Genomic DNA, 54,314 nt, shown 5'->3' on the forward strand with positions numbered 1-54,314 from the left:
TCTTAGACAGCTCCACTTCACAACCGGAGGCCTTCCCTGTCACACAGGCTCACCGATAACGGGAGGGACAACCTCCCTGGGCATCACAGCTAGCCGGCCAGGACGGCGGCGAACTGGTCGATGGCCCAATCGATCTCTTGCTCGGTGATCACCAGCGGGGGAGCGAATCTCAGGGTCGAACCGTGGGTGTCCTTGACGAGGACCCCGCGCCGCGCCAGGCGCAGGCTGACCTGTTTGGCGGTGCCCAACGCCGGATCGATGTCGACGCCGGCCCACAGCCCCTTGCCGCGGACCGCCACGACGCCGTGACCGGTCAACTGCCGCAATCTGTGGTGCATGTGCGCACCGAGTTGGGCTGAGCGGCATTGGAATTCGCCACGCTGTAAGATCGCCACCACGGTCGAGCCGATGGCCGCGGCCAGTGGATTCCCGCCGAAGGTGGAGCCGTGCTCACCAGGATGCAGCACGCCCAGGATCTCGGAGTCGGCCACCACCGCCGACAACGGCATCACCCCTCCGCCGAGCGCCTTTCCGAGCAGGTAGACATCGGGAACAACGCCCCAGTGCTCGCAGGCGAACGTCTTCCCGGTTCGGGCGAGCCCGGACTGAATTTCGTCGGCGATCAACAGCACGTTGCGCTGCGTGCACAACGCGCGAAGCCGCGGCAGGAAGTCGTCGGGCGGAACGATGATTCCCGCCTCACCCTGGATCGGTTCGACCAGCACCGCGACGGTGTTGTCGTCGATCGCGTCGGCGAAGGCGTCGGCGTCACCGAACGGCGCAGCACGAAATCCGGGGGTGTACGGACCGAAGCCGCGGCGGGCCGTCTCGTCGTCGGAGAAGCTGATGATCGTGGTCGTGCGGCCGTGGAAGTTGTTGTCCGCCACCACGATATTCGACGCACCGGCGGGAACACCCTTGACGTCGGTGCCCCATTTGCGGGCCACCTTGATCCCGGTCTCGACCGCTTCGGCGCCGCTGTTCATCGGCAGCACCATGTCCTTGCCGCAGAGTTCGGCCAGCGCCGCGCAGAAGGGTGCGAGCCGCTCGGAGTGGAAAGCGCGGCTGACCAACGTCACGGTGTCCAGCTGCGCGTGTGCGACGGCGGTGATCTCCGGGTTGCGGTGGCCGAAGTTGACCGCCGAGTATGCGGCCAGGCAGTCCAGGTAGCGGCGGCCCTCCACATCGGTGATCCACGCGCCCTCGGCGCTCGCTGCGACCACGGGAAGCGGTGCATAGTTGTGCGCCACACAGCGATCGTCGATCGCGATCGCGGCTCCCGTCGCTTCCAGCGTGGTCACGAATGTACCTCCAACGTGCAGCATTTGATGGAGCCGCCGCCCTTGAACAGCTCGGACAGGTCGACGCCGATGGGGTTGAATCCCGCGTCGCGCAGTTGGGCGGCGAAGCCGGTCGCCGCGGCAGGCAGCACGACATTGCACCCGTCGGACACCACGTTGAGGCCGAAGACGTAGGCGTCGGTGCTCGCCACCTCGATCGCGTCGGGGAACAGTGTCCGCAGGCTCACCCGCGAGGCGTTGCTGAACGCCGGCGGGTAATACGCGACCGTCGTGTCGTCGAGTACCGCAAGGGCGGTATCGAGATGGTAGAACCGCGGATCGACCAGTTCGAAGCTGTACGTCGGTCGGCCGACCAGTTGCGCGATTTCGCCGTGTGCACGGCGATCGGTCCGAAATCCATACCCTGCCAACAGGATCGAACCCGCGACCAGCAGGTCGCCCTGGCCTTCGTTGGTGTGGCGCGTCTGTACGGGTTCGTATCCGTGGCGGACCATCCAAGCGCCGTACGCGGCTGTTTCGCCTGCGCGCTGCGGGTAGGCGAACTTCGCAACCACTGCTGTACCGCCGACCACCAGGCCGCCGTTGGCGGCGTACACCATGTCAGGCAGTCCGGGGACAGGCTCGACGAGGTCGACGACGTGTCCGAGTTCCTGATATGTGCGCCGCAATCTCTCCCACTGAGCCAGGGCCAGTGCGGGGTCGACGGGCGCCTCGATATCCATCCACGGGTTGATCGAGTATTCGACGGCAAAGTACGTCGGCGGTGTCATGACGAAGTTGCGCAGTCGGACGTCGCGCCGGCGCCGGTGACCGGACCGGGAGGCGGCAGCCACACCGAAGGACGTCATGAATCAACGGTAGATACCGGTCCTGATGCAATCAATTTCCGTTCGTTGCGTGTCTAGCAGCGGTTTGTTGTGTACAGTGCGCGAAAGCGATGATCTATTGCGTGTGGAGGTGACGATGGACCGCCTCGACGCGACCGACGAGCAGATTCTCGCCGCACTCACCGATGACGCCCGCGCGACGTACGCCGAGATCGGGGAGCGGGTCAACCTGTCCGCCCCCGCGGTGAAACGCCGAGTCGACCGCATGCTCGACAACGGCGTCATCCGCGGCTTCACGACCGTTGTCGATCGGACGGCGCTCGGCTGGACCACCGAGGCGTACGTGCAAGTGTTCCGTCGCGGAACCATTGCCCCAGAACGCCTGCGGGCGGCATGGATCGACATCCCTGAAGTCATCAGCGCGGCCACCGTCACCGGCACCGCCGACGCGATCCTGCACGTCGTGGCGCGCGACATGCGCCACCTGGAGGAGGCGCTGGAACGTATCCGCTCGGCTGCCCAGGTAGAGCGCAGCGAGAGCATCGTCGTGCTGACCAACGTCATCGACCGCGATCGCGGCTGAGCACCATTGCCCGGGGTGGCGGACAAATGGCCGTAGGGATCGTGTAAGAAACTGCCCATGACCACATCAGCGGGCATCGTCATCGTCGGCGGCGGACTCGCGGCCGCCCGTACCGCCGAACAGTTGCGTCGGTCGGAGTACACCGGACCGGTCACGATCGTCAGCGACGAGGACCATCTGCCATACGACCGGCCTCCGCTGTCGAAGGAGGTGCTGCGCGCCGAGACCGACGACGTCACGCTCAAGCCCGCGGAGTTTTACGAGGAGAATGACATCGCCGTGCTGCTGGGCAACGGCGCGCGCTCTGTCGACACGGCCGCCCAGACGCTGACGCTCGCCGACGGCACCGAGTTGCCCTACGACGAACTCATCATCGCTACGGGCCTGGTGCCCAAGCGCATTCCGTCCTTTCCCGACCTCGCGGGCATCCACGTGCTTCGCAATTACGACGAGAGCGTGGCCCTTCGGCAGGAGGCCGATTCGGCTCGTCGCGCCGTCGTGATCGGTGCCGGGTTCATCGGCTGCGAGGTGGCGGCGAGCCTGCGCAAGCTCGGCGTCGAGGTCGCGTTGGTGGAGCCGCAACCGGCACCCTTGGCGTCGGTGCTCGGTGAGCAGATCGGTGAGCTCGTGGCCCGGGTGCATCGAGCCGAGGGTGTCGACGTGCGCTGCGGCGTCGGCGTTTCGGAAGTGCGTGGTTCGGATCGCGTGGAGACGGTGGTGCTCAGCGACGGCACCGAACTCGAAGCGGATCTGGTGGTTGTCGGCATCGGATCGCGTCCGACGACCGACTGGCTCGAAGGCAGCGGCATCAAGCTCGACAACGGGGTGGTCTGCGACGACCATGGCCGCGCCAGCGCGCCGCACGTCTGGGCCATCGGGGACGTCGCGTCATGGCGGCACAACCTCGGTCACCAAGTGCGCGTTGAGCATTGGAGCAATGTTGCCGACCAAGCCCGCGTGCTGGTGCCGACGATGCTGGGGCAGGAACCGCCGACGGCGGTCTCGGTGCCGTACTTCTGGAGCGACCAGTACGACGTCAAGATCCAGTGCCTCGGCGAACCGGAGGCCGAAGACGTCGTCCACGTCGTCGAGGACGACGGCCGCAAGTTCCTCGCCTACTACGAGCGTGACGGCGTGGTGGCCGGCGTCGTCGGTGGCGGCATGCCGGGCAAGGTGATGAAGGTGCGCGCCAAGATCGCGGCGCGCGCACCCATCACCGACCTTCTGGCCAAGTGATTCGGGTGTCCGAACAGTCGCTGAGCGAGGGTTCGGACACCGGAACCGCCGATTAGAGCTCGCCGAGGTAGAAACGGGTGCCCTGGTCGTCGGTGCACAGCGCGGACTTCCCGTAGGACTGCTGCGAGGGCTCCTCGATGACGGTGCCACCCGCCTCGCGCACCCGCGCGACTGCCGCGTCGATGTCGGCGACCGACCACATCGGCACGGTCACCGCATCGGCGTTACCCCCGGCGACGCCCGCCATCGGATGCGTCTCGCGCACCCCCCAGCCGTCGTCGATGCGTCCGGGCTCGAACGTCCAGAACAGGAACCTGCTGTAGAACTCCTTGAACGCACCGGAGCTCGGGACCTGATAGGTGATATACGAAAGTTCGCCCGGCCCAGTGCCATTGAGTGCTGGACGCGGTATGCCGGGGACCGGCCGGAAGACCGCGAACGCCGTCCCGGCGGGGTCGGTGGCGTCGAGCACGCTGCCGAAGTCGAACTCCTGGGACTGTCCCACAGTGCCGCCGCCGTCGATGATCGACTGTCGTGCCCCGTCGAGATCAGTGACCGCGTAGCAGCACAGCATGCCCTGGGGCCTGTCGGAACTGAAGATGCCGATTCGCTGATCGGTGTTGGTCACCTGGTGGGTCGCGGGGTCATAGGTCCAGCCGAGGACATGACCGTAGAAGACGGCGGCCCGGTCAGCGTCGGGCACCCACACCGACACGTAGCCGACGTCGCCGTGCTGGATCGGGACGGCCGTAGCCGTCACGGGCCCGGTGAGCATCCAGCGGTGGCCGAACGGATCGACGATTGCGGCGCTGCGCGCGCCGTAGTTCTCGTACGGTTCGCGTTGCACCTCCGCCCCAAGCCGGCGCGCCCGTTCCAGCGAAGCGTCCGTATCGGCCACACGCAGCATCAGGCTCACCGAAACAGACTGCCTTGCAGGCGCTCTCAGTCCGATCTCGGGATACTCGTCGGCGAGGTAGAGCACGCCGTCGCCGATCGCCAACTCGGCGTGACCGATGCGGCCGTCGTCCATCTCGAACGGCTCCCCGACCACCGTGGCGTCGAGCGCTTCGACGTACCACGCGATCGCATCGCGAGCATTGCGCACCGTGAGATACGGAAGTGCCGCTGACCGGGGGAGCGTCGACTCGACGCTCGGCTCGGACAGTTCGGCGATCGCGGTATCGGTTCCACTCATGACGACCTCCTCGGTTCGATTGGGTAGCGAAAGCGCCGACTCCAGTCGTGCGCGCAGCCCGGCGGCGAAAGCCGGGTCTGGGGTGACCGGAAGCTCGTCGCCGCGCAGCACGGCCAGCGGATCGTGGCTGTTGTTCACGACTTCCTCCCTTCCGGTTCCGGGTAGTGAGCGCGAAAAGCCCTGCGGGCCCGCACCAGCAGCGCCTCGGTCGCGTGCACCGTGCGGCCGATGAGCTCGGCGCACTCAGGCACCGAGCAGTCGTCCATGTAGCGCAGCGCCAGAACCGTGCGGTGCTGCTCGGGCAGCTTGGCGAGCACGCTTTCAGCGACGATGCGGTCCAGCTCGGCATCCCAGTCGTCGGGCGGCTCGATGGGTTCGGGCAGATCTGCGACCGGGGTGGTGAACCGGTCGTGGCGGCGCCGGTAGTGGTCGGCCAACTTGTGGCGCGCCACGCCGAGCAACCACGGCACGGTCATCGGTGGCGGAGCGGCCTTTCTCGCGGCATCCATCGCCGCCAGAAAGGTCTCCGACGTCAGGTCTTCGGCGGTTCCACGGTCACCACAGCGCCGGACGAAGTATCCGTACACCACCGGCAAGGATTCGTCGTACAAGGCCAGCAGCTCCCGTGGAGCGTCGGTGCCATTCGGTTCGGCGCTCACACCCATATCGTCGCCGTCGCGCGCCGAACTCCGACGGTCTTGCCGCAACTTTTTTCGGTGAGCGCTCACTTCTGTACAGATTCGGCGCCCGGACCGTACAAGGATGAGCGCTCGCGGACAGGGACGGAGGGTTCAGTCCCGGTATTGAGGAGTCCACCGCACGTCGACGATCCGCTGCGCCAACTCGTCGGGGGTGCGGGTGGGCGCGACGCCGTCGGCGACGGCTTGTGTCGCGACCGCCTGCGCAATGTGTCCGGCCACATCGGGGATGTCCGACCACGCCGGCAGCAGCGGTGCCCCGGGATCGGCGAGGGCGGGGGACGCGTCGCCGAGCGCGGCCGCCGCCGCGCGCATCATCTCGTCGGTCACCCGGGTCGCCTGCGCCGCCGTGACGGCCAGGCCCATCGCGGGGAAGATGTAGGCGTTGTTGCATTGCGCGATCGGCCGCTCGACGCCGTCGCGTTGCAACGGCGCGAACGGCGAGCCTGTCGCCACCAACGCCCGTCCACCGGTCCACGCGTCGAGTTCGGCGGGGTGGGCCTCGGCCCGGCTGGTGGGATTCGACAGCGGGAATATTATCGGGCGATCGACCTTGGTGGCCATCTCGCGCACGATGTCCTCGGTGAAAGCACCTGTGGCGGTTGACAATCCGAGTAGAACACCGGCATCGATGTGATGAATGACATCGGCCAGCTGAGCCGGCCCGGACAAACCCCAGCTCGCCACCCGCTCCGCGGGCTGGACGAACGCCCGCTGACCGGGGGACAGGTCCGTGCGGTCATCGGTGAGCAGACCGTTGACGTCGACGACCCAGATCTGCGCCGACGCCTGCTGCGCCGACAGGCCCTCGCTGACCATCTGACGGTGCACCATCTCGAGCACCCCGATGCCCGCCGAGCCGGCCCCCAGCATCACCACCTGCTGCTCGGACAGCGGGCGCCCCGCCACCTTGGCCGCACCGAGCAGCGCTCCCAACGTCACCGCGGCGGTGCCCTGGATGTCGTCGTTGAACGTGAGCAGTTTGTCGCGATAGCGCTGAAGGATCGGCAGCGCGTGCGCGGTGGCGAAATCCTCCCACTGCAGAAGGACGTCGGGCAGCTCGTCGTGCACCGTGGTGACGAAATCGTCGATGAACGAGTAATACTCGTCCTCACCGATGCGGCGATGGCGCCAGCCGAGGTATTGCGGGTCCTCGAGCAGTTCGACGTTGTCGGTACCGACGTCGAGCACGACGGGCAGCGTGCGGGCCGGGTCGATTCCGCCGATCAGTGTGTACAGCGAGAGCTTGCCGATGGGGATACCCATGCCGCCGATGCCCTGATCGCCCAGGCCCAGGATGCGCTGGCCGTCGGTGACGACGATGACGTCGACCTCCCGGCGCGGGCGGTTGCGCAGCATCTCGCGCAGGAAGTCGCGGTCGGGGTAGGAGACGAACAGGCCGCGTGGGCGCCGGTAGATCTCGCTGAAGCGCTGGCACGCCTCCCCGACGGTCGGTGTGTAGACGATCGGCATGGTTTCGGCGATATGGTCGCGCAGCACGCGATAGAAGAGCGTCTCGTTGCGGTCCTGCAGGTTTCGCAGATAGATGTGTCTGTCTAGCGGCTCACGACGCCTGCTGAACTCGCGCCACGAATGTTCGGTCTGCTGCTCGAGGCTCTTCTCTGCGGCAGGAAGCAGTCCCAGTAGACCGAATCGGCGACGCTCGGAGTGGGTGAAAGCCGTGCCCTTCGTCCACAGCGAGTCGTAGAGCAGATCATGACCCGTCTTCTGCTCAGCGCTTTGCTCGGCCATCGGCTTCCTTTCCGCGACCGCACCAAGCTATCGCGGTGGTCCAGTGCGACGAGGTGATTCAGCGATCGAGGGCCCACAGCCCGTCGGCGACGGTGTCGAATGCCGCGCCGAGCGCCGCGGCCAGCGGGACCGTCTCGTCGGCCAGCCAGTGTTCGTACGCGGATAGCGCGACCCCGAGCATCGTCCACGCCACTGTCTGCGGTACCAGGTCTGCTGCGGTGGCGTTGAGCCGTTTGGCCACGAACTCGGCGACCACGCCGCGCCAGCCGGCGTACATGGTCATCGAGTAGGCCTGTAGCGCGGCGGTCTCCAGGATGACCCGCATGCGCATCCGGTGGCGCGCCGTCTCGGCGGCATCGAAACTGTTGAACGCCAGCAACGCGGTGCGCAGCGCATCCCCGATCGGCACCTCGGGATCGAGATCGGCCAGCAGATCCCGCATGTGGGCGAGATGGGCGTCGAAATCCCCCCAGGGCAAGGCGTTCTTGGACGGGTAGTAGCGAAACAGCGTGCGCCGGGCGATCCCCGCGGCTTCGGCGATGTCGTCCACGCTGACGTCGTCGAAGCCGTGCGCGGCAAACAGGTCGATGGCCACGTTGCTGATGTGGTCCCACGTCGTCGAGCGCCGGCGGCCCACCCGGTGCTGGTCCGGCCCCATCGGGGGTCCCCTTTCCATTTAGGCACTCGATGCCATATTATTGCGACCTCGATCACAGTTGTCGAGAACCGGTGATATCGGAAGCAGAAGTCAATGGAGGGCCAAATGGAATCGAAGCAGCAGGTGGAGAACGACGAGCTGGTTTCCGAGACGCTCGTCGAAGAGGTGTCGATCGACGGGATGTGCGGGGTCTACTGACCGTGACCTCGTCGTCGGCGGCGCCCGAGGAAGGCACCGCATTCGACCCGGAACTCGGCTGGCGGCTGCACCACCAGGTGGCGGTGCGGCCGGAGCCGTTCGGGGCGCTGCTCTACCACTTCGGGACGCGCAAGCTGTCGTTCCTGAAGAACCGGACCATCGTCGACGTCGTCAACACCTTGTCCGACCATCCCGACGTCCGATCCGCCTGCCGTGCCGCCGGTATCGACGACACGCAGCAGGCGCCGTACCTGCAAGCACTCGGTGTGCTTGCTCGATCGAAAATGCTGGTGCCGCAATGACATCTACCGAAGCCGTCCGTGTGCCCCGGCTGGTCGAGCAGTTCGAGCACGGCCTCGACGCGCCGATCTGCCTGACCTGGGAACTGACCTACGCCTGCAACCTGGCGTGCGTGCACTGCCTGTCGTCGTCGGGTAAGCGCGACCCGCGCGAACTGACCACGCAGCAATGCAAGGACATCATCGACGAGCTCGAGCGCATGCAGGTCTTCTACGTCAACATCGGCGGCGGCGAGCCGACCGTGCGTTCGGACTTCTGGGAGCTCGTCGACTACGCCACCGCCCACCACGTCGGCGTGAAGTTCTCCACAAACGGTGTGCGCATCACGCCCGAGGTCGCGGCCCGGCTGGCGGCCAGCGACTACGTCGACGTGCAGATCTCCCTCGACGGCGCCACGGCGGAGATCAACGACGCCGTCCGCGGGGCGGGATCCTTCGCGATGGCGACCCGGGCCCTGCAGAACCTGGTCGACGCCGGTTTCAAGGACGCCAAGATCTCGGTGGTCGTCACCCGCCACAACGTCGACCAACTCGACGACTTCGCCGCTCTCGCAGCGCAATACGGTGCAACGCTGCGCATCACGCGGTTGCGTCCGTCGGGCCGGGGCGCCGACGTCTGGGACGACCTGCACCCCACCGCCGACCAACAGGTCCAGCTCTACGACTGGCTGGTCGCCAAGGGTGAGCGGGTGCTCACCGGGGACTCGTTCTTTCACCTCGCCGGGTTGGGTGAGCCCGGCGCGCTCGCCGGGCTGAACCTGTGCGGGGCCGGTCGCGTCGTCTGCCTCATCGATCCTGTCGGCGACGTCTACGCGTGCCCGTTCGCCATTCACGACCGGTTCCACGCCGGAAACATTCTGTCCGACGGTGGTTTCAAGAATGTCTGGCAGAACGCGCCGCTCTTCCGCGAGCTGCGCGAACCGCAGTCGGCCGGCGCGTGCGGCAGCTGTGGGCACTATGACAGCTGCCGCGGCGGGTGCATGGCCGCCAAGTTCTTCACCGGGCTGCCGATGGACGGCCCGGACCCCGAGTGCGTCCAGGGCTACGGCGCTCCGGCCCTGGCTCAAGAGCGGATCAAGCCGAAGTCCAGCGTCGACCACTCGCGATCGGGTCCGGTGATGCTCAAGCTGCTGACGACGCCTCCCCGATCGGATGTCGGCGCCGGAGCGCCTCCGAAACGCCTCTGCAACGAAAGTCCGGTGTGATCATGGCCGACACCTGGTTCGAAACGGTCGCCGCCGCCCAGGAGCGCGCGAGGCGCCGGCTCCCCAAGCCGGTGTACTCGGCGCTCATCGCCGCCAGCGAGAAGGGCGTGACGGTCTCCGACAACGTCGAGGCATTCGCCGAGTTGGGCTTCGCGCCGCACGTCGTCGGTGCGACGGAGAAGCGCGACCTCGCCACCACCGTGATGGGACAAGAGATTTCGCTGCCGGTGCTGATCTCACCGACAGGGGTGCAGGCGGTCCACCCGGACGGCGAGGTCGCGGTGGCGCGCGCGGCCGCCGCCCGCGGCACCGCGATGGGTCTGTCGTCGTTCGCCAGCAAGCCGATCGAAGAAGTGATCGCGGTCAACCCCAAGCTCTTCTTCCAGGTCTACTGGCTGGGCGGGCGGGACGCGATCGCGGCCCGGGTCGAGCGCGCTCGGCAGGCGGGTGCGGTCGGCCTGATCGTCACCACGGACTGGAGCTTCTCGCACGGCCGCGACTGGGGCAGCCCGAAGATCCCCGAGCAGATGGACCTGCGCACCACCGTGCGGATGCTCCCGACCGGGCTGACCAGACCGAGCTGGATGTGGCAGTGGGGTAAGACCCTGCGGCCGCCGAACCTGCGGGTCCCCAATCAGGCCGCGCGAGGCGAGGAGGGTCCGCCGTTCTTCGCCGCGTACGGCGAGTGGATGGGCACCCCGCCGCCGACCTGGGAGGACATCGCCTGGCTCCGTGAACTGTGGGGCGGTCCTTTCATGCTCAAGGGCGTGATGCGGGTGGACGATGCGAAACGTGCTGTGGACGCGGGTGTTTCAGCGATCTCAGTGTCCAATCACGGTGGCAACAACCTGGACGGGACGCCCGCGTCAATTCGCGCGCTGCCGCCGATCGTCGAGGCCGTCGGGAACGACATCGAGGTGGTGCTCGATGGTGGTATCCGACGGGGCAGCGACGTGGTCAAGGCGGTCGCGCTCGGTGCCCGCGCGGTCATGATCGGGCGGGCGTATCTGTGGGGTCTGGCGGCCAACGGGCAGGCCGGTGTCGAGAACGTGCTCGACGTTCTGCGGGGAGGCATCGATTCCGCATTGATGGGCCTCGGGCGCGCATCGGTGCACGATCTCGGGCCCGACGACGTGCTGGTCCCTCCCGGGTTCGTCCGGGCGCTCGGCGTGCCCGGAGGTTCGACCACCTGACAGCCGGCCCGGCGCCCGGGAACGTGCTGGTACAGGCGGGGCGCAGGGGACTGAGGGGGCGACGGCGCTGCCGGCGGCGAGAAATTCGGTGAATCAATTGCTGCGCATGCTTCAACAATTGGCGCACGACAGGTGAATTCGGCCTACCATCGGCGGGTGCCATCTGTCAGCGAGCTCGCGAATGCGACGTCGAAGCAGCTGCAGAGCAAGCCGTCAGCCCTCCTCGTACCCGTCGGATCCACCGAGCAGCACGGCCCCCATCTTCCTTTGGACACCGACACCCGGATCGCGACCGCCGTATGTAGGGCGGTTGCTGACCGGCTTGTCGGCACCGACGGCGTCAACTGGATGATCGCGCCGGCCATCGGCTACGGCGCGAGCGGTGAGCACGAGGAGTTCAGCGGCACCGTTTCGATCGGGACGTCCGCGCTGAGGCTGTTGCTGGTGGAGTACGGCCGGTCCGCATCCCGGTGGGCGTCGAGGCTGGTCTTCGTCAACGGTCATGGCGGCAACGTCGAAGCGCTGGCCGCCGCGACCGCTTTGCTGCGGTACGAGGGACGCGATGCGGGCTGGTGCTCGTGCACGGTCGCGGGCGCCGACGCGCACGCGGGCCATACCGAAACGTCTGTATTGCTACATATTTCGCCGCAGGATGTCCGCATCGACGAGCGTGTGCCCGGCAACAAGGCGCCCCTTCGCGAGCTGATCCCCGAGATGCGGCGGGGTGGGGTGGCCGCGGTCAGCGAGGTCGGCGTGCTCGGCGATCCGACCACCGCCACCGTCGAGGACGGCGCCCGCATCTTTCCCGATATGGTCGAGACATGCCTTCGGCGGATCGTGCGCTGGGCACCCGATCGCGACGGGATGCTGACATGACCGGACCGCGACTGCCCGACGGCTTCGCCGTACAGGTGGACCGCCGGGTGAAGGTGCTCGGCGACGGCTCGGCCCTGCTCGGCGGCTCCCCGACCCGCCTCCTTCGCTTGGCGCCGGCGGCGCAGACCATGCTCAACGGCGGCAGGCTCGAAGTGCACGACGCCGTCAGCGCTCAGTTGGCCCGGACCCTGCTCGACGCGACGGTCGCGCATCCCCGTCCCGCCAGCGGCCCGTCGCACCGGGACGTGACGGTGGTTATACCGGTGCGCGACAACGCTTCTGGTGTGAGCAGACTGCTCACCGCCGTGCGGGGCCTGCGGGTGATCGTCGTCGATGACGGCTCTGAGACACCACTGGACGCGGCCGACTTCGCTGACGTTCACGGCGGGGTGCAAGTGCTGCGCCACGAGCGCAGCCGCGGGCCCGCGGCGGCCCGCAACACCGGTCTGGCCGCATGCACGACCGACTTCGTGGCTTTCCTCGACAGCGACGTCGTACCGCGGCGCGGATGGCTCGAAGCGCTGCTGGGCCACTTCTGCGACCCGGCCGTGGGCCTGGTCGCACCGCGCATCGTCGGCCTCCGCGAACCCGACAATGTGGTCGCCCGCTACGAGGCGGTGCGCTCATCGCTGGACCTCGGGTTGCGGGAGGCCCCGGTGATGCCCTATGGAACGGTGTCCTATGTACCCAGTGCCGCGATCATCGGGCGGCGGGCGATGCTGGGCGAGGTCGGCGGCTTCGATGAGACGCTGACATCGGGTGAGGATGTCGATCTGTGCTGGCGACTCATCGAATCCGGCGCGCGACTGCGCTATGAGCCCATCGCGCTGGTGGCGCACGATCATCGGACGCAACTGCGAGAGTGGTTCTCGCGCAGGTCTTTCTACGGCGAAGCCGCCGCACCGCTCTCGGTCCGCCACCCCGGCAAGACCGCTCCGCTGGTGATCTCGGGCTGGACGCTGGTGGCGTGGATGCTGATGGCGATGGGATCGTCGATCGGCTATCTGGCCTCGATCGTGGTCGCAACCATCACCGGGCGCCGCATCGCCAAGTCCCTGTCGAGCGTCGAACCCGAACCCAAGGACGTCGCGGTGGTGGCCGCACACGGACTGTGGTCGGCGGCCATGCAGCTGGCGTCGGCGATCTGCCGGCACTACTGGCCGCTCGCGCTCGTCGCCGCGCTCTTGTCTCGACGATGCCGACAGGTCGTGCTCGTGGCCGCGGTGGTGGAGGGGGTCGTCGACTGGCTGACCCGGAGCCGGAACACCGAAGACGACACCCAACGGGTCGGCCTGCTCACCTACATCGTCCTCAAGCGCCTCGACGACATCGCCTACGGGGCAGGTCTGTGGACAGGGGTTGTCCGTGAGCGACACCTCGGTGCGCTCAAACCCCAGATCCGGACTTGAGGCCACCCTGGTTCGTCCGCAGTGACGTCCTGATCGTCGGTGCCGGCAGCGCCGGATCCGTTCTGGCCGAGCGGCTCTCCGCCGACCCCTCATGTCGCGTCACCGTCGTCGAATCGGGTCCCGGACCGTCCGACCCGCGGGTCGCGGCGCAGATCAACGACGGACTGCGGCTGCCCATCGGCGCCGCGAGTTCGGTGGTACGGCGGTACCCGACCACACTGACCGTCGACCCGCTTCGTCACGCGACGCTCATGCGCGGTGAGGTGGTCGGAGGATCGGGCGCCGTCAACGGAGGCTACTTCTGCCGCGGGCTGCCGTCGGACTTCGACGGCTGGGGACTGCCCGGCTGGACATGGCCGGAAGTGCTTCCGCACTTCCGGGCCATCGAGACCGACCTCGACTTCGACAATGCGGTACACGGCTCAGAAGGGCCGATACGGATTCAGCGGGTGTCCGAATTCGACGGTTGCACAGCATCGTTCGTGAAGGCAGCCACCGAAGCCGGACATCCGTGGGTAGCGGATCTGAACGGGTCGACGGCCGAGGCGCCGGTGGGTGCCGGAGTGGGGGCGGTGCCGCTGAACGTCTACCAGGGCGCCCGGATGGGCCCCGGTGGGGCGTACCTGCAACCAGCCTCGGACCGCGCGAACCTGACACTGCTCACCAGCACCCGGGTCCGCCGCATCCGGATCGCGGCCGGACGCGCGGTCGGCGCGGAGTGTACGGGCCCGGATGGTGCCGTTTATCTCGAGGCGGACCGGATCGTGTTGTGCGCCGGTGCAATCGGGTCGGCACACCTTCTGATGCTCTCTGGTGTGGGTCCGCCTGACGCCCTCGAGCGCGTCGGCATACCGGTGGCGGCGAACCTCCCCGTGGGAGCCGTGATGTCGGACCATCCCGAATGGGTGCTACCGGTGAACTGGACGGAAACACACGGGCTCCCACCTCTGGAGGCCGTGCTCACCACCGACGACGGGCTCGAGATTCGTCCGTACACAGCGGGTTTCGGGGCCATGGTGAGCGGACGGCGTGACGATCCAGCTGACCACCCCCATATCGGCGTGACGTTGATGCGCCCGAAGTCACGAGGGGTCGTCACGATCGTCAGCGCCGACCCCGATGTCCCCCCGGTCATCGAGCACCGTTACGACAGTGAGCCCGACGATGTGGAAAAGCTGCGTGCCGGAATCGCATTGTCCCGCGAACTCGTCGGCGGGGCGGCCGGGGTCGGTCCGGCGTCATGGTCGACGTCGCAGCATCTGTCGGGGACCGCGCCGATGGGGGGCGACGGCGACGACCTCGCCGTGGTCGACCCGCGGTGCCGGGTGCGCGGGGTCGAGGGGCTGTGGGTGGTCGACGGGTCGGTGCTACCGGTGATCCCGAGCCGGGGTCCGCACGCCACCATCGTCATGGTCGGGCACCGGGCGGCCGAGTTCATCGTCTGACCGCGAGACCATCCGCTCGATGAAGCGAAACTGCCTGCCGTCGCGGCCCGGCGCCCACAGCGCGATGAACGCCGCCGCGACGGCGCAGAGGACGCCCAGTGCGATCAGCGAGATGTGCATGGCCTCCAGGAAGGCCCGCTGCGCGAACTCCGAAAGCCAAGCGCCCTGGGGACCGAGCCGCGCGGCCACTTCAAGCGCCTCGGCCAACGAATTCGACGCGGCGGTGCGGAGCGATTCGGGTAGTGCGCTCAGATGGGGCTGCAGCCTGTCGCCGTACTGGGCGGCCAGCACGGAGCCCGCGACTGCGATGCCCAGGGCGGCCCCCACCTCGCGGGTGGTGTCGTTGACCGCCGACGCGACGCCCTGCTTCTCGTCCGGCACCGCCCCCATGATCGCCGAAGTCGCCGGCGCAGTACATAACCCGATACCCGTCGACATGATGAGCAGCGGCAGCGCCAGATCCAAGTACGGCGAGTCGACATCTAGTGTTCGCATGTAGAACAGCCCGACCGCAATCAGTGTCAGGCCGGTGGACAAGACGATCCGGAGACCCAGTCGAGGCAGATACCACGGCGTTGTGAGGCTCAGGACCAGCAGGGGGGCGATGAGGGGCGCCAGCGCGAACGCCGTCTGCAGCGGCGTGTAGCCGAGCAACAGCTGCATGTACTGCATCGAGACGAAGAAGAATCCGAAGTTGGCGAGGAAGAAGAACGTCACGACGACGGCACCGGTGGTGAAGTCGGCCTTGGCGAACAAGCGGACGTCGAGTAGTGGGTGCGCGCTGCGCAGTTCCCACACCGCGAAGGCGGCCGCCATGACAACCCCGGCGGCCATGCACCCGTATACGACCGGGTGTGTCCAGCCGCGCATGGGCGCCTCGAGCACGCCGTAGACGAAAACCGCGACGGCCCCGCCAACCAATACGGCTCCCGGCCAGTCCAGCGGTGTGGCTTGCTGATCACGAGACGAGGCCACCGTGCACGCGAGGCCGAACAGCCCCGCACCCGAGATCGCGAATGCCCAGAAGATCGATTGCCACGACCAGAAGTGCAGCAGCACACCGGATCCCAGGAAGCCGACCACTGCACTCGAACCCGCGACACCCGCCCAGATGCCGACGGCCTTGTTGCGTTCGGCCTTCGGGTATGCGGCCGTCAATAGCGACAGCGTGGCCGGCATGACGAACGCCGCACCGACGCCGGCCACGGCGCGAGCGATGATCAGCGCGACTGGACCGTCGAAAATCAGCGGCGCGGCCGAGGCCAGCGTGAAGATTCCGAGACCGGCGAGCAGAGCGCCGCGGCGACCGTACCGGTCGCCGATCGCGCCGGCAGGCAACAACAGGCACGCGAGCACCAAGGTGTAACCGTCGACGACCCATGTCAACTGTGCTTGTGTGGCCGTGGTTTCGATCGCGATGTCGGGCAGCGCGGCGTTGAGAGCCACCATCGAACTGATGGCCAGCGCGACGCCCAAGCAGGCCACGGTGAGTAACCAGACGCGCGCCCGAGGAGACAGGTGGGCGACGCTGGCGCCGATATCCTGTTCAGACCGGCTGAGGGTGTCGACCATGCGTCGCTCTCTTCCGAAGGAGATTTTTGAGACTAACAGTCTTGTTGCGAGACCGATAGTCTTGTTCCCGGCGAGGAGGTGGGTTAAACGATGAGCGGGGCAAGTACCGACCCGAGGCCGGCCCGGTCGCGTGCCCGCCTGCTCGACGCGGCGACAACGCTGCTGCGGGCGGGCGGCCCGAGCGCGGTCACCATCGACGCGGTCACCCGAACCGCCAACGTCGCGCGGGCCACGCTGTATCGCCACTTCCCCAGCGCCAACGACTTGATGGCGGCGGCGTTCATGAGCCTGCTCAACCCCGCGCCTATGCCGCCGTCGGAGGGCAGCCTGCGCGAGCGGCTGATCGCGGTCGTGGTCGGGTGGGCGGAGTCGATCGCCGAGGTGCCCGCGATGATGACCGCCATGACGTGGATGGCGTCCGGTCCCGACGTGGGGACGTATTCCGAAGTGCAGCAGTCGGATTCGGATGCCGTGGGCACCCTGAGGTCACGCATCATCGCGCTGTACTCGGCGCCCTTCGACGCGATCCTCGACGGTGCCCAGGCGGCCGAGGAACTCGACGAGGTGGACCGGATCCAGACCATCGCACTTTTGATCGGCCCGTTGATACTCGGGAAGCTGTCGACCGTGGCCGACTTCGACTACCGCGCGTGCGCGGAGGCCTCCGTCGACGGTTTCCTGGCCACCCACGCGAAGAAGCCGCGCGAGCTCACCTCAGCGAGTAGCGAATCGGAAGATGCTTGAGGCCCCCGACGAACACCGTCGCGGCTAGTTCGGGTTCGCCGGCCAGTTCGATCGAGTCCAGCCTCGGCAGCAGTTCGGTGAACAGGCTGTTCATCTCCATCCGTGCCAACGCGGCTCCCAGGCAGAAGTGCACCCCGTAGCCGAACGAGAGGTGCTTGTTGGGGTCGCGGGCCACGTCGAACGTGAACGGTTCGTCGAAAACCTCTTCGTCACGGTTGGCGGATACGTAAGCGAGATAGGCGGATTCGCCCTTGGCGATCGGTACGCCACGGACCTCGGTGTCTTCGGCTGCGGTGCGCATGAACTCTTTGACCGGGGTGGTCCAGCGGATCATCTCCTCGACCGCGGTCCCCATCAATTCCGGTTGGGCCTGTAGCCGTGCGAGTTGGTCGGGATTGTCGATCAGCGCGCGCAGACCGCCGGAGATCGCGTCCTTGGTGGTGTCGTGGCCCGCGGTGGCCACGATGACGTAGTACGACGCGGTGTCGACCTCCGACAACGGCTCACCGTTGATGGTTCCGTTGGCGATCGCCGAGGCGAGGTCATCGGTCGGGTTCGCCCGGCGCGAAGCGGTCAGTTCGCCGAAGTAGGCGAAGAACTCGACCACTGTCTGCAGCTTCTCCTCAGGGGTGGTGCCGCGCTGGTACTCCTCGTCGTCACCGCCGAAGATCTCCTGGGTGAGCTTGAGCATGCGCGGGAAGTCCTCCTCGGGCAGCCCGAGCAGCGAGAGGATCACATAGAGCGGGTAGTGCACCGCGATGTCCTCGACGAAGTCGCATTCGGGACCGATGTCGCGCATCTTGTCGACGTAGCGCTTGGCCAGCTCGTCGACACGAACCTTCAACTCGCGCATCGCCTTGGGGCGGAACCAATCCGCGCCGATCTTGCGGACATCGCGGTGGTGGGGATCGTCCATGTGGATGAGTGTTCGCAGGCCCATACCCGCTTCCAGTTGCGCCCTGGCGAGATCGTCGGCCTCGGCGGTCGCGAGCAGCGGCCGCGGCTCGCTCAGCCACAGGTTGTTGTCGCGCTCGATCGCCATGATGTCGGCGTGCTTGGTGATGGCGTAGAACGGCCGGTACGGCGGGTGGTCCACATAGGGGACCGGGTTGTGGGCCCGCAGATGAGCAAGCGCGGCGTGCAGCCGATCGTCGTCGGCATACGCCTTGGGATCGGCGAAGACCTTCGCGGCTTCCTGTGATTTCTGGTCCATCGTCGGCGTGCTCATGAAGCTCCTCGGGAACGACTTGACGGGTGTCAAGCGCAGTCTATGTGACCGACGCCACTTCGCGCCGCGAGGGTGGACGCCATCACCGCGGTGGACCGGTTGTCAGCGCAGCGAGTATCTGATCGGCAGGTGCTTGAGCCCGCCGACGAAGATCGTCGCGATGAACTCCGGGTCGCCGGCCAACTCGATCGAATCGAGCCGTGGCACCAACTCGGTGAAGAAGCTGTTGATCTCCATCCGTGCCAGAGCGGCGCCGAGACAGAAGTGCACGCCGTAGCCGAATGAGAGGTGCTTGTTCGGGTCTCGGCCGACATCGAAGCGGAACGGCTCGTCGAAGATGTCCTCGTCGCGGTTGGCCGAGACGTAGGACAGCAGCACCGACTCGCCCGCCTTCATCGGCACACCGCGCACCTCGGTCTCGGCCGTGGCGGTGCGCATGAACTCCTTGACCGGGGTGGTCCAGCGGATCATCTCCTCCACCGCGGTGCCCATCAGCTCCGGCTCGGCCTTCAATCGAGCGAGCTGGTCCTGGTTCTCGATCAGCGCCAGCAGGCCGCCCGAGATCGCCGCGCTCGTGGTGTCGTGGCCCGCGCTGGCGACGATGACGTAGTAGGACAGGCAGTCGACGTCGTTGAGGTACTCCCCGTCGATTTTGGCGTTGGCGATCGCCGAGGCCAGATCGTCGGTGGGGTTGGCCCGGCGTTCGGCGGTCAGCGCGGTGAAGTAGCGGAAGAAGTCGGTGATGACCTCGTGCAGTTCCTGCGCGCTCTTTCCGCGGGTGAACTCGTCGTCGTCGCCGCCGAACATCTCCTGGGTGAGCTTGAGCATGCGGCCGAAGTCGGACTCGGGCAGGCCGAGCAGCGACAGGATCACATAGAGCGGGAAGTTCACCGCGACCTCTTGGACGAAGTCGCATTCGGGACCCTTTTCGACCATCTTGTCCACGTAGATCTTGGCCAGCTCGTCGACGCGGGCCTTCAGCGCGCGCATCGCCTTGGGCCGGAACCAGTCCGCGCCGATCTTGCGGATGTCGCGGTGCAGCGGGTCGTCCATGTGGATCAACGTCCGCAGTCCGCCACCGGCGGCGAGGTTGGCCTGCGACAGATCGTCGGTCGCGGCCGTCACGAGCATCGGGCGCGGTGCATTGATCCAGAGCTCGTTGTCGCGCTCGATCGCCATGATGTCGGCGTGCTTGGCAACGGCCCAGAACGGCCGGTAGTCCGGCACGTCGACATAGGACACCGGGGCGTGCTTGCGCAGGTGGGTCAACGCGGCGTGCAGGCCCGCCTCGTCGGTGTAGGCCTTCGGGTCGGCCAGCACCTTGGCGGCGTCATCGATGATCGGCGTGCTCATGTTTCCCTCGCTCGGGGTCATACTTGACAGCTGTCAACTATGCACTCTAAGCGATGGTCCGGGCCGGGGGATTCGGGCCGCCTCAGTACGCTCGCGAGGTGGCGAGTGGAAGGGGCGGCCCGACTGTCCGGCGCGGCGTTTGTCGCGCGGCGGCGGCGCTCGCGCTGCTGGCGGCCGCGCTGTCCGGTTGCGCCCAGGGCGGGACCGCCGCGGTGAATGTGCCAGCCGACCCCGGGGTCGTGCGGACCGCCGCGGGCGCGGTCCGCGGTACCGTCGCCGACGACCATCGGTACTTTGCTGGAATCCCTTACGCCGCACCGCCTCTCGGTGCGCTGCGCTGGCAACCGCCAGCACCGGTCGCGGCGTGGCCGGGATTTCGCGACGCGACGCGCCCCGGTGCGCGCTGCATCCAGGACACCAGCTCCGACGTCGACCGACGCCCGCCCAGCGAGGACTGCCTGACCCTCAACGTCTGGACCCCGCCGCCGTCGGACGAACCGCGGCCGGTGATGGTGTGGATCCACGGCGGGAGCTTCCTGAACGGCAGCGGCGACATCTACCCCGCGCGGCGGTTGGCCGGCCGCGGCGTCGTCGTCGTCACGATCAACTATCGCCTCGGGGCGCTGGGCTTTCTCGCCCACCCGGCGTTCGGTTCGGGCGGCGATGTCGGCAACTACGGCCTCGCCGACCAGCAGGCGGCGCTGCGGTGGGTTCGCGACAACATCGCCGGATTCGGCGGGGACCCGGACAGGGTCACGATCGCGGGTGAATCGGCAGGCGGAATGGCGGTGTGTGACCACCTCGTGGCACCGGGGTCCCGGGGACTGTTCAGCGCGGCGATCATCCAGAGTGCGCCATGTCAAGCGCAGTACGACCTGCCGGCCGCCCAGCAGGCCAGCACCGCGTACGCAGCCGATATCGGATGCGGGGATCCTCATCTCGCCGCGGACTGCCTACGGTCTGTGCCCGCCGATCGGTTGCAGGCCCCGCTGATGTACGCGCGGTTCGGGACCGAACGCCTGAGCGGCCCGGTGGCGGGAACCGAGGCGCTGCCCGAGAACTCGTTCACTGCCATCACCGGCGGTAAGGCTGCCCGGGTGCCCGTGTTGATCGGCACCACACAAGACGAACACACGCTGTTCGCGGCGCTGCAGGCGTTGCGCGGGCGGCCATTCGATGCCGGGAGCTACCCCGAACTGCTCGCCGAGGCGTTCGGGCCGCACGGGCCGGCCGTCGCGGCGCGGTATCCGCCCGAACGGTATGGCGGAAGCGTTGCGCTGGCGTATTCGGCGGCGGTGACGGCGGCCGAATACGCCTGCGTGGCCGACCGGATGGCCGACGCCCTTGTCGACCAACCCGTCTATGCCTACGAGTTCGGCGACCGCGGCGCACCCGCGCCCGAACCGTTGCGCGAGGCGCCGTTCCCGGTCGGCGCGGCGCATTCCCTGGAGTTGCGCTACCTGTTCGACGTCGGCGGCGCGCCACCGCTGGATGCCGCCCAACAACGGTTGTCCGAGGAGATGGTCGACTACTGGTCGCGGTTCGTCGCGACCGGATCACCAGGCCCCGGCTGGCCGGAGTTGACCAGCGGACCGGCGGGTGAGCGGATGTGGCTGGAACCGGAGGGCAACCGCGTCGTCACCGATTTCGAGCGCAAACACCAATGTGCGTTCTGGGCCGGACTGGGAAGCTGAGGTACGCCTCGAGCGCGGGCTGAACCGAGCCCGGCGGCACCGCTTTCGTCACGGGTAGGGTGGGCCCGCAGGCTCAGCGCCGGGCAACCGGGTATCCCGTGGCCAGGGATTTGGAGCGTGCCGTTTTCTAGGGCATACTGTTCGGGTTGCCTTGAGCCGGGACGGTGCCTGTTCGGACCGCGTGGCCAGGGCATACGACCGGCGCCCAACCGGGCGCATCCGGTGCCAATCTCGATCGCGAAGATTTTCGGAGCGGACGAGCGTGTGCGGGCGACACACCCGACCGCGGGTACCGGTGGACCACAGACAGAAGAACAGCGGCGGCATAGCAGCGTGACTGCGCCGGTGAGAGCGGCCCATTTCCGGGCCCAGTATGAGTGAGGTAGGAGAAGCGTGGCGGGACAGAAGATCCGCATCAGGCTCAAGGCCTACGACCACGAGGCGATCGACGCCTCGGCGCGCAAGATCGTGGAAACGGTCACCAGAACCGGCGCCAGCGTGGTTGGTCCTGTGCCGCTGCCGACCGAGAAGAACGTGTACTGCGTCATCCGGTCCCCGCACAAGTACAAGGACTCGCGGGAGCACTTCGAGATGCGCACCCACAAGCGGCTGATCGACATCCTCGACCCGACGCCCAAGACCGTTGACGCCTTGATGCGCATCGATCTGCCGGCCAGCGTCGACGTCAACATCCAGTAGGAGACCCGGACATGGCTAGAAGAGGCATTCTGGGCACCAAGCTGGGCATGACGCAGGTGTTCGACGAGAACAACCGGGTCGTGCCGGTGACGGTCGTCAAGGCCGGGCCCAATGTTGTGACGCGCATCCGCACGCCGGAGCGCGACGGCTACAGCGCGGTGCAGTTGGCCTACGGTGAGATCAGCCCGCGCAAGGTCAATAAGCCTGTCACGGGCCAGTATTCGGCCGCCGGGGTCAACCCGCGCCGGCATCTGGCCGAGCTGCGGCTCGATGACGAGTCCGCCGCCGCCGAATACGAGGTCGGCCAGGAGCTGACCGCCGAGATCTTCGCCGACGGCACCTACGTCGACGTGACCGGCACCAGCAAGGGCAAGGGTTTCGCCGGCACGATGAAGCGGCACGGTTTCCGCGGCCAGGGCGCCAGCCACGGCGCACAGGCGGTGCACCGCCGCCCCGGTTCCATCGGTGGCTGCGCCACGCCCGGCCGGGTGTTCAAGGGCACGCGCATGTCGGGCCGGATGGGCAACGACCGCGTGACGACGCTGAACCTGTTGGTGCACAAGGTCGATGCCGAGAACGGTGTGCTGTTGATCAAGGGCGCAATCCCCGGCCGTAACGGCGGGCTCGTGATGGTCCGCAGCGCGATCAAGAGGAGCGAGAAGTAATGGCTCTCAAAGTAGATGTCCACACGCCTGCGGGGACGAAAGACGGCTCCGTCGAGCTGCCCGCCGAGCTGTTCGACGTCGAGGTGAACATCGCGTTGATGCACCAGGTGGTCACCGCGCAGCTGGCCGCGGCGCGGCAGGGCACGCATTCCACCAAGACACGCGGTGAAGTCCGCGGCGGCGGTAAGAAGCCCTACCGGCAGAAGGGCACCGGCCGTGCGCGCCAGGGCTCGATCCGGGCGCCGCAGTTCACCGGCGGTGGCACCGTGCACGGCCCCAAGCCGCGCGACTACAGCGAGCGGACGCCGAAGAAGATGATCCGGGCCGCTCTGCGCGGTGCGCTGTCGGACCGGGCCCGCAATGACCGGATCCACGCGGTCACCGAACTCGTCGAGGGCCAGGCGCCGTCGACCAAGAGCGCCAAGGCGTTCCTGACCACGCTGGTCGGCGACCGCAAGCTCGAGAAGAACAAGGTGCTCGTGGTGATCGGGCGCGCCGACGAGGTCAGCGCCAAGAGCGTGCGCAATCTCCCGGGCGTGCACGTGCTTTCGCCCGACCAGCTCAACACCTACGACGTGCTGAATGCTGACGACGTGATCTTCAGCGTCGAGGCGCTCAACGCCTACATCAGCGCCAACCAGACTGCGAAAGAGGAGGTGTCGGCCTGATGGCGACCGTCACTGACCCCCGCGACATCATCCTGTCGCCGGTCATCTCCGAGAAGTCGTACGGGCTGATCGAGGACAACGTCTACACGTTCATCGTGCATCCCGACTCGAACAAGACACAGATCAAGATCGCCATCGAGAAGATCTTCGGTGTCAAGGTCGACTCGGTGAACACCGCCAACCGGCAGGGCAAGCGCAAACGCACCCGCACCGGTTACGGGAAGCGCAAGAGCACCAAGCGCGCCATCGTGACGCTGGCCGCGGGTAGCAAGCCCATCGACCTGTTCGGAGCACCGGCTTGATTTCGTCAGGCCGGCGACGGAGGAAGACCTAGAGAATCATGGCAATTCGCAAGTACAAGCCGACGACCCCCGGTCGCCGCGGTGCCAGCGTCTCCGACTTCGCTGAGATCACCCGCGACCACCCGGAGAAGTCGCTGGTTCGACCGCTGCACGGCAAGGGTGGCCGAAACGCGCACGGCCGCATCACCACCCGGCACAAGGGCGGTGGGCACAAGCGCGCCTACCGGGTGATCGACTTCCGTCGCCACGACAAGGACGGCGTCAACGCCAAGGTCGCGCACATCGAGTACGACCCGAACCGCACGGCGAACATCGCACTGCTGCACTACTTCGACGGGGAGAAGCGCTACATCATCGCCCCCGAAGGGGTGAAGCAGGGCACCATCATCGAGTCGGGTCCCAACGCCGACATCAAACCGGGCAACAACCTGCCGCTGCGCAACATCCCCGCGGGCACCCTGGTGCACGCGGTGGAACTGCGGCCTGGTGGCGGTGCCAAGCTGGCGCGCTCGGCCGGCTCCAGCATCCAGTTGCTGGGCAAGGAAGGCACCTACGCGTCGTTGCGTATGCCCTCGGGTGAGATCCGCCGCGTCGACGTGCGCTGCCGCGCCACCGTCGGCGAGGTCGGCAACGCCGAGCAGGCGAACATCAACTGGGGCAAGGCCGGCCGCATGCGGTGGAAGGGCAAGCGCCCCACCGTCCGCGGTGTCGTGATGAACCCGGTCGACCACCCGCACGGCGGTGGTGAGGGTAAGACCTCCGGTGGTCGCCACCCGGTGAGCCCGTGGGGCAAGCCGGAAGGCCGCACCCGCAAGCCGAACAAAGCGAGCAACAAGCTCATCGTCCGTCGCCGGCGCACCGGCAAGAAGCGCTGAGACTAGGCAGGTACAAGGAATATGCCACGCAGCCTGAAGAAGGGTCCGTTCGTCGACGACCATCTGTTGAAGAAGGTCGACGCGCAGAACGAGAAGAACACCAAGCAGGTCATCAAGACCTGGTCGCGTCGGTCGACCATCATCCCTGACTTCATCGGGCACACCTTCGCGGTGCATGACGGCCGCAAGCATGTCCCGGTGTTCGTCACCGAGGCGATGGTCGGGCACAAGCTCGGCGAGTTCGCCCCCACCCGCACCTTCAAGGGTCACATCAAGGATGACCGGAAGGCGAAGAGGCGCTAATGACTACAGCGATCGAATATCCGTCCGCGACGGCGAAGGCGCGCTTTGTGCGCGTATCGCCGACGAAGGCCCGCCGCGTCATCGACCTGGTGCGCGGCAAGTCGGTGGCCGAAGCGCTGGACATCCTGCGGTGGGCTCCGCAGGCGGCCAGCGAGCCGGTCGCCAAGGTCATCGCGAGCGCGGCGGCCAATGCGCAGAACAACGAGGGCCTGGATCCGTCCACCCTCGTGGTCGCGACCGTCTACGCCGACGAGGGGCCGACCGCCAAGCGCATCCGGCCGCGGGCACAGGGCCGTGCGTTCCGGATTCGCAAGCGCACCAGCCACATCACGGTGATCGTGGAGAGCAGGGTGAGCCAGGAGCAGCGTGGCGGCGGTCAGTCGGCCAGCGCGGCCCGGGCGCGTCGCGCACAGGGCAGTAAGGCCAAGAGCGCTGAAGCAGCCAAGAAGGCTCCCGCCAACAAAGCCGCAGAGCAGGCGCCCGCGAAGAAGGCGCCCGCCAAGAAGGCGGCGCCCAAGAAATCGACTGCTGAAGCGTCCGATTCGAAGGAGGGCTCGGAGTAGTGGGCCAGAAAATCAATCCCCACGGCTTCCGGCTCGGTATCACCACCGACTGGAAGTCCCGGTGGTACGCCGACAAGCAGTACAAGGATTACGTCAAGGAAGACGTCGCGATCCGGCGGCTGCTGGCCACCGGTCTGGAGCGCGCCGGCATCGCCGACGTGGAGATCGAGCGCACCCGTGACCGCGTGCGCGTGGACATCCACACCGCGCGGCCGGGCATCGTGATCGGCCGCCGCGGCACGGAGGCCGACCGTATTCGCGCCGACTTGGAGAAGCTGACCGGCAAGCAGGTGCAGCTGAACATCCTCGAGGTGAAGAATCCCGAGTCGCAGGCGCAACTGGTGGCGCAAGGCGTTGCCGAGCAGCTGTCCAACCGCGTGGCCTTCCGCCGCGCCATGCGCAAGGCGATCCAGTCCGCGATGCGCCAGCCCAACGTCAAGGGAATTCGCGTGCAGTGCTCGGGGCGCCTCGGTGGCGCCGAGATGAGCCGCTCGGAGTTCTACCGCGAAGGCCGCGTGCCGCTGCACACGCTGCGTGCCGACATCGATTACGGCCTGTACGAGGCCAAGACCACCTTCGGCCGCATCGGCGTGAAGGTGTGGATCTACAAGGGCGACATCGTCGGTGGCAAGCGTGAGCTCGCCGCCGCCGTGCCCGCCGGTGCGGATCGTCCGCGTCGTGAGCGTCCTTCGGGCACCCGGCCCCGTCGCAGCGGCGCATCCGGCACCACCGCGACGAGCACCGAGGCCGGCCGGGCCGCCACCGGCGGTTCCGAGAGCGGCACGGCTCCGGCCGGCAGCGTGGCAGACAACGCCGCGGCTTCGCAGGCCGCAGCAGCGGTCGAGACGCCCACAGAAAAAACGGAGAGCTGAATCATGTTGATTCCCCGTAAGGTCAAGCACCGTAAGCAACACCACCCGAGGCAACGCGGCATCGCCAGCGGCGGCACGACGGTCAGCTTCGGCGACTACGGCATCCAGGCGCTCGAGCACGCCTACATCACCAACCGGCAGATCGAGTCCGCGCGTATCGCGATCAACCGGCACATCAAACGTGGCGGCAAGGTGTGGATCAACATCTTCCCGGACCGCCCGCTGACCAAGAAACCGGCCGAAACCCGCATGGGTTCGGGTAAGGGTTCACCCGAGTGGTGGGTGGCCAACGTCAAACCGGGCCGCGTGCTGTTCGAGTTGAGCTACCCCGATGAGGCGACCGCCCGGGCGGCGCTGACCCGTGCGATCCACAAGCTGCCGATCAAGGCACGCATCGTTACCCGAGAGGAGCACTTCTGATGGCAGTGGGAGTGACGCCGGGCGAGCTGCGCGAGCTGACCGACGACGAACTGAAGGAACGGCTGCGCGAGTCCAAGGAAGAGTTGTTCAACCTGCGCTTCCAGATGGCGACCGGCCAGTTGTCGAACAACCGCCGGCTTCGCACGGTGCGTCAGGAAATCGCGCGCGTGTACACCGTGCTGCGTGAACGTGAGTTGGGTCTGGCCTCCGGACCCGTGGGTGAGGATTCGTAAAAATGGCTGAGAACACTGCAAAAGGGCCCAAGTACACCCCGCGCAAGGACGAGGAGCGTGGCCGCCGCAAGACGGCCATCGGCTACGTGGTGTCGGACAAGATGCAGAAGACCATCGTGGTCGAGTTGGAAGATCGTAAGAGCCACCCGCTGTACGGCAAGATCATCCGCACCACCAAGAAGGTCAAGGCACACGACGAGGACGACATCGCAGGCATCGGCGACCGGGTGTCGCTGATGGAGACGCGTCCGCTGTCGGCGACCAAGCGCTGGCGGCTGGTCGAGATTCTCGAGAAGGCCAAATAGGCCGGACCGCAAGGAAAGCCCCCGAACACGAATGTGTCGGGGGTTTCTTGTTTTTCGTGCTCAGTCTTCTGCCGGCCGCAGGACCGCCAGCACGGTGAGGATCAGGATTTTGAAATCCAAGAGCAGGGACCAGTTGTCGATGTAGTAGTTGTCCCATTCGGCACGGTCTGCGATCGACGTCTGTCCCCGGAATCCGTGCACCTGGGCCCAGCCCGTCATGCCTGCCTTCACCCGGTGCCGCTGGCCGTAGCGGCGCACGTGCATCTCGAACAGTTCGACGAACTCCGGCCGCTCGGGGCGCGGCCCCACCAGGCTCATCTCACCGCGCAGCACGTTGATCAGTTGAGGCAGTTCGTCCAGCGATGCCTTGCGCATGATGCGCCCGATCCGGGTACGGCGATCCTCGCCCTCGACCCCGCCCGGCGCCGTGCCCTCCTCGGGTTCAAAACTCGCACCGGCCTTGTCGGGGAGACGCATGGTGCGGAACTTCAGGCACCCGAAGACCTTTCCGTCGCGTCCGATCCGCTCCTGAGCGAAGAAGATCGGGCCCGGTGAGCTGAACTTCACCGCCATCGCGAGCACAGCCAGCAACGGCGAGATGAGCACGAGTCCGACCAGCGCGGCGACGCGGTCACCACCATGCTTGACGGCGAATTGCCAGCCTTTCGGATTGACGTGGGTCAGCACCATGAGCGGGACGCCACCCATGTGCTCGATTCGGGTGCCGCTACCGACCGAGTCCATCAAGCGTGGCACCACCCGCACACGCAGCCCGAGTTCCTGGGCCAATTGCGCGGTGCGCGCAAGCTGTTCGTCGGGCAACGGCGAGGGAGCGATGATGAGCTCCTCGGCTCGCGTGGCGCGCGCGGCGCTCTCGAGATCGCTTGTACTGCCCAGGTACGGGACGTCGAACATCTCCGCGTCTTTGGGTCGCGTGTCGTCCAACAAGCCGACCGGGCACATGCCGTAGTCCCGGATCTGACGCATGCGGGAAATGAGCTGATGGGCGACCGGGCCGGAGCCGACGACCAAGGCCGGCCTGCCGACTTCGAACCTCCTTCGCAGCCAGCGGTTCACCAACGACCGGGCCAGGCGTACCACGGGAATGAGAATGGCGGCGAACACCCAGATCTTCAGGACGAGCTCGCTCGGGCGAACGTAGGGTGTGAGGACCTCTCCGACCGGGAGACGAGGCACCAGGATCACCATCAGGGTCAACGTCGCCAGGGCGGCCACCGCGATCGACGTTGCCACGGGCTCGAACTGGTCCAGGAACCCCTCATTCAGCTTCTGTCGATACATCGACCGGGTGGCCATCACCAACAGCAGCATCGGGACGAACAGCCACGAGAACAGGGCGATGTTGCGTTCGTGCTCCATCTCGCCGGGAATCCACCACTGGGCCAGTGCCACCGCGGCTGCGGCCAGGACGGCGTCGATCGCCACGGTGATCGCCGAATACCACGGATCGACGCGGAGAACCTCGACCCAGCGCGGTGCCGGATTGGGAGATGGAGCCGGCACGACCTGCAACCGCGGCACCGTCGGACGGCTACTAGGCTCGTGCTCCGAGGCATCCGCGGTAAGCTGCATTTATCACTCTCTCGGACAAAACTGGCAACTATGCTAGATGCACTGTACCGACCTGAATGTCAAAAAGCGCACTTAGGGCAACCGTTGACAATGCGCGCTTGCGAGCGGGTGAAACCCGGGTTTGCTGAACGTCTACTCTCAAGCGTTTGAAGTGGGGGGGGTTGGCGAAAATCCGCTCCACGGTCAGTTGCGCCAAATCGCTCAGAATCTGGACGTGACCGGTACTCCACTGTCTCGGCTTGCTGTCCGACACGCACAGCGTGCCGATCGCGAGGCCGTCCTGATCGATCAAGGGGATACCGAGGTAGGCGGCCATCGCGCCGCCACGGACCACCGGGTGGTTCATGAACACGGGGTCGGTTCGCGCATCTTCGATGACCAGCGCGGCTCCATCGGCCACGGTGTACTGACAGATGGATTGGTCGAAGGGCATCGCTCGTTCCTCGACGGAGAGCTTCCCCATCCCGGCGGTGCTCTTGTAGAACGTACGGTCGGCATCGACCAGGCTCACCGCCGCGAACGGGGTCCCCAGCGCCTCTGCGGCCGCTCGAGTGATCCGGTCGTAGGCCGGGTCCGGAGGTGAGTCGAGCAAGCCGGTCGAACGCAGTGAGTTCAGTCGATCGGGGTCGGTGACAATCGTCGACACATCCGGCATGGAATCGCTGACGAGCACCCCTGATTCGGACAGGTGGGTAAGCAGTTCTTTCGCGGAGACCTTGGTGCGCATCTGGTCGGCGACCATCTGTGCTGCGACAGCACGCGCGACATAGGTGTCCACGTCCGTGCCGGCATTGCGCGCGCACTCTTCGAGCTGGCGGTTGAGCCACTCATCGAAACGCCGAAACGAACGAGTCACGAGGCGAACGGTATACGAATTGGCTGATCTGCACGTGAGGGTCGAACATTCACCGAGGTGATGGCGTCGCCAACGCGCGACTGTGTGGTTCGAAATCCGTTGCGCAACGCGCCTTTGGTCGTCGACCGGTGCGCTAACCGATCCTGGTGGCGATGCCATCGAGCAGTTGGCTCAACCCGGAGCGGAAGTCGGTGTACGGGTCGTTGTCGGTGCGGTCGAAGACGCCCTCTCGTAACGCCGTGGCGAGCGCGGGGAACCTTTCCGGGTCGAGCAGCCGCCGGAGAAGCGCCGGATAGTCCGACCAACCGAAACGATCCGCCTCGATGTCCACTGCCGCTGCGCCGCGCACGAAGTGCAGAACCGCCATGACCGCCGCGAGTTTCCCGCGCTCGGTGAGCCCGGTGTCGGCCAGCGCGGCCAGCCCCGCGTCCAACCACGCCACCTGGCCCGGATCGGCCGGCGGCCCGGCGGACACGGCTTGCAACACCCATGGATGTCGGTGGTAGACCGCCCACAGCGCCTCTGCCCAATCCGTAAGTGCCTCAGCCCAATTGGTGGACTCTCCGGTTGGCGGACGGCCGACGGCGGCGGCCGACATGAAGATCACGAGCTCATCCTTGTTCGCGACATGCCGGTACAGCGACATCGTGCCGCAGCCCAGACGCTCGGCCAGTCGGGCCATGGACAGTGCGGGCAGACCTTCGGCGTCGGCCAGTTCGACGGCTGCCCGCACGATGCGCTCCCGGTTGAGCCCACTCGACCGTGCCAGCTCGCTCGGCTCTTGCCACAGGAGCTCCAGGGCGCGCGGGAGGGATTCGCTCATCGGTCCTCAGCCTAGCCACTGGACATCGAGGGCGTATGCCGTACGCTATATGCGTATGACATACGCATCGCGCCGGTCTTCTCCGCGGCCTGCGCTCGCACTCGCGGTCGTCGTTGCGCTTTTCCTGGGCTTCTCGGTGCCGCCGTATCTCGCCGGTGGCACACGGGTGCCCGCGACTTTTCCGTTGCACTACCCGTTGTTGGTGTCCCATGTGATGTTCGCGAGCGTGGCCATGGTCACCGCAGTGGTGCAGCTTTGGCCCCGGCTTCGTATCCGCCACCCCGCGTTGCACCGCCGCTGCGGTCGCGTCTACGTCGTCTGTGCGCTTCCGGCCGCCGCATCGGCGATAGTGATCGGGGCGGTCACTCCCTTCGGGCCGCTCCTCGCTGTCAGCAACGTGACGTTGGGTGCTCTGTGGCTGTGGTTCACCGCGAGGGGCTACGCCGCGGCCCGGAGGCGGCGCATCTCGGATCACCGCCGCGACATGGTGCGCAGCGCGGTGCTGGCGCTGTCGGTCATCACCAACCGGATCTGGACGCCCGTCATCTATCTGTCCCTTCACCCCTTGCAGGACAGGCTTTTTCGCGGCAGCGACGAGCACCTCCAGTGGTTCGCCGCGGGAGTGGGTGGATGGCTGGGGTGGACGGTTCCTCTCGGAATCGTTCAGTGGCGCCTGACCAGGCGAGCGGTGACGGCGTCGTCGTCGAATCGTCAGCCAATCGAGATACCCCGGGTGTAATCTCCGGGCCAAACTGCGACGCGACACCGGACAGGCGGGGTATGGCAACCGAATTCAACGGCAAGATCGAACTCGACATCCGAGACTCCGAACCGGACTGGGGGCCGTACGCCGCACCGACCGCCCCCGAAGGCGCCCCCAATGTGCTCTACCTCGTCTGGGACGACATCGGTATCGCCACATGGGACTGCTTCGGCGGCCTCGTCGAGATGCCCACGATGAGCCGAATAGCCGAACGCGGCGTTCGGCTGTCGCAGTTCCACACCACCGCGCTCTGCTCGCCGACCAGGGCCTCGCTGTTGACCGGCCGCAACCCGACGACGGTCGGCATGGCGACCATCGAGGAGTTCACCGAGGGCTTCCCGGGCTGCAACGGGCGGATCCCGTTCGACACTGCGCTGTTGTCCGAGGTGCTGGCCGAACGCGGATACAACACCTACTGCGTCGGCAAGTGGCATCTGACGCCGCTCGAGGAGTCCAATCTGGCTTCTACCAAACGGCATTGGCCTCTGTCGCGCGGTTTCGAGCGGTTCTACGGCTTCATGGGTGGCGAAACCGACCAGTGGTATCCGGAATTGATCTACGACAACCACCCCGTCGCGCCGCCTGCGGCGCCCGAAGAGGGATACCACCTGTCAAAGGACCTGGCGGACAAGACTATCGAGTTCATCCGCGATGCGAAGGTCATCGCGCCAGACAAGCCGTGGTTCTCCTACGTCTGCCCAGGAGCCGGGCACGCCCCACATCACATCTTCGCCGAATGGGCCGACCGTTACGCCGGCAAATTCGACATGGGCTACGAGCGGTACCGCGAGATCGTCCTGGAGAACCAGAAGAAGCTCGGTATCGTTCCCCCCGACACCGAGCTGTCGCCGATGAATCCGTATGCAGATGTCAAGGGGCCCAACGGTGAACCGTGGCCGACGCAGGACACGGTGCGACCGTGGAATGAGCTCGGGGACGACGAGAAGCGCCTGTTCTCGCGCATGGCCGAAGTGTTCGCCGGATTTCTGTCCTACACCGACGCGCAGATCGGTCGCATCCTCGACTATCTGGAGGAGTCGGGCCAGCTCGACAACACGATCATCGTCGTCATCTCCGACAACGGCGCGAGCGGTGAAGGGGGCCCGAACGGTTCGGTGAACGAGGTCAAGTTCTTCAACGGATACATCGACACCGTCGAGGACGGACTGCGTCTTCTCGACAACCTCGGTGGGCCGGAGACCTACAACCACTATCCGACCGGCTGGGCGATGGCGTTCAACGCCCCGTACAAACTCTTCAAGCGGTACGCATCGCACGAAGGAGGGATCGCGGATCCCGCAATCATCTCCTGGCCCAAGGGGATTGGCGCACACGGCGAGGTGCGAGACAGCTACATCAACGTCTGCGACGTCACACCGACGATCTATCAGCTCCTCGGGATCAACCCGCCCGAGACGGTCAGGGGAGTGCCGCAGAAGCCGCTGGACGGCGTGAGTTTCGAAGCTGTGCTGAGGGATTCGCCGGCGACAACCGACAAGCACACGCAGTTCTACACGATGCTCGGAACCCGGGGGATCTGGCATGACGGCTGGTTCGCCAACACCGTGCACGCCGCGTCCCCGGCTGGTTGGTCACATTTCGACAGCGACCGCTGGGAGTTGTTCCACATCGAAGCCGACCGCAGCCAGTGCCACGATCTGGCTGTCGAAAACCCCGACAAACTCGAAGAACTCAAGAAACTGTGGTTCGCCGAGGCCGATAAGTACAACGGGTTGCCGCTTGGCGACCTGAACATCTTCGACACGATCTCCCGGTGGCGGCCGAGTCTGGCGGGCCGGCGTGAGTCGTACCGCTACTACCCGGGCACAGCCGACGTCGGCATGGGAGCGGCGGTCGAGATACAAGGACGATCCTTCGCCGCCATGGCCGAGATGGTGATCGACACGTCAGGGGCTCAAGGCGTGATCTTCAAGCACGGTGGCGCGCACGGCGGCCACGCGATGTTCGTCCAGGACGGGCGGCTGCACTACGTATACAACTTCCTGGGCGAAGAGGAACAGCGGATGTCGTCATCGGAGGCGGTTCCGTCGGGGCGGCACTCGTTCGGGGTCGCGTATGTGCGGACCGGGACTGCCGAAGGCAGCCATACCCCTATCGGAGACGCCGCTTTGTACATCGACGATCAGCAGGTCGCGACATTCAGTGGAATGCGGGTCCACCCGGGAACGTTCGGGCTCGCCGGTGCGAGTCTGAGTATCGGCAGGAACGCCGGCTCGCCGGTTTCGCGTTCGTACAAGCCGCCGTTCGCGTTCACCGGTGGCACCATCGTTGCGGTGAACATCGACGTCTCGGGCAAGCCGTATCTGGACCTGGAAAGGGAGTTCGCGCGGGCATTCGCGAAAGACTGAGTAAAAGGACGAAAGCCACCAAGGGGCCGAGGCGGGACGGGATCATGAAGTACGCGGTGGGACAGGCGATCGCGCTGACGTGCCTGCTGACCGCGTGCGTCGACAACAGCGAAGGCGTCCCCATCGCAGAAGAGGCCGCGGTCTCCGACACGACGATCACCGCCACCACGACGCCGTCGTCGACCATGCCCTCGGACCCGGATGTCGATACCGCCCTGCCCGGCATCGTGCCGACCCCGCCACCGTCGGCGCCCGGCGGCGGTTGCACCTTGTCGGGCCCGCCTTCCGAGCAGGTGTCGGCCGCGGTGCCCGATCCGGCGGCGCCCACGATCACGGTGGCGCTACCGGCGGGCTGGTCAACGACGGCCGGGCAGGGCGATGTCGGGCTGCGGCTGACCGGACCGGATCAAATGTGGGCGACGGTCACCATCGCCAAGACGGCGCTACCGCCGGCCGAAGCGTTCGAACGCTATGCCGACGACGCCGTGGCGGCGTCCGACATCAGCACGCTGAGCGTGCTTCCGGCCGAACTGTGCGGCTACAGCGGTCAGAAGCTGCTCGGATCGTGGGCGGACGCCCCGGGATCCGCGGTGGAGTTCGGCGACAGGATCGCCCACATCCCGACGAGCACCGGCGACTACCTGGTGGCGGTGCACGTCCAAGCTCCTGCTCAGACGCCGGGCTTCGACCCGCTGGCCTCGCCGCTGCTGGGCGAGTTCGGCATCGTCATTCCCTGATCGCTCGCCTGCGCGCGAGGTTCGTGGGCTTTGCGGTCGCTCGGAGCCCAGCGAGCGTGCATGAAGTGTCGAGGATCCGCGGTGTGTCGTCGACAGACACGCCCGCTCGCGGTGCAGGGGGTGCGTGATCAGCGGCGATTTGGCTTCCTGCAGGTCCTCCCATAGAATCAGGCGGTTGCCTTGGGCAGACCTCGGTTCTCTTCGAGAAAACCCCGCGTGCCCTTCGGTGACAGCAAGACCGCGCACGTCCAGGTCGGTATCTGGCGTGCATACAAAAACCAGGTCGAGGAGATCGAGTGATTCAGCAGGAATCGCGGCTCAAGGTCGCCGACAACACGGGCGCCAGGGAGATCCTGTGCATCCGCGTGCTCGGCGGCTCGTCGCGGCGCTATGCCGGCATCGGCGATGTCATCGTGGCGACCGTCAAGGAAGCCATTCCCGGCGGCAACGTCAAGCGTGGCGAGATCGTGAAGGCCGTCATCGTGCGGACCGTCAAGGAGCGCCGTCGCGCCGACGGCAGCTACATCAAATTCGACGAGAACGCTGCCGTCATCATCAAGCCCGACAACGACCCGCGTGGTACCCGCATCTTCGGCCCCGTCGGCCGTGAACTGCGCGAGAAGCGCTTCATGAAGATCGTCTCGCTTGCTCCGGAGGTGTTGTAGATGAAGGTCCACAAGGGCGACACCGTGCTGGTCATCTCCGGCAAGGACAAGGGCGCCAAGGGCAAGGTGCTGGTCGCCTACCCCGCCCGCAACAAGGTGCTCGTCGAGGGCGTCAACCGGATCAAGAAGCACACGGCGGTGTCGAGCAACGAGCGCGGCGCACAGTCCGGCGGCATCGTCACCCAGGAGGCGCCGATCGACGTCTCGAACGTGATGGTCGTCGACTCCGACGGCAAGCCCACCCGCATCACCTACCGGGTTGACGAGGAGACCGGCAAGAAGGTCCGCATCGCCAAGACCAACGGCAAGGACATCAACTGACATGACCACCGTCGAAAACACCGCAAAGACCCTCCCGCGCCTCAAGCAGCGCTACCGCGAAGAGATCCGCGACGCGCTGTCCAAGGAGTTCGGCTACGCGAACGTCATGCAGATCCCCGGCGTGGTCAAGGTCGTCGTCAACATGGGCGTCGGCGACGCCGCTCGTGACGCGAAGCTGATCAACGGCGCGGTCAACGATCTCGCACTGATCACCGGCCAGAAGCCGGAGATCCGCCGGGCGCGTAAGTCCATCGCGCAGTTCAAGCTTCGCGAAGGCATGCCGATCGGCGCTCGCGTCACGCTGCGCGGTGACCGGATGTGGGAGTTCCTCGACCGGTTGATCTCGATCGCGCTGCCGCGTATCCGCGACTTCCGCGGCCTGTCGCCCAAGCAGTTCGACGGCACCGGCAACTACACCTTCGGACTCACCGAGCAGTCGGTGTTCCACGAGATCGATGTCGACTCCATCGACCGCCCCCGTGGCATGGACATCACCGTCGTCACCTCGGCGACGAACGACGACGAAGGACGAGCGCTGCTGCGGGCGCTGGGCTTTCCGTTCAAGGAGAACTGAGTAATGGCAAAGAAGGCACTGGTCAACAAGGCCAACAAGAAGCCGAAGTTCAAGGTGCGCGCCTACACCCGCTGCCAGCGGTGCGGGCGGCCGCACGCCGTCTTCCGCAAGTTCGGTTTGTGCCGGATCTGCCTGCGCGAGATGGCACATGCGGGCGAACTGCCCGGTGTGCAGAAGAGCAGCTGGTAATCCAGCCCCGACCAGTCCAACCAAACAGGTTGCGGCAGGCCCGGATACCGGGAACCACCGCGAGAAAGGTGAACCCGCTGTCATGACCGCGATGACGACGATGCGGAGCGCAGCGACGAAGAGGAGCAGCGCTCGATGACTATGACGGACCCGATCGCAGACTTCTTGACCCGTCTGCGCAACGCCAATTCGGCGTACCACGACGAGGTGACACTGCCTCATTCCAAGCTCAAGGCCAACATCGCCGAGATCTTGAAGAAAGAGGGCTACATCGCCGACTACCGCACCGAGGACGCGCGGGTCGGCAAGTCGCTTGTCGTGCAACTGAAGTACGGCCCAAGCCGGGAGCGAAGCATCGCCGGTCTGCGCCGCGTGTCCAAGCCCGGTCTGCGGGTGTACGCGAAATCCACCAACCTGCCGCGGGTTCTCGGCGGCCTCGGCGTGGCGATCATCTCCACGTCGTCGGGCCTGCGGACCGACCGCCAGGCAGCCCAAGAGGGCGTGGGCGGCGAAGTCCTCGCGTACGTGTGGTAGGCGAGAAGGAGTAGAGCTCAAATGTCGCGTATTGGAAAGCAGCCGGTCCCGGTCCCCAGCGGGGTCGATGTGTCGATCGACGGGCAGAACGTGTCGGTCAAGGGGCCCAAGGGCTCTCTGGAATTGGCGGTGGCCGACCCGATCCGAATCGCCCGTGACGACGACGGCGCCATCGTGGTGACGCGCCCCGACGACGAGCGGCGCAGCCGTTCGCTGCACGGTCTGTCACGCACCCTGGTGGCGAACCTGATCACCGGCGTCACCGAGGGTTACACCACCAAGATGGAGATCTTCGGTGTCGGCTACCGCGTGCAGCTCAAGGGTTCCAACCTCGAGTTCGCGTTGGGCTACAGCCACCCGGTGACGATCACCGCCCCCGAAGGGGTGACGTTCGCGGTGGAGACACCGACGAAGTTCTCGATCTCCGGCATCGACAAGCAGAAGGTCGGCCAGGTTGCGGCGAACATCCGCCGCCTGCGTAAGAGCGATCCCTACAAGGGCAAGGGCATCCGCTACGAGGGCGAGCAGATCCGCCGCAAGGTCGGAAAGACAGGTAAGTAAATGGCTTCGACAACAAATTCGGCAGCGCCGACGCGCAAGCCCGTGGGCCAGAACATCTCGCAGACCCGGCGGGCGGCGCGACTGCGTCGGCACGCTCGGTTGCGTAAGAAGATCTCGGGCACGGCAGAGGTGCCGCGGTTGGTGGTCAACCGTTCCTCGCGGCACATCCATGTGCAGCTGGTGAACGACCTGGAAGGGACGACGCTGGCAGCGGCATCCTCCATCGAGGCCGACGTGCGGGCGGTCGACGGTGACAAGAAAGCCCACAGCGTGCGGGTCGGTCAACTGATCGCCGAGCGCGCGAAGGCCGCAGGGATCGACAAGGTCGTGTTCGACCGCGGTGGCTACACCTACGGTGGACGGATCGCGGCGCTGGCCGATGCGGCGCGCGAAGGCGGGTTGAAATTCTGATGACTGACTTCAACACAATGGGAAGGACTGCATGATGGCCGAACAGGCAACAGCCGGCGGCCCCCAGGACGGCCGCGGGTCGCGGGGCGACCGCGACGGACGTGGCCGCCGCGACGATCGTGGCGGTCGTGGCCGCGACGGCGGCGACAAGAGCAACTACCTCGAGCGGGTCGTCTCGATCAACCGTGTCTCCAAGGTGGTCAAGGGCGGCCGCCGGTTCAGCTTCACCGCGCTGGTGATCGTCGGTGACGGCAAGGGCATGGTCGGCGTCGGATACGGCAAGGCCAAGGAAGTTCCCGCCGCCATCGCCAAGGGCGTCGAAGAGGCACGCAAGAATTTCTTCCGGGTTCCGCTGATCGGCGGCACCATCACCCACCCGGTGCAGGGCGAAGCCGCCGCCGGTGTGGTGATGTTGCGTCCGGCCAGCCCCGGTACGGGTGTGATCGCCGGCGGTGCGGCTCGCGCGGTGCTGGAATGCGCCGGCGTGCACGACATCCTGGCCAAGTCGCTGGGCAGCGACAACGCGATCAACGTGGTGCACGCCACCGTCGCCGCGCTCAAGCTGCTGCAGCGCCCCGAAGAGGTCGCGGCCCGACGCGGGCTGCCCATCGAAGACGTGGCGCCTGCGGGCATGCTGCGGGCGCGCCGGGAGGCCGAGGCGCTTGCCGCGTCGGCTGCGCGTGAAGGGTCGTAAATCATGGCAGAGCTGAGGATCACCCAGGTGCGCAGCACCATCGGTGCGCGCTGGAAGCAGCGGGAGAGCCTGCGGTCGTTGGGGCTGCGCAAGATTCGCCAGTCGGTCGTCCGTGAGGACAACGCGCAAACGCGCGGGTTGATCAAGACCGTGCATCACCTCGTAGAGGTGGAGGAAGTCAGATGAGCGTTATCAAACTGCATGACCTGAAACCCGCACCCGGTTCGAAGACCGCCAAGACCCGCGTGGGTCGCGGTGAGGGTTCGAAGGGTAAGACCGCGGGTCGCGGCACCAAGGGCACGAAGGCCCGTAAGAACGTCCCTGCGACGTTCGAGGGCGGCCAGATGCCGATCCACATGCGGCTGCCGAAACTCAAGGGTTTCCGCAACCGGTTCCGCACCGAGTACGAGGTCGTCAATGTCGGCGACATCAACAAGCTTTTCCCCAAGGGCGGCGACGTCGGTGTGGACGAGCTGGTGGCCGCGGGTGCGGTGCGCAAGAACGCGCTGGTGAAGGTGCTCGGCGACGGTAAGCTCACCGTGAAGGTGAACGTCACCGCGCACAAGTTCAGCGGCAGTGCTCGCGAAAAGATCACCTCCGCGGGCGGCTCGGCGACCGAGCTGTAAACCCCAAGCGACCGGAAGCCCCTGCCGTGAAGGTGGGGGCTTCTGTGTTGGGCGGTGGTAACGCCACGCGCCGTCCGCCGATATGGTGCGTAGGCGTGACACATCAGGAGCAGATATGACCTACCTCCGCCGGCTCACCGCCGTCGTTGGGGCCGCCGGTATCGCTTTGTTCGGCGCCACGGCGACCGCCCATGCCCAGGACAACGATGCGAAGTTCGCCGATCAGGTCGAGGCTTTGCAGATTCCGCTGGGCGAAACGGACCTGCCGGCGTTGGGACGGGGTATCTGCGACATGCTCACCGCGGGGCTCGAGGGCAGCGCCAACCCGGTTCCTGTCGTACGCGGGGTGGTCAACCGCCTTGCCGGCAGCGGGATGGATCGCGGGCAGGCCGCGGGGCTGATGCGTGCGGCGGTCGCCGTCTACTGCCCGCAGCACGGCCGCTTCATGGGCCGCTGACCGGACATCTTTGGAGTCGACGCAGCACCACCCCGGCTCACAATGAGAGCCCATGCAGCCCTTCGTTGTTCGGGGAGTTGCTGGCTCACCGCCCATCGACGTGACGAAACGGTTGTTGGGCGCCGAAGGCCGCGAACTCACGGTTCTCACCGGCGTGGGTACGCTCGAACCATGTCCGCTTTCCTGCCCGGCATGTCCGGACTTCCCGGTCTCGACGACGTGCGCGCGCTGGCCCGGCGCATCGACACCGCCCGCCACAACGGTGTCCCGAACGGGTGCGTGCTCGAACTCGATCTGACGTCGGTGCCGAATGAGACCGGTGGGTTCGACCCGCTCGCATTGATCTCTGGGACGGGCCGCCCGCTGTTGCTGAGGGAGGCCGTCGCAGCGATCCACCGGGCGGCTGAGGACGACCGGGTCGCCGGGCTGGTCGCCCGGGTGCAGCTGCCTGCCACGTCGCCGGGCCCGGTACAGGAACTGCGTTCGGCCGTCGCGGCGTTCAGCGAAGTCAAGCCGTCACTGGCGTGGGCCGAGACCTATCCCGGCACGCTGTCGTACTACCTGGCATCGGCGTTCCGCGAGGTGTGGATGCAGCCCGCGGGCACCGTGGCTTTGGTGGGGTTCGCGACGAACGCACTGTTCCTGCGCGGCGCCCTCGACAAGATCGGGATCGAAGCGCAATACATCGCGCGCGGTGAATACAAGTCTGCGGCAAACCGATTCACCGAAGACGGCTATACCGAGGCTCATCGGGAGGCCGACGAACGGTTGATCCACAGCCTGCACGCCCAGGTGCTCGAGGCGGTCGCGCAGTCGCGTCACCTCGATCCTGCGGAGATCGACGCCCTCGCCGACAAGGCGCCATTGCTCCGCGACGATGCCCTCGCCGCAAGGCTGATCGACCATGTCGGCTTCCGCGACGAGGCCTATGCGCGCATGGCCGAACTGGTCGGCGCGCCGGGCTTCAAGCCGGGGGCGGACCCGGACGCCGACAACGCGCCACCGCGGCTGTTCCTGTCGCGTTATGCGCGTGCGACCGCGGACCGCCCGGCTCTGTCGATGCCGTCCATCCCGGGACGCAAGAAGGCGACGATCGCCGTGGTGACCCTGCACGGGCCGATCGTGAGTGGTCGCGGCGGCACGCAGCCGCTGCCGCTGGGCAGTTCGAGCGCGGGCGGCGACACGATCGCCGCGGCGCTTCGCGAAGCCGCCGCCGACGACGACGTTTCGGCGATCGTGCTGCGCATCGAGAGCCCGGGTGGTACGGTCACCGGCTCGGAAACGGTTTGGCGAGAGGTCAATCGGGCCCGCGACAAGGGCAAACCGGTGGTCGCATCGATGGGTGCGGTCGCGGCATCGGGCGGCTACTACGTCGCGATGGCCGCCGATGAGATCGTTGCCAACCCCGGCACCATCACCGGATCGATTGGTGTGATGGCGGGAAAGATGGTGGCCCGCAACCTCAAGGACCGAATCGGTGTCGGCTCCGGAACAGTGCGTACCAACCGCAACGCCGACGCGTGGTCGCTCAACGAGCCGTTCACCGACGAGCAGCGCGCACAGGTGGAAGCCGAGGCGGACCTGCTCTACACCGATTTCATCGAGCGGGTCGCCGTGGGCCGCAGGATGAGCGTCGAGGCCGTCGACGCCGTTGCGCGCGGCCGGGTGTGGACCGGCGCGGACGCGCACGAGCGCGGGTTGGTCGATCACCTCGGCGGCCTACGCGCCGCGATCACGAGGGCCAAGGTGCTCGCGGGGATGGACACCGACGCCGAGGTCCGCATCGTCTCGTATCCCGGTTCGTCGCTGCTGGACCGGCTGCGGCCCAAGGCGTCCTCGCAGCCGGCGGCCTCGCTACCGGACGCCGTCGTCGGACTGCTCGGGCGCTCCATGGTGCAGTTGGCCGACCAGACGGAGCGCTCGCTCAGTGGCGTTAGCGCGCTGTTGTTCGGCGATTACCGATTCTGAGCGAACGGGTCAGCGCTTGATCGCCGACAGGTAGCTCATATCGCTGAACAAGCCGATCGTGCTGTCCTCGTCGAACGTGAAACCGTTGGCGGCGTACGCATCCGGCATCTTCTGCGTCGTGACGTCCCATCCCCGGTCGGTCAGATAGTCGACCACGTCGTTGCGCTCACCGTGGTAGATGAGCTCGCCCATCTCGATGTTTTGTCCGTACGCCTGAAGCTTCTCGGCGATCTCCCGGGACCGCACGTCGGAGAACATGCTGACGTCGGGGATGTGCTCGGTGGCCACCCGGCTACCGGGCGCACTCAGGTCATCGATCCGGTCGAACAGCAGGTCCTGAGCCTCGGGCGGCAGGTAGATCAGCAGCCCCTCGGCGATCCACGCGGTCGGTTGACTCGGATCGAAACCGTTGTCGCGCAGCGCCTTCGGCCAGTCGTCGCGCAAATCGATGGCCACCACGTGCCGGTCCGCGCTCGGTTCGGCACCCAAAGCCGCCAGGGTGTCACTCTTGAAGGCGATCACCTCGGGCTGGTCGAGTTCGAAAACGGTGGTGCCCGTCGGCCACCCCAGACGGTAGGCGCGGGCGTCGAGTCCGGCGGCCAGGATCACCGCCTGGCGGACACCTGCCGCCGCGGCGTCGGTGAACAGCCGGTCGAAATGGCGCGTGCGCACCGCCATTCCCTCGGCGGCGCGGCGGGTGTTGAAACGGGGGTCGATGGCGTCCAGTGATATCTCGCCGTCGAGCGCCCGGACGAAGAAGTCGAGGCCGACCGCGCGCACCAGGGGTTCGGCGTAGGGGTCGTCGATCAGACCCTCGCGGTGGCTCAGGACGCGCTGCGCTGCGACCATCGTCGCGGTCGAGCCGACGCTCGATGCAAGATCCCAGGTGTCGTTGTCGGTGCGGGCCATTGGCGCTCCTCAGTTGCGGGTTGCGATGATCGCGAGCGAATCACGCATCGGGGCAAGAAGTTCGGTGTCGGGAAATACTCGGCCGTACTCGGCGAACGCCTCGGGGCGGCTCTTGGTGGATACCGCCCACCCGTGTTCGGCCAGATACTCCACGACGTGGCGGCGCTCGCCCTCGTAGAACAGGTGCGAGATGTCGAGGTGGACGCCGTTCTCGCCCCACTGCTTGCTGATCGCCTTACTGCGTTCCCCGATTGTCGCCGCGGCGTCGGGGTGGTATTCGGTGGCGAGTCTGCTGCCCGGTGCGCTCTGCGCGCCGATGTCGTCGAACAGCTTGTCCTGCGCTTCGGGCGGCAAGTAGACGAGCAGTCCTTCCGCACTCCACGCGGTCGGTTGCGTCGGATCGAAACCGTTGTCGCGCAGCGCTTTCGGCCAGTCCTCGCGCAGATCGACACCGATGGTGCGCAGCTGGGCCGAAGGGGCCGCCCCCAGCGAGGACATCGTCGCGGTCTTGAACTCGATCACCTGCGGCTGGTCGAGCTCGTAGACGACGGTGCCATCGGGCCACGGCAGCCGGTAGGACCGCGAGTCCAATCCCGATGCCAGGATCACCGCCTGCCGGATCCCGCCTCCGGTGCAGGTCAGGAAGAAATCATCGAAGAACCGCGTGCGCACCGCGATCATCCGCGCCATGAAGTCGGCCCCGGCGCCGTCGATGTCGTCACCTTCGATGCCGCCGTCGACCAGGCTCGTGAAGAAGTCGATGCCGACCGCGCGCACCAACGGTGCGGCGTACGGATCGTCGAAGAGCGGGTCCTCCTCGCGGCTGGCGATCGCGCGGGCGGCCGCGACCATCGTGGCCGTGGTACCCACGCTCGATGCCGGATCCCAGCTGTCCGAATCCGTTCGGCTCATTTCTCGAGTATGCCGCTGATGTACTGCATCTCACCGAACCTGCCGGCCTCGTCGTCCTCGGGCAGCGGCGGCAGACCGTTCTCGGCCAGCAGATCGCCGACGGTTCGGCGAGTCAGCCGCCAGCCCCGATTCTCGACATAGGCACCGGCCTCGTTGCGGTCACCGATGTAGACGAGTTCGGAGAAGTCGAGTTCGAAGCCGTGTTCGCGCCACCGCTGGGCCGATTCCTGCATCCGGGCCAGCACCTTCTCGCGATCGTCCGGGTCGCTACTGGCGGGGCCGCTCTCGACGGCCACCCAGCTACCGGGAGCGCTCAATTCGGTGATGGTGTCGAGCAGCTTGTCCTGTGCTTCGGGCGGCAGATAGCCGAGCAGGCCCTCGGCGCTCCATGCGGTCGGCAGGGCCGGGTCGAAACCGGCGGCCCGCAACGCCGCCGGCCAGTCGAAGCGAAGGTCGATCGCCACCGCCCTGCGCTGTGCGGTCGGTTCGGCGCCGAGATCGGCCATTGCCTGGCTCTTGAACGCGATGACGTCGGGCTGGTCGATCTCGAAGACCGTCGTGCCGGCCGGCCAGGCCAACCGGTATGCGCGCGCATCGAGCCCCGACGCCAGGATCACCGCCTGCCGGACGCCCGCGACACCCGCGGCTTCGAAGAACTCATCGAAGAACTTCGTCCGCACCGCCATGTTGTCGGTCATCCGGGCCATTCCGACCGTGGCCCCATCCGAGGTGTCGCCGTCGAGCTCCTCGAGCGTGAGCTCGCCGCCGGCTAGTCGAGTGAAGAAGTCCACGCCCACGGCGCGCACCAACGGCTCGGCGTACGGATCGGAGATCAGCGCGCCGTCACCCGTGCTGGCGATCGCCCGCGCCGCCGCGACCATCGTCGCGGTCGCGCCGACGCTCGACGCGAGATCCCAGGTGTCTCCCTCATATCGCGGGCCGGTCCGTGCCATTTCAACTCCTGACGCTATTGATTAGTGGATATAACGAGATCGGTTCCACGGTATGTTCCCGGCCTGAGAGGTCGCTGTGAGGCGGGGACGATCAGCGGGATGCGGGCCAACGGGGCCCCAACTGTTACTCTCGTAGACTGTTTGACGGGTAACTCTGCAGGCTGCGCGCTTGACGGGGGTCCGCACACGACTTAACCAAGACGCTGGTCGAATCCAGCCCCATCCGCACGCCGCGATCAACAGGCCGGCTGCGCAGGAGGAAGAGTGCTTTCGGCTTTCATCTCTTCACTCAGGACGGTCGACCTGAGGCGAAAGATCCTGTTCACCCTGGGCATCGTGATCCTTTACCGGGTCGGCGCCGCCATCCCGTCTCCGGGAGTGAACTACCCGAACGTGCAGGAGTGCATCGCAGAGGTCACCGGGGGTGAGTCCGGACAGATCTACTCGCTGATCAACCTGTTCTCCGGCGGCGCCCTGCTGCAGTTGTCGGTGTTCGCCGTCGGTGTGATGCCCTACATCACCGCGAGCATCATCGTGCAGCTGCTGACCGTGGTGATCCCGCGGTTCGAGCAGCTGCGCAAAGAAGGACAGTCCGGCCAGGCCAAGATGACGCAGTACACGCGCTATCTGGCGATCGCGCTGGCCATCCTGCAGAGCACCAGCATCGTGGCGTTGGCGGCGAACGGCGGCCTGCTCCAAGGCTGCTCGCTGGACATCATCCAGGGCCAGAGCGAGGGGCTGAACATCTTCACCCTCGTCGTGATGGTGCTCGTGATGACCGCCGGCGCGGCGCTGGTGATGTGGATGGGTGAGCTGGTCACCGAGCGTGGCATCGGCAACGGCATGTCGCTGATCATCTTCGCGAGCATCGCCTCGGCGATTCCCGGTGAGGGTCAGACCATCCTCGAGAGCCGCGGCGGCCTGGTGTTCGCACTGGTCTGCGCCGGTGCGCTGGCGATCATCGTCGGCGTGGTGTTCGTCGAGCAGGGCCAGCGCCGGATCCCGGTCCAGTACGCCAAGCGAATGGTCGGCCGCAAGATGTACGGCGGCACGTCGACGTACCTGCCGCTGAAGGTGAACCAGGCCGGCGTCATCCCGGTGATCTTCGCCTCGTCGCTGATCTACATCCCGCAGCTCATCACGCAGCTCATCCAGAGCGGCAGTTCCAACCCGAACAGCACCAACTGGTGGAACACGTTCGTCGCGAACTACCTCACAGATCCCAGCAGCCTGGCCTACATCGGGGTCTACTTCGCATTGATCGTGTTCTTCACCTACTTCTACGTCTCCATCACGTTCAATCCCGATGAGCGGGCCGACGAGATGAAGAAGTTCGGCGGCTTCATTCCCGGCATCCGGCCGGGTAAGCCGACCGCGGACTACCTGCGTTACGTGCTGAGCCGGATCACCCTTCCAGGGTCGATCTACCTGGGTCTGATCGCTGTGCTGCCGAACCTGTTCCTCTCCGTCGGAAGCAGCGGGCCCGTGCAGAACCTGCCGTTCGGTGGTGTGGGCGTACTGATCCTCGTCGGGGTTGGCTTGGATACCGTCAAACAGATCGAGAGCCAGCTGATGCAGCGCAATTACGAAGGGTTCCTGAAGTGAGAGTCGTTCTGCTCGGACCGCCCGGCGCCGGCAAGGGCACACAGGCCCAGAAACTCTCCGAGAAGCTCGGCATTCCGCAGATCTCGACTGGCGATCTCTTCCGCAAGAACATCGGCGACGGCACGCCGTTGGGGCTGGAAGCCAAGAAGTATCTCGACGCCGGCGACCTGGTGCCCTCCGAGCTGACGAACAAGCTGGTCGAGGACCGCATCGAACAGCCGGATGCGGCCGACGGGTTCATTCTCGACGGCTACCCCCGCTCCGTGGAGCAGGCCAAGGCGCTCGACGACATGCTCAAGCGCCACGACACCAAGCTCGACGCGGTGCTGGAGTTCAAGGTCTCCGAGGACGAGCTGTTCAAGCGGCTCAAGTCCCGGGGCCGCGAAGACGACACCGAAGACGTGATCCGCAACCGGATGCAGGTCTATCGCGACGAGACCTACCCGCTGCTCGAGTACTACAGCAGCAACAACCTGCAGCAGGTCGACGCGGTCGGCGCCCTCGACGAGGTCTTCGCGCGCGCTCTGCAGGCCCTCGGTAAGTAGCGGATATGGGCCTGATGGGCCTGCGTGGACGCAAGGTCGTCCCGCAGCGCACCCCCGGTGAACTCGACGCGATGGCCGTCGCGGGAGCCCTGGTGGCGTCTGCCCTCGCCGCGGTCCGTCAGGCCGCCGCGCCCGGAGTGTCCACAGCGGCGCTCGACGAGGTCGCCGAATCGGTGATTCGCGACGGCGGAGGCATGCCGTCCTTCCTCGGCTATCACGGCTACCCGGCGAGCATCTGCGCTTCGGTCAATGACCGTGTCGTGCACGGCATTCCGTCTGCAGAAGAGATCCTGGCGCCCGGGGACCTGGTGTCCATCGACTGCGGGGCGATCGTCGACGGCTGGCACGGCGACTCGGCGATCACGTTCGGTGTCGGGACACTGATCCCCGTCGACGAGGCGTTGTCGCAGGCCACCAAGGAGGCCATGGAGGCCGGCGCTTCGGCGATGGTGCCCGGTAACCGGCTCACCGATGTCTCTCACGCCATCGAGACCGCGACGCGCGCCGCCGAGAAGCGGTACGGCCGCAAGTTCGGCATCGTCGACGGCTACGGCGGTCACGGCATCGGGCGGCAGATGCACATGGACCCGTTCCTGCCCAACGAGGGCGCTCCCGGCCGCGGACCCCATCTGGCGGTCGGCTCGGTGTTGGCCATCGAGCCGATGCTGACGTTGGGCACCACCAAGACGGTGGTTCTCGAAGACGAGTGGACCGTCGTCACCGCCGACGGCTCACGGGCGGCCCACTGGGAGCACACCGTGGCCGTCACCGAGGACGGGCCACGCATCCTCACTCAGTAAGCCGCCCGCCGAGTATCAGCCCTCACCCATGCCCTGGACCGGCTGGCTCACGGCCTCGGCCCGCACGGCCTTCTCGATGCGGGCCCCGAGGTCGTCGTCGACCTTGCGCCAGTAGTCCAGCGACCGGTCGAGCACCTCGCCGGTGACTCCTTCGAGGCTGCCCGCGATGGTTTCGACCGCCGCGGTGCGTTGCGCGTCGTTCCACACCTTGCGCACCATCGTGCCGGCCTGGCCGAAGTCGTCGTCCTCGGCGTGCAATGAGTACGCCGAGCGGACCAGTTCGGCGTCTGCCTCCCAGCCGTCCTCGGCCGGACCGGTGGTGTCCGACCACGGCCGGCCGCCGCTGTTGGGCGCGTACACCGGTGCGGCGCCCGAATGGTGGTAGGCCATCTGGCCGTCGAACATGTAGGAGTTCATCGGAACGCCGGCGCGCGGTTGGTTCACCGGCAGCTGGTGGAAGTTGGTGCCGATGCGGTTGCGCTGTGCGTCGCTGTAGGCGAACGCGCGACCGAGCAGCATCTTGTCCGGCGACAGCCCGATACCCGGCACGGTGTTGCCCGGGGAGAACGCCGCCTGTTCGATCTGGGCGAAGAAGTTCTCCGGGTTGCGGTTGAGCGTATAGGTGCCGACCGGGATGAGCGGGTAGTCCGCGTGCGGCCACACCTTGGTCAGGTCGAACGGGTTGAACCGGTAGTCGGCCGCCTCGGCGTAGGGCATCACCTGCACCGAGAGCCGCCAGCTCGGGTGCTCGCCGCGGTTGATCGCATCGAAGAGGTCCCGGCGGTGAAAGTCGCTGTCCTCACCGGCCAGGGCGGCGGCCTCGGCGTTGGTGAGGAACTCCAGACCCTGGTCAGTGTGGAAGTGGTACTTCACCCAGAACTTCTCGCCGGCGGCGTTGACCCACATGTAGGTGTGCGAGCCGTAGCCGTTCATGTGGCGCCAGGTCCGCGGCAGGCCGCGCTCACCCATCAGGTAGGTCACCTGGTGGGCGGACTCGGGGTTCAAACTCCAGAAATCCCACTGCATCTGCGACGACCGCAGACCGGAGTCCGGCAGCCGCTTCTGGCTACGGATGAAGTGGGGGAACTTCATCGGGTCGCGCACGAAGAAGATCGGTGTGTTGTTGCCGACCAGGTCGTAGTTGCCTTCGGTCGTGTAGAACTTCAGCGAGTAGCCGCGCACGTCGCGCCACGTGTCCGGGCTGCCCTGCTCGCCGGCCACGGTCGAAAACCGGATCAGCAGATCGGTTTTCGCGCCCTTCTGGAACAGCGCGGCCTTCGTGAACTGCGAGACGTCCTCGGTGGCCGTGAAAACGCCGAAGGCGCCCGACCCCTTGGCGTGCGGGCTGCGTTCGGGCACCCGTTCACGGTTGAAATGGGCCATCTGCTCCAGGAAATGCACGTCGTGCAGGACGAGTGGTCCGTTGGAGCCGACGCTGAGCGTGTTGCGGTCACTGGGGGCCGGTGCGCCGGTGCCGGTCGTGGAGCCGAATTTCGAAGCGGTCATGGGAATCTCCATTCAGGTGGGTTGTGTGCTGCCTCTGCAGTCGGGGCACAGGCCCCAGAAAGTCACTTCGGCCTCGTCGATCACGTAGCCGGTGGCGCCGTCGGCATGTAGGCACGGGGCTCGCCCGGTGGCGCAGTCGATGTCGTCGATGGCGCCGCAGGATCGACAGACCACGTGGTGATGGTTGTCGCCGGTCTGCAGTTCGAAGCGGGCGCGTGAGCCGGCCGGCTCGACGCGGCGTAACAGGCCCGCGCCGGTGAGGGCGTAGAGCACGTCGTAAACCGCTTGTGTCGACAGGGATCCGATGCGCCGGCGTGCTCCGGCGGCGATCTCTTCGACGTCGGCGTGCGGACGCTTCTGTACCTCGGCGAGCACCGCGAGACGGGGCTTGGTGACACGCAGCCCCGCGGCCCGCAGCTCCTCGTGCCAGCGAGTCACGGACATGCCGCCCTCCGAATACTTGAACCAGTCAAAATTCCAGTGTGCCCCAAACACTTGCATTATGCAAGGCTTGCAAAACGCAATACCTGGTGCTCGGCTGCGCTGAGTGGGACCGGCTGCGTGCGATACTTTCGGCATGCACGCGCGCGGAATACCGATGTGACCAAGACGCCGAAAGAAGAGCTGACGGCGTTCGAGGCCGCGGCCCGGGACCTGGTGGGTCTGGCGCTGCGCAGTGTCGACGAGGTCGACGTCTCGCTGCCGCAGTTCCGGTTGCTGGCCGTGTTGCAGCAGCAGGGCCGGTCGACGTCGACGGAATGCGCCAAGGCGCTCGGCGTGGTCGGGTCCACGGTGACGCGGTTGGCCGACCGGCTACATGCGTCGGGTCACCTGGTGCGCGGTTCGGACCCGTCCAACCGCAGCGTCGTCACCCTGGAACTGACCGCCCAGGGGCGCCGACTGGTACGACAGGTCACCGCTCGCCGTCGCCGCGAACTCGCCCGGGTGCTGGACCACATCGACCCGGCCGAGCGTGCGGCGTGCGCGGCGGTGCTGCGCACCCTGCATGAGCGGTTCGCCGACAGCCAAGCCGGCGCCCGGCGCAACTCCGTCCCGCTGTGAGGGCGCAGCGCCGATACTGAACCGGATGACCGCCAACCTCGTGTCTACAGCGGAGGTTGATATTGGACGATCCGGAAGCGACCGTCATGCGGGTGCTCTATGCGGAGCATGCCGCAGCAATCTGGCGCTATGCGGTCCGGCTGACCGGCGATACGGCCCGGGCGGAGGATGTGGTGCAAGAGACGCTATTGCGGGCGTGGCGACACCCCGAGGTGACGGCCGACGCCTCGAGGTCAGCGCGGGCATGGCTGTTCACCGTCGCCCGCAACCTCATCATCGACGAGACGCGCAGTGCACGCTTTCGCAGCGAATCCGGCACCGCCGACATGGAGACGACCGCGGACCGGGCCGGGCCCGACGAGGTGGAGGCTGCGTTGAACCGAATGATGCTCAGCGAAGCCATCGGTGAGCTCTCCGAGGAGCACCGCGCGGTCATCCGTCGCGCGTACTACCAGGGCTGGACCACGGCGCAGATCGCCGCCGATCTCCACATCGCCGAAGGCACCGTGAAGTCACGGCTGCACTACGGGGTACGTGCGCTCAAGCTCAGGTTGGAGGAGATGGGGGTGACGCGGTGACGGCATTCGAACCAGTCCTCGGCCACGTGGACGACCACCGGTACGCGACGTGGGACGCCGCCTACGTCCTTGGTTCGCTACCGGAACAGGAGCGTCGCGAGTACGAGGCACATCTTGCAACGTGTGGGCGCTGCACGGCCGCTGTCGCCGAACTGCGCGACATTCCCGTGCTGCTGAGCGGGGTGGAAGCCGCCGAGTTCGAGGGCCTCGCGCCGGCGCAGGCCGACCCTCCGCCGGAGCTGCTGGGCGGGCTGTTGGACACGGTGCGTGCACGACGCAGGCGGTCGCGGTGGATGGCCTCGGCCGCGATCGGTCTGGCCGCCGCGCTGTTGGCGATCGGCATCGTGGTCGCGGTCCGACCGGAGACGTTCGGGTTGCAGACCGGCGCACCGCCTCAGGCGACGGGACAGCAACTGGAGATGACGAAGGTTTCCGAGACGCCGATCAACGCGACCATCTCGATGACGGGATACGGCTGGGGCACCCGAATCGACATGGCGTGCACCTACGGCGACTGGGGCCGACGCGATGCGCCGCCGCAGAACCTGGGGATGGTCGTCGTGGGTCATGACGGCAGCCGCAACCAGGTGGCGACGTGGCTGGGGGTGTCGGGCGCCACCGCACTGCCGAGCGCCACCACGCCGATGCAGATGAACGAAATCGCTGCCGTGCAACTGGTTTCACCCGACTCCGGCGAAGTGCTCCTCGAGCGTTCGCTGTGAATGTGCTGAGTCGATGAACCTCACACGCCCGCGCACCGTGTCACTCGTGAATTCCGAAAGCAGGTGAGCAATGGGCCATCGGGTCGTCGACCACATCGTCGAGTACCTCGCTGCGATCGGCGTGCGCTTCGTCTTCGGTGTCGACGGCGCCAACATCGAAGACCTCTACGACGCGGCGTACTTCCGCTCCGACATCGACGCCGTGCTCGCCAAACACGAGTTCTCCGCGGCCACCATGGCCGACGGATACAGCCGCAGCGGCTGCGGCATCGGCGTGGTGGCGGCGACATCGGGCGGCGGCGCGCTGAACACCGTTCCCGCGCTGGGGGAGGCCCTCGCCAGCCGGGTGCCGGTGCTGGCGCTGATCGGGCAGTCGCCGAGCGCGCTCGACGGGCGGGGTGCGTTCCAGGACACCAGCGGCCGCAACGGGGCACTGGACGCGCACGCACTGTTCTCGGCGGTGTCGGTGCACTGCCGGCGGGTACTGACGCCCGCGGACATCGTGACCGCACTTCCCGCCGCGATCGAGGCCGCGCGGGCCCGGCGGGGGCCGTCGGTGCTGTTGCTGCCCAAGGACATCCAACAAGCTGAGCTGCCCGCCAACGGCGGTGTGGTGGTCGGCGAGCGCACCGTTGTGCAACCGCCTACCCCGCACGCGATCGTGCGCGCGCTACGGCGGGTCGCGGGTCCCGTGACGATCATCGCGGGAGAACAGGTTGCCCGCGACGATGCACGCGTCGAACTCGAGGCACTGCGGGCGCTGCTGCGCGCCCGGGTGGCCACCGTGCCCGACGCGAAGGACGTGGCAGGCACACCGGGGATGGGATCGTCGTCAGCGCTGGGCGTGACGGGAGTCATGGGTCATCCGACCATCGCCTCGGCCCTCGCGGACAGTGGCATGTGCCTGCTGGTGGGCACCAGGATGACGGTCACGGCGCGGGCCGGCCTCCAGGATTCCCTGGCTGCGGTCCCCGTGTTCTCGATCGGTTCCGCCCCACCGTATCTCGCGTGCACACACGCGCACACCGACGATCTGCGGGCCTCGCTGCGAGTGCTCACCGATGCGCTGTCGGGTGCGGGCCGGCCTGCCCACCTGCGGGTTCCCGACGCGGTGACGCGTGACGAGTTACAGCCGCCGCCCCATCACGGGCCCGGAGTCCGGTATCGCGACGCGATGGCCGCGCTCGACGCGGCGCTGCCCGACGGAGTGGACATCGTGGTCGACGCGGGCAACATCGGGGCGGCGGCGATTCATCACCTGCCGGTGCGGCGCGACGGCCGATTCATCGTCGCCCTCGGCATGGGAGGCATGGGTTACAGCTTCGGTGCCGGAATCGGAATGGCCTTCGGCCGGGGCAGACGGACATTGGTGATAGCAGGCGATGGCAGTTTCCTCATGCACGGCATGGAGATTCACACCGCGCGAGAGTACGGGCTGCCGGTGACTTTCCTCCTGTTTGACAACCACGCGCATGCGATGTGCCTGACTCGCGAGCAGATGTTCTACGGCGATCGCTACAGCTACAACCGGTTCGGGCCCAGCCGGCTGGGCGCCGGGCTGGCCGCGATGTTCCCGGGACTGCCCACGACCGACATCGAGGACATCGGGAAGCTGCCCGCCGCGCTCACCGCCGCGCTCGAGACCGACGGCCCCGCCGTCATCGGTGTCGAATGTTCCGCCGACGAGATCCCCCCGTTCGCGGCGTTCCTCGACCGCACCACCATCAAACCGCCTGCCGTAGAGGAGATCCGGACCCATGTCGCTACCCGCCCTTGACGACATCACCGCCCACCGCGGCACTGTCGAGCCGCTGGACGGCCTCATTCGCATCGAGACATCACCTCGTGAGAAGGCCACACCGGTCATCATGGAGATGATGCGGTCGGTCTATCCGCACGACTACGTCTACGGCGAGTACTGCACCGTCAACGACTACATCGACTGTCCGCCAGACGAATTGTTCGAATACCTGTCGGACACGCGCTGCCTGGAGGAGTGGACGTACAGCTTGCGCGGTTTCACCCCCACCGAGGAACCAGGACTGTGGGTGGCCTATGACCGGCTGGGTTCGCAGACGCAGATCTTCACGCGCACGGTCGCCAACAAGGCGGCCATGACAGTGGATTACCACTGTGCGTGGGATCAGGGCAGGCACTTGTGGATGATCTACCTGATGCGGGTCGTCGATGCGCAGGTCGTGTTCGACAAGCCCGGTTCGGTGGTGCTGTGGACCAACTGTCATCACCCGTTCTACGACCGCAATCCGTATCCGGAGTCGGCCCCGCCCGAGCGACCGGTATGGGTCGGCGATTTCTGGGACATGTTCGGTCCCGGCCATCTGCTCGAGTTGCGCAATCTCAAGGCGATCGCCGAGTACCGGCACCGCAACGGCCTTGCCGTGACGCCCGATTGGATGAGGTGAGTTCGGTATGACCGTCAGCCTTCTCGACGTCTCGACATACCTGCCGGGTGAGCCGATCGGCGCCGAATACTATGCGCAGTTCGCCGAATCCGACGATCTGCGGGACAACATGATGTTTCGCGCGCCCAGATTCCGTCACCACGTCGCGCCCGACGAGACGGCCGTCGACATGGTCGAGCGCGCGGCCGCCGGCCTGATCGAGCGTCACGGCCAGGACGCCGTCGCCGGTGCCGATGTACTGATCACCCACACCCAGATGCCCGACGTGCCGTTCTACGGTGGCGGCGGCGCCATGGCGCACCGACTCGGCATGAAACCGACCTGGGTGCTCGATCTGCACAACGGCGGCTGTGCGGCGTTCGTATTGGGTCTGCAGGTGGCGCGGCAACTGCTGTCGTCGGGCGCGGGCCGCACGGCGCTGGTCGCCGTCGCGCAGAACGCCGCCGGACAGGTCTTCGACCAACCGGGGGTGCGGCGCAAGGCGCAGGCTTCGGTGCCGGGCGACGGAGCCGCCGTCGGATTGGTGGCGGTGTCCGAGCAATCACCCATCCTCGACGTGGAGTGTCGTACCTATGGTGAATTCGCCGGTGATATGACGATCGCTTCGGACCCGCCGCGCAAGTGGTGGCAGCCAGGTCCGGGGGAGGGCTACATCGGCTTCACCGAGAGCAAGATCACCAAGGTGCTGGCGCGGGGCAATCGGCAGGTTCCCGAGGTGTCCTACGCGGTGTGCGACCGCATCGGGATCAAACCCCCCGATCTGGACCTGCTGGTCACCAACCAGCCG

The 54,314-nt window shown here is 66.7% G+C and carries 63 protein-coding genes (1 of these 63 running past the window's edge); 46 read left to right on the forward strand and 17 right to left on the reverse strand.

Translation table 11 applies throughout. The annotated features are described in order from the left end of the window. Positions 1–89 precede the first annotated feature (89 nt). Both rocD and ddaH read right to left on the reverse strand, forming a co-directional pair. Complete coding sequence (gene rocD / locus RMCN_RS04410; protein ID WP_067387612.1) at positions 90–1,325, reverse strand: ornithine--oxo-acid transaminase; 1,236 nt, start codon at positions 1,323–1,325, stop codon at positions 90–92. After that, the gene (ddaH, locus tag RMCN_RS04415) at positions 1,298–2,149 is read right to left on the reverse strand and encodes a dimethylargininase (RefSeq protein WP_064415503.1); all 852 of its coding nucleotides are present in this window, start codon (positions 2,147–2,149) and stop codon (positions 1,298–1,300) included. The genes rocD and ddaH overlap by 28 nt, the downstream gene beginning before the upstream one ends. Positions 2,150–2,264: 115 nt before the next feature. Between ddaH and RMCN_RS04420 the strand changes: the two genes are divergently transcribed. Both RMCN_RS04420 and RMCN_RS04425 read left to right on the forward strand, forming a co-directional pair. Further along, positions 2,265–2,711, forward strand: coding sequence for an Rv2324 family transcriptional regulator (locus RMCN_RS04420; protein WP_064415591.1), 447 nt, complete (start codon positions 2,265–2,267; stop codon positions 2,709–2,711). Positions 2,712–2,768: 57 nt separating this feature from the next. After that, positions 2,769–3,947, forward strand: a complete 1,179-nt coding sequence (locus tag RMCN_RS04425; RefSeq protein WP_064415504.1) for an NAD(P)/FAD-dependent oxidoreductase — start codon at positions 2,769–2,771, stop codon at positions 3,945–3,947. Positions 3,948–3,999: 52 nt separating this feature from the next. Here RMCN_RS04425 and RMCN_RS04430 read toward each other — a convergent pair whose 3' ends face one another. From RMCN_RS04430 to mftR, 4 genes are all read right to left on the reverse strand, one after another. Further along, positions 4,000–5,280 carry a VOC family protein gene (locus tag RMCN_RS04430; protein ID WP_064415505.1) on the reverse strand — a complete coding sequence of 427 codons (1,281 nt, stop codon included), beginning with the start codon at positions 5,278–5,280 and terminating at the stop codon, positions 4,000–4,002. Continuing rightward, on the reverse strand, positions 5,277–5,801 hold the full coding sequence (locus tag RMCN_RS04435) for an RNA polymerase sigma factor (RefSeq protein ID WP_064415592.1): 525 nt from the start codon (positions 5,799–5,801) through the stop codon (positions 5,277–5,279). The genes RMCN_RS04430 and RMCN_RS04435 overlap by 4 nt, the downstream gene beginning before the upstream one ends. Positions 5,802–5,933: 132 nt before the next feature. Continuing rightward, positions 5,934–7,592, reverse strand: coding sequence for an NAD-dependent malic enzyme (locus tag RMCN_RS04440; protein WP_067387613.1), 1,659 nt, complete (start codon positions 7,590–7,592; stop codon positions 5,934–5,936). 58 nt (positions 7,593–7,650) lie between these two features. Next, entirely contained in the window at positions 7,651–8,250 is a 600-nt protein-coding gene (gene mftR, locus RMCN_RS04445) for a mycofactocin system transcriptional regulator MftR (RefSeq protein WP_064415507.1), read from the reverse strand. 105 nt (positions 8,251–8,355) lie between these two features. Here mftR and mftA point away from each other — a divergent pair, with 105 nt between their 5' ends. The 7 genes from mftA to mftG all read left to right on the forward strand — a co-directional run bounded on the left by mftA (position 8,356) and on the right by mftG (position 14,875). Then, positions 8,356–8,448, forward strand: a complete 93-nt coding sequence (gene mftA / locus RMCN_RS04450) for a mycofactocin precursor MftA (protein ID WP_067387614.1) — start codon at positions 8,356–8,358, stop codon at positions 8,446–8,448. Then, the gene (mftB, locus tag RMCN_RS04455; RefSeq protein WP_067387615.1) at positions 8,433–8,750 is read left to right on the forward strand and encodes a mycofactocin biosynthesis chaperone MftB; all 318 of its coding nucleotides are present in this window, start codon (positions 8,433–8,435) and stop codon (positions 8,748–8,750) included. The genes mftA and mftB overlap by 16 nt, the downstream gene beginning before the upstream one ends. Next, positions 8,747–9,952 (forward strand): mycofactocin radical SAM maturase, encoded by a 1,206-nt coding sequence (mftC, locus tag RMCN_RS04460; protein WP_067387616.1) that lies wholly within the window; start codon positions 8,747–8,749, stop codon positions 9,950–9,952. The genes mftB and mftC overlap by 4 nt, the downstream gene beginning before the upstream one ends. A 2-nt stretch (positions 9,953–9,954) precedes the next feature. Next, a complete protein-coding gene (mftD, locus tag RMCN_RS04465; RefSeq protein ID WP_064415593.1) occupies positions 9,955–11,145 on the forward strand; it encodes a pre-mycofactocin synthase MftD in 1,191 nt (396 codons plus the stop codon). 132 nt (positions 11,146–11,277) lie between these two features. Further along, positions 11,278–12,021, forward strand: a complete 744-nt coding sequence (gene mftE / locus RMCN_RS04470) for a mycofactocin biosynthesis peptidyl-dipeptidase MftE (protein WP_064415509.1) — start codon at positions 11,278–11,280, stop codon at positions 12,019–12,021. Then, positions 12,018–13,430 carry a mycofactocin biosynthesis glycosyltransferase MftF gene (mftF, locus tag RMCN_RS04475; protein WP_064415510.1) on the forward strand — a complete coding sequence of 471 codons (1,413 nt, stop codon included), beginning with the start codon at positions 12,018–12,020 and terminating at the stop codon, positions 13,428–13,430. Before mftE ends, mftF begins: the two co-directional genes overlap by 4 nt. Beyond that, entirely contained in the window at positions 13,427–14,875 is a 1,449-nt protein-coding gene (gene mftG, locus RMCN_RS04480; protein ID WP_067387617.1) for a mycofactocin dehydrogenase MftG, read from the forward strand. The genes mftF and mftG overlap by 4 nt, the downstream gene beginning before the upstream one ends. On the opposite strand, the gene RMCN_RS04485 is transcribed toward mftG, so the two are convergent. Then, on the reverse strand, positions 14,798–16,447 hold the full coding sequence (locus tag RMCN_RS04485; RefSeq protein ID WP_067387618.1) for an MFS transporter: 1,650 nt from the start codon (positions 16,445–16,447) through the stop codon (positions 14,798–14,800). The two genes, mftG and RMCN_RS04485, sit on opposite strands and share 78 nt — an antisense overlap. Positions 16,448–16,537: 90 nt before the next feature. On the opposite strand from RMCN_RS04485, the gene RMCN_RS04490 reads away from it, so the two are divergent. Then, positions 16,538–17,191 carry a TetR/AcrR family transcriptional regulator gene (locus tag RMCN_RS04490; protein WP_067387619.1) on the forward strand — a complete coding sequence of 218 codons (654 nt, stop codon included), beginning with the start codon at positions 16,538–16,540 and terminating at the stop codon, positions 17,189–17,191. On the opposite strand, the gene RMCN_RS04495 is transcribed toward RMCN_RS04490, so the two are convergent. Together RMCN_RS04495 and RMCN_RS04500 are read right to left on the reverse strand one after the other, a co-directional pair. Beyond that, positions 17,157–18,419: a cytochrome P450 gene (locus RMCN_RS04495; protein WP_067387620.1), complete on the reverse strand. Its 1,263-nt coding sequence runs from the start codon at positions 18,417–18,419 to the stop codon at positions 17,157–17,159. The two genes, RMCN_RS04490 and RMCN_RS04495, sit on opposite strands and share 35 nt — an antisense overlap. Before the next feature lie 102 nt (positions 18,420–18,521). Beyond that, positions 18,522–19,772 (reverse strand): cytochrome P450, encoded by a 1,251-nt coding sequence (locus tag RMCN_RS04500; RefSeq protein ID WP_067387621.1) that lies wholly within the window; start codon positions 19,770–19,772, stop codon positions 18,522–18,524. A gap of 53 nt (positions 19,773–19,825) precedes the next feature. On the opposite strand from RMCN_RS04500, the gene RMCN_RS04505 reads away from it, so the two are divergent. The 12 genes from RMCN_RS04505 (at position 19,826) to rpsQ (ending at position 27,371) form a co-directional block, all read left to right on the forward strand. Further along, entirely contained in the window at positions 19,826–21,466 is a 1,641-nt protein-coding gene (locus tag RMCN_RS04505) for a carboxylesterase/lipase family protein (RefSeq protein WP_067387622.1), read from the forward strand. A gap of 393 nt (positions 21,467–21,859) precedes the next feature. Continuing rightward, complete coding sequence (gene rpsJ / locus RMCN_RS04510; protein WP_003883485.1) at positions 21,860–22,165, forward strand: 30S ribosomal protein S10; 306 nt, start codon at positions 21,860–21,862, stop codon at positions 22,163–22,165. An 11-nt stretch (positions 22,166–22,176) separates the two neighbouring features. Beyond that, entirely contained in the window at positions 22,177–22,830 is a 654-nt protein-coding gene (gene rplC / locus RMCN_RS04515) for a 50S ribosomal protein L3 (RefSeq protein ID WP_064345591.1), read from the forward strand. After that, positions 22,830–23,498, forward strand: coding sequence for a 50S ribosomal protein L4 (gene rplD / locus RMCN_RS04520; RefSeq protein WP_064415516.1), 669 nt, complete (start codon positions 22,830–22,832; stop codon positions 23,496–23,498). Before rplC ends, rplD begins: the two co-directional genes overlap by 1 nt. Beyond that, a complete protein-coding gene (gene rplW / locus RMCN_RS04525) occupies positions 23,498–23,800 on the forward strand; it encodes a 50S ribosomal protein L23 (RefSeq protein ID WP_064400118.1) in 303 nt (100 codons plus the stop codon). Before rplD ends, rplW begins: the two co-directional genes overlap by 1 nt. Before the next feature lie 38 nt (positions 23,801–23,838). After that, positions 23,839–24,675 carry a 50S ribosomal protein L2 gene (rplB, locus tag RMCN_RS04530; RefSeq protein ID WP_064345594.1) on the forward strand — a complete coding sequence of 279 codons (837 nt, stop codon included), beginning with the start codon at positions 23,839–23,841 and terminating at the stop codon, positions 24,673–24,675. A gap of 21 nt (positions 24,676–24,696) precedes the next feature. Then, on the forward strand, positions 24,697–24,978 hold the full coding sequence (gene rpsS / locus RMCN_RS04535; RefSeq protein ID WP_007167837.1) for a 30S ribosomal protein S19: 282 nt from the start codon (positions 24,697–24,699) through the stop codon (positions 24,976–24,978). Further along, positions 24,978–25,541, forward strand: coding sequence for a 50S ribosomal protein L22 (gene rplV, locus RMCN_RS04540; protein ID WP_064415518.1), 564 nt, complete (start codon positions 24,978–24,980; stop codon positions 25,539–25,541). Before rpsS ends, rplV begins: the two co-directional genes overlap by 1 nt. After that, on the forward strand, positions 25,541–26,413 hold the full coding sequence (gene rpsC / locus RMCN_RS04545; RefSeq protein WP_064345596.1) for a 30S ribosomal protein S3: 873 nt from the start codon (positions 25,541–25,543) through the stop codon (positions 26,411–26,413). Before rplV ends, rpsC begins: the two co-directional genes overlap by 1 nt. A 3-nt stretch (positions 26,414–26,416) precedes the next feature. Next, on the forward strand, positions 26,417–26,833 hold the full coding sequence (gene rplP / locus RMCN_RS04550) for a 50S ribosomal protein L16 (protein ID WP_059101353.1): 417 nt from the start codon (positions 26,417–26,419) through the stop codon (positions 26,831–26,833). Next, entirely contained in the window at positions 26,833–27,066 is a 234-nt protein-coding gene (gene rpmC / locus RMCN_RS04555; protein ID WP_064345597.1) for a 50S ribosomal protein L29, read from the forward strand. Before rplP ends, rpmC begins: the two co-directional genes overlap by 1 nt. A gap of 2 nt (positions 27,067–27,068) precedes the next feature. Further along, positions 27,069–27,371, forward strand: coding sequence for a 30S ribosomal protein S17 (rpsQ, locus tag RMCN_RS04560; protein WP_064345598.1), 303 nt, complete (start codon positions 27,069–27,071; stop codon positions 27,369–27,371). A 60-nt stretch (positions 27,372–27,431) separates the two neighbouring features. Here the strand turns inward: rpsQ and RMCN_RS04565 are convergent, their stop codons facing one another. From RMCN_RS04565 to RMCN_RS04575, 3 genes are all read right to left on the reverse strand, one after another. Continuing rightward, a complete protein-coding gene (locus tag RMCN_RS04565) occupies positions 27,432–28,964 on the reverse strand; it encodes a sugar transferase (RefSeq protein ID WP_064415519.1) in 1,533 nt (510 codons plus the stop codon). 28 nt (positions 28,965–28,992) lie between these two features. Next, positions 28,993–29,742 (reverse strand): GAF domain-containing protein, encoded by a 750-nt coding sequence (locus RMCN_RS04570; protein ID WP_234787570.1) that lies wholly within the window; start codon positions 29,740–29,742, stop codon positions 28,993–28,995. A gap of 211 nt (positions 29,743–29,953) precedes the next feature. Then, positions 29,954–30,643, reverse strand: coding sequence for a TetR/AcrR family transcriptional regulator (locus RMCN_RS04575; RefSeq protein WP_067387623.1), 690 nt, complete (start codon positions 30,641–30,643; stop codon positions 29,954–29,956). 55 nt (positions 30,644–30,698) lie between these two features. On the opposite strand from RMCN_RS04575, the gene RMCN_RS04580 reads away from it, so the two are divergent. From RMCN_RS04580 to sppA, 15 genes are all read left to right on the forward strand, one after another. Next, positions 30,699–31,382: a DUF2306 domain-containing protein gene (locus tag RMCN_RS04580; protein ID WP_067387624.1), complete on the forward strand. Its 684-nt coding sequence runs from the start codon at positions 30,699–30,701 to the stop codon at positions 31,380–31,382. 41 nt (positions 31,383–31,423) lie between these two features. Next, complete coding sequence (locus tag RMCN_RS04585; RefSeq protein WP_067387625.1) at positions 31,424–33,775, forward strand: arylsulfatase; 2,352 nt, start codon at positions 31,424–31,426, stop codon at positions 33,773–33,775. 44 nt (positions 33,776–33,819) lie between these two features. Continuing rightward, the gene (locus RMCN_RS04590) at positions 33,820–34,512 is read left to right on the forward strand and encodes a hypothetical protein (RefSeq protein ID WP_067387626.1); all 693 of its coding nucleotides are present in this window, start codon (positions 33,820–33,822) and stop codon (positions 34,510–34,512) included. A 296-nt stretch (positions 34,513–34,808) separates the two neighbouring features. Continuing rightward, the gene (gene rplN / locus RMCN_RS04595; protein ID WP_064345604.1) at positions 34,809–35,177 is read left to right on the forward strand and encodes a 50S ribosomal protein L14; all 369 of its coding nucleotides are present in this window, start codon (positions 34,809–34,811) and stop codon (positions 35,175–35,177) included. Further along, complete coding sequence (gene rplX, locus RMCN_RS04600) at positions 35,178–35,498, forward strand: 50S ribosomal protein L24 (protein ID WP_064345605.1); 321 nt, start codon at positions 35,178–35,180, stop codon at positions 35,496–35,498. Between the two features lies 1 nt (position 35,499). After that, the gene (rplE, locus tag RMCN_RS04605) at positions 35,500–36,072 is read left to right on the forward strand and encodes a 50S ribosomal protein L5 (RefSeq protein WP_064345606.1); all 573 of its coding nucleotides are present in this window, start codon (positions 35,500–35,502) and stop codon (positions 36,070–36,072) included. 3 nt (positions 36,073–36,075) lie between these two features. After that, a complete protein-coding gene (locus tag RMCN_RS04610) occupies positions 36,076–36,261 on the forward strand; it encodes a type Z 30S ribosomal protein S14 (RefSeq protein WP_059101363.1) in 186 nt (61 codons plus the stop codon). Positions 36,262–36,396: 135 nt separating this feature from the next. Further along, a complete protein-coding gene (gene rpsH, locus RMCN_RS04615; RefSeq protein ID WP_064345607.1) occupies positions 36,397–36,795 on the forward strand; it encodes a 30S ribosomal protein S8 in 399 nt (132 codons plus the stop codon). 21 nt (positions 36,796–36,816) lie between these two features. Further along, on the forward strand, positions 36,817–37,356 hold the full coding sequence (gene rplF / locus RMCN_RS04620; RefSeq protein WP_064415525.1) for a 50S ribosomal protein L6: 540 nt from the start codon (positions 36,817–36,819) through the stop codon (positions 37,354–37,356). Continuing rightward, positions 37,357–37,767 carry a 50S ribosomal protein L18 gene (rplR, locus tag RMCN_RS04625; RefSeq protein WP_064415526.1) on the forward strand — a complete coding sequence of 137 codons (411 nt, stop codon included), beginning with the start codon at positions 37,357–37,359 and terminating at the stop codon, positions 37,765–37,767. 34 nt (positions 37,768–37,801) lie between these two features. After that, a complete protein-coding gene (gene rpsE, locus RMCN_RS04630; protein WP_090340020.1) occupies positions 37,802–38,461 on the forward strand; it encodes a 30S ribosomal protein S5 in 660 nt (219 codons plus the stop codon). 3 nt (positions 38,462–38,464) lie between these two features. After that, positions 38,465–38,647: a 50S ribosomal protein L30 gene (gene rpmD, locus RMCN_RS04635; RefSeq protein ID WP_064415528.1), complete on the forward strand. Its 183-nt coding sequence runs from the start codon at positions 38,465–38,467 to the stop codon at positions 38,645–38,647. Beyond that, positions 38,644–39,087, forward strand: a complete 444-nt coding sequence (rplO, locus tag RMCN_RS04640; protein ID WP_064415529.1) for a 50S ribosomal protein L15 — start codon at positions 38,644–38,646, stop codon at positions 39,085–39,087. Before rpmD ends, rplO begins: the two co-directional genes overlap by 4 nt. A 115-nt stretch (positions 39,088–39,202) precedes the next feature. Continuing rightward, entirely contained in the window at positions 39,203–39,544 is a 342-nt protein-coding gene (locus tag RMCN_RS04645) for a DUF732 domain-containing protein (RefSeq protein ID WP_067387627.1), read from the forward strand. Positions 39,545–39,715: 171 nt separating this feature from the next. Then, positions 39,716–41,512, forward strand: coding sequence for a signal peptide peptidase SppA (sppA, locus tag RMCN_RS04650; protein ID WP_067387628.1), 1,797 nt, complete (start codon positions 39,716–39,718; stop codon positions 41,510–41,512). A gap of 9 nt (positions 41,513–41,521) precedes the next feature. Here the strand turns inward: sppA and RMCN_RS04655 are convergent, their stop codons facing one another. Genes RMCN_RS04655 through RMCN_RS04665 form a run of 3 tightly spaced genes read right to left on the reverse strand, consistent with a single transcriptional unit; the run spans position 41,522 to position 44,286 of the window. Beyond that, positions 41,522–42,421, reverse strand: a complete 900-nt coding sequence (locus tag RMCN_RS04655; RefSeq protein WP_067387629.1) for a class I SAM-dependent methyltransferase — start codon at positions 42,419–42,421, stop codon at positions 41,522–41,524. Positions 42,422–42,430: 9 nt separating this feature from the next. Further along, positions 42,431–43,333: a class I SAM-dependent methyltransferase gene (locus tag RMCN_RS04660; RefSeq protein WP_067387630.1), complete on the reverse strand. Its 903-nt coding sequence runs from the start codon at positions 43,331–43,333 to the stop codon at positions 42,431–42,433. Further along, positions 43,330–44,286 (reverse strand): class I SAM-dependent methyltransferase, encoded by a 957-nt coding sequence (locus tag RMCN_RS04665; RefSeq protein WP_067387631.1) that lies wholly within the window; start codon positions 44,284–44,286, stop codon positions 43,330–43,332. Before RMCN_RS04665 ends, RMCN_RS04660 begins: the two co-directional genes overlap by 4 nt. A 264-nt stretch (positions 44,287–44,550) precedes the next feature. Between RMCN_RS04665 and secY the strand changes: the two genes are divergently transcribed. From secY to map, 3 genes are read left to right on the forward strand one after another with little or no spacing between them, the layout of a single operon-like run. Further along, positions 44,551–45,891 carry a preprotein translocase subunit SecY gene (secY, locus tag RMCN_RS04670; RefSeq protein ID WP_064400094.1) on the forward strand — a complete coding sequence of 447 codons (1,341 nt, stop codon included), beginning with the start codon at positions 44,551–44,553 and terminating at the stop codon, positions 45,889–45,891. Further along, complete coding sequence (locus tag RMCN_RS04675; RefSeq protein ID WP_064400093.1) at positions 45,888–46,436, forward strand: adenylate kinase; 549 nt, start codon at positions 45,888–45,890, stop codon at positions 46,434–46,436. Before secY ends, RMCN_RS04675 begins: the two co-directional genes overlap by 4 nt. A 5-nt stretch (positions 46,437–46,441) precedes the next feature. Next, positions 46,442–47,236, forward strand: coding sequence for a type I methionyl aminopeptidase (gene map / locus RMCN_RS04680; RefSeq protein ID WP_067387632.1), 795 nt, complete (start codon positions 46,442–46,444; stop codon positions 47,234–47,236). 15 nt (positions 47,237–47,251) lie between these two features. On the opposite strand, the gene RMCN_RS04685 is transcribed toward map, so the two are convergent. Beyond that, positions 47,252–48,742, reverse strand: coding sequence for a catalase (locus RMCN_RS04685; RefSeq protein WP_110765753.1), 1,491 nt, complete (start codon positions 48,740–48,742; stop codon positions 47,252–47,254). 12 nt (positions 48,743–48,754) lie between these two features. After that, positions 48,755–49,186 carry a Fur family transcriptional regulator gene (locus tag RMCN_RS04690; protein WP_067387633.1) on the reverse strand — a complete coding sequence of 144 codons (432 nt, stop codon included), beginning with the start codon at positions 49,184–49,186 and terminating at the stop codon, positions 48,755–48,757. A 156-nt stretch (positions 49,187–49,342) separates the two neighbouring features. Here RMCN_RS04690 and RMCN_RS04695 point away from each other — a divergent pair, with 156 nt between their 5' ends. From RMCN_RS04695 to RMCN_RS04720, 6 genes are all read left to right on the forward strand, one after another. Beyond that, entirely contained in the window at positions 49,343–49,804 is a 462-nt protein-coding gene (locus RMCN_RS04695) for a MarR family winged helix-turn-helix transcriptional regulator (protein ID WP_067387634.1), read from the forward strand. Between the two features lie 62 nt (positions 49,805–49,866). After that, positions 49,867–50,382, forward strand: coding sequence for a sigma-70 family RNA polymerase sigma factor (locus tag RMCN_RS04700; protein WP_064415538.1), 516 nt, complete (start codon positions 49,867–49,869; stop codon positions 50,380–50,382). After that, complete coding sequence (locus RMCN_RS04705) at positions 50,379–51,104, forward strand: anti-sigma factor family protein (protein WP_064415539.1); 726 nt, start codon at positions 50,379–50,381, stop codon at positions 51,102–51,104. Before RMCN_RS04700 ends, RMCN_RS04705 begins: the two co-directional genes overlap by 4 nt. 70 nt (positions 51,105–51,174) lie before the next feature. Then, the gene (locus RMCN_RS04710; protein ID WP_067387635.1) at positions 51,175–52,881 is read left to right on the forward strand and encodes a thiamine pyrophosphate-binding protein; all 1,707 of its coding nucleotides are present in this window, start codon (positions 51,175–51,177) and stop codon (positions 52,879–52,881) included. Further along, positions 52,862–53,527: a DUF8713 domain-containing protein gene (locus RMCN_RS04715; RefSeq protein WP_064415541.1), complete on the forward strand. Its 666-nt coding sequence runs from the start codon at positions 52,862–52,864 to the stop codon at positions 53,525–53,527. The genes RMCN_RS04710 and RMCN_RS04715 overlap by 20 nt, the downstream gene beginning before the upstream one ends. Before the next feature lie 7 nt (positions 53,528–53,534). Continuing rightward, on the forward strand, positions 53,535–54,314 hold the 5' portion of the coding sequence (locus RMCN_RS04720) for a 3-oxoacyl-ACP synthase III family protein (protein WP_067387636.1). Its footprint extends 231 nt past the window's final position; 780 of the gene's 1,011 nt are visible here — the first part of the coding sequence; the start codon lies at positions 53,535–53,537; its stop codon lies beyond the right edge, outside the window.

Source organism: Mycolicibacterium novocastrense, assembly GCF_001570485.1.
Lineage (GTDB): Bacteria > Actinomycetota > Actinomycetes > Mycobacteriales > Mycobacteriaceae > Mycobacterium > Mycobacterium novocastrense.

Coding starts and splice junctions, on each gene's coding strand:
- rocD (WP_067387612.1), bottom strand. CDS start 1,325: ATGCTGCACGTTGGAGGTACATTCGTGACCACGCTGGAAGCGACGGGA.
- ddaH (WP_064415503.1), bottom strand. CDS start 2,149: ATGACGTCCTTCGGTGTGGCTGCCGCCTCCCGGTCCGGTCACCGGCGC.
- RMCN_RS04420 (WP_064415591.1), top strand. CDS start 2,265: ATGGACCGCCTCGACGCGACCGACGAGCAGATTCTCGCCGCACTCACC.
- RMCN_RS04425 (WP_064415504.1), top strand. CDS start 2,769: ATGACCACATCAGCGGGCATCGTCATCGTCGGCGGCGGACTCGCGGCC.
- RMCN_RS04440 (WP_067387613.1), bottom strand. CDS start 7,592: ATGGCCGAGCAAAGCGCTGAGCAGAAGACGGGTCATGATCTGCTCTAC.
- mftR (WP_064415507.1), bottom strand. CDS start 8,250: ATGGGGCCGGACCAGCACCGGGTGGGCCGCCGGCGCTCGACGACGTGG.
- mftA (WP_067387614.1), top strand. CDS start 8,356: ATGGAATCGAAGCAGCAGGTGGAGAACGACGAGCTGGTTTCCGAGACG.
- mftC (WP_067387616.1), top strand. CDS start 8,747: ATGACATCTACCGAAGCCGTCCGTGTGCCCCGGCTGGTCGAGCAGTTC.
- mftD (WP_064415593.1), top strand. CDS start 9,955: ATGGCCGACACCTGGTTCGAAACGGTCGCCGCCGCCCAGGAGCGCGCG.
- mftF (WP_064415510.1), top strand. CDS start 12,018: ATGACCGGACCGCGACTGCCCGACGGCTTCGCCGTACAGGTGGACCGC.
- RMCN_RS04485 (WP_067387618.1), bottom strand. CDS start 16,447: ATGGTCGACACCCTCAGCCGGTCTGAACAGGATATCGGCGCCAGCGTC.
- RMCN_RS04490 (WP_067387619.1), top strand. CDS start 16,538: ATGAGCGGGGCAAGTACCGACCCGAGGCCGGCCCGGTCGCGTGCCCGC.
- RMCN_RS04495 (WP_067387620.1), bottom strand. CDS start 18,419: ATGAGCACGCCGACGATGGACCAGAAATCACAGGAAGCCGCGAAGGTC.
- RMCN_RS04500 (WP_067387621.1), bottom strand. CDS start 19,772: ATGAGCACGCCGATCATCGATGACGCCGCCAAGGTGCTGGCCGACCCG.
- RMCN_RS04505 (WP_067387622.1), top strand. CDS start 19,826: ATGGTCCGGGCCGGGGGATTCGGGCCGCCTCAGTACGCTCGCGAGGTG.
- rplC (WP_064345591.1), top strand. CDS start 22,177: ATGGCTAGAAGAGGCATTCTGGGCACCAAGCTGGGCATGACGCAGGTG.
- rplD (WP_064415516.1), top strand. CDS start 22,830: ATGGCTCTCAAAGTAGATGTCCACACGCCTGCGGGGACGAAAGACGGC.
- rplW (WP_064400118.1), top strand. CDS start 23,498: ATGGCGACCGTCACTGACCCCCGCGACATCATCCTGTCGCCGGTCATC.
- rplB (WP_064345594.1), top strand. CDS start 23,839: ATGGCAATTCGCAAGTACAAGCCGACGACCCCCGGTCGCCGCGGTGCC.
- rpsS (WP_007167837.1), top strand. CDS start 24,697: ATGCCACGCAGCCTGAAGAAGGGTCCGTTCGTCGACGACCATCTGTTG.
- rplV (WP_064415518.1), top strand. CDS start 24,978: ATGACTACAGCGATCGAATATCCGTCCGCGACGGCGAAGGCGCGCTTT.
- rplP (WP_059101353.1), top strand. CDS start 26,417: ATGTTGATTCCCCGTAAGGTCAAGCACCGTAAGCAACACCACCCGAGG.
- rpmC (WP_064345597.1), top strand. CDS start 26,833: ATGGCAGTGGGAGTGACGCCGGGCGAGCTGCGCGAGCTGACCGACGAC.
- rpsQ (WP_064345598.1), top strand. CDS start 27,069: ATGGCTGAGAACACTGCAAAAGGGCCCAAGTACACCCCGCGCAAGGAC.
- RMCN_RS04565 (WP_064415519.1), bottom strand. CDS start 28,964: ATGCAGCTTACCGCGGATGCCTCGGAGCACGAGCCTAGTAGCCGTCCG.
- RMCN_RS04575 (WP_067387623.1), bottom strand. CDS start 30,643: ATGAGCGAATCCCTCCCGCGCGCCCTGGAGCTCCTGTGGCAAGAGCCG.
- RMCN_RS04580 (WP_067387624.1), top strand. CDS start 30,699: ATGACATACGCATCGCGCCGGTCTTCTCCGCGGCCTGCGCTCGCACTC.
- RMCN_RS04585 (WP_067387625.1), top strand. CDS start 31,424: ATGGCAACCGAATTCAACGGCAAGATCGAACTCGACATCCGAGACTCC.
- RMCN_RS04590 (WP_067387626.1), top strand. CDS start 33,820: ATGAAGTACGCGGTGGGACAGGCGATCGCGCTGACGTGCCTGCTGACC.
- rplX (WP_064345605.1), top strand. CDS start 35,178: ATGAAGGTCCACAAGGGCGACACCGTGCTGGTCATCTCCGGCAAGGAC.
- rplE (WP_064345606.1), top strand. CDS start 35,500: ATGACCACCGTCGAAAACACCGCAAAGACCCTCCCGCGCCTCAAGCAG.
- RMCN_RS04610 (WP_059101363.1), top strand. CDS start 36,076: ATGGCAAAGAAGGCACTGGTCAACAAGGCCAACAAGAAGCCGAAGTTC.
- rpsH (WP_064345607.1), top strand. CDS start 36,397: ATGACTATGACGGACCCGATCGCAGACTTCTTGACCCGTCTGCGCAAC.
- rplF (WP_064415525.1), top strand. CDS start 36,817: ATGTCGCGTATTGGAAAGCAGCCGGTCCCGGTCCCCAGCGGGGTCGAT.
- rplR (WP_064415526.1), top strand. CDS start 37,357: ATGGCTTCGACAACAAATTCGGCAGCGCCGACGCGCAAGCCCGTGGGC.
- rpsE (WP_090340020.1), top strand. CDS start 37,802: ATGGCCGAACAGGCAACAGCCGGCGGCCCCCAGGACGGCCGCGGGTCG.
- rpmD (WP_064415528.1), top strand. CDS start 38,465: ATGGCAGAGCTGAGGATCACCCAGGTGCGCAGCACCATCGGTGCGCGC.
- rplO (WP_064415529.1), top strand. CDS start 38,644: ATGAGCGTTATCAAACTGCATGACCTGAAACCCGCACCCGGTTCGAAG.
- RMCN_RS04645 (WP_067387627.1), top strand. CDS start 39,203: ATGACCTACCTCCGCCGGCTCACCGCCGTCGTTGGGGCCGCCGGTATC.
- sppA (WP_067387628.1), top strand. CDS start 39,716: ATGTCCGCTTTCCTGCCCGGCATGTCCGGACTTCCCGGTCTCGACGAC.
- RMCN_RS04655 (WP_067387629.1), bottom strand. CDS start 42,421: ATGGCCCGCACCGACAACGACACCTGGGATCTTGCATCGAGCGTCGGC.
- RMCN_RS04660 (WP_067387630.1), bottom strand. CDS start 43,333: ATGAGCCGAACGGATTCGGACAGCTGGGATCCGGCATCGAGCGTGGGT.
- RMCN_RS04665 (WP_067387631.1), bottom strand. CDS start 44,286: ATGGCACGGACCGGCCCGCGATATGAGGGAGACACCTGGGATCTCGCG.
- map (WP_067387632.1), top strand. CDS start 46,442: ATGGGCCTGATGGGCCTGCGTGGACGCAAGGTCGTCCCGCAGCGCACC.
- RMCN_RS04685 (WP_110765753.1), bottom strand. CDS start 48,742: ATGACCGCTTCGAAATTCGGCTCCACGACCGGCACCGGCGCACCGGCC.
- RMCN_RS04690 (WP_067387633.1), bottom strand. CDS start 49,186: ATGTCCGTGACTCGCTGGCACGAGGAGCTGCGGGCCGCGGGGCTGCGT.
- RMCN_RS04710 (WP_067387635.1), top strand. CDS start 51,175: ATGGGCCATCGGGTCGTCGACCACATCGTCGAGTACCTCGCTGCGATC.
- RMCN_RS04715 (WP_064415541.1), top strand. CDS start 52,862: ATGTCGCTACCCGCCCTTGACGACATCACCGCCCACCGCGGCACTGTC.